Origin of the sequence: Flavobacterium sp., assembly GCF_044377315.1 — a bacterium.
Lineage (GTDB): Bacteria > Bacteroidota > Bacteroidia > Flavobacteriales > Flavobacteriaceae > Flavobacterium.
The window spans coordinates 1-57671 of sequence record NZ_JBILJG010000002.1 but is presented as its reverse complement, the minus strand read 5'-3'; the positions used below and the strand labels follow the sequence as shown (position 1 = coordinate 57671).

The window sequence follows — 57671 nt, the reverse complement described above, 5'->3', positions numbered from 1 at the left end:
AAAATTACACTTAACGCAGCTATCGACCCGAAAGCATTAGAATTTAAAGCAGAATAATTTTAGATTATGAAAACCCTAAAACTAATAGCTCTAATTGGTCTTGTATCTTTTCAAGCGAATGCTCAAGACGACATTGTTTTAAAAGGAAAAGAACTATTTGGTGATATCAAAGCCAGACAAATTGGCCCAGCCATAATGAGTGGAAGAATTGCCGATATTGCTCAACATCCTACCAATAATCAAATAATCTACATCGGTGCAGCCGGAGGTGGTGTTTGGAAAAGTGGTGATGGTGGCGCAAGCTTTTCGCCAATGTTTGATAAACACAATCAATCGATAGGTTGCATAGCTATAGACCCTAATAAACCAGACAATGTAATTTGGGTTGGAACTGGCGAAACTTGGACAAGAAATAGTGTTTCTGCTGGAGACGGTATCTACAAATCTACAGATGGTGGATTGAATTGGATTAACATGGGTTTGCCTAAATCTGACCGAATTTCTTCGATTGTCATTGACCCAAGAAACTCAGACAATGTTTGGGTTGGTGTTTTGGGAGCACTTTGGGGTGATAGTGATGAAAGAGGAATCTATAATTCAAAAGACGGTGGAAAAACTTGGTCAAAAATTTACGGAATTGATTCTAAAACGGGTTGCTCTGATTTGGTTATTGATCCTAAAAATCCAGATATTATGTACGCTAGCTTTTGGGAATTCAGAAGAACAGCTTGGTCATTTAACTCTGGTGGATTAAATTCTTGTTTGCTAAAAACTACCGACGGCGGAAAAACATGGAACAAAATTCATAATGGTTATCCAACTGGAAAATTAGGAAGAATTGCCATAACAGTTGCTCCTTCAAACCCCGATATTTTATATAGCGTTATTGAATGTGAGAAAGATAGCCAAAAAGGAATGTACAAATCTACCGATGCAGGAAAAAGTTGGACACACCTAAACAGTGATTTTGCACTTGTTGTAAGACCATTCTACTTTTCAAGAATAGTGGTTGATCCAAAAAATCCTGATATTGTATACAAAGGGGGTCTTTTTGGTTCGATAAGTCGTGATGGCGGTAAAACTTTCAAAAACCTCGGAAGTATGCATGCAGACATTCATGACATAGCTATTGATATGAATGATACTAATAGAATTTATTGTGCAACTGATGGTGGCTTGTATAGAAGTTGGAATAGTGGTAGCACGTTAGATATTGTTAAAAACTTACCAATTTCTCAGTTTTATCATATTAGTATAGATGATGCTGAACCCTATAATATTTATGGTGGATTACAAGATAATGGTTCATGGTACGGACCAAGTAAAAGTGATGGCGGAATTGAAGCACGCGACTGGGAAAGCGTAGGTTATGGTGACGGCTTTAGAGTTCTAAAACATCCAACAAAACCTATTATTTATAGCGAAATGCAAGGTGCAGAAAATATTTGGCGTTATAATATAGCTACCAAAGAATTAAAAACCATTCAACCTTTGCCAGAAAAGGGTGTTACCAAATTGCGTTTTAATTGGAATACTCCAATAGCAACAGGGATTGCTAATCCAGATAGAATTTATGCTGGAAGCCAATTTGTCCATGTTTCAGATGATATGGGTGCAACTTGGGAAATAATTTCTCCTGATTTGACAACCAATAATCCTGCAAAACTAAATCAAGAAAATTCAGGCGGATTGTCTAAAGATAATTCAGGCGCAGAAAATCATTGTACCCTTTTTACCATTGCAGAATCGCCAAAAGATAAAAATGTTATTTGGGCAGGAACTGATGATGGAAATGTTCAAGTAACCAAAGACGGTGGGAAAACATGGACAAATGTTACAGCTAATATCAAAGGTTTGCCATTAAATACCTGGTGCTATCATATCGAAGCTAGTAGTTTTAATGCAGGAAGTGCTTATGCTGTTTTTGATGGTCATACCAAAAATGATTACCAAGCTTACGCCTATAAAACAACCGATTATGGTAAAACTTGGAATTCGATTATCACAAAAGATATTGACGGTTTTACAAGAAGTTTACAAGAAGATTATGTAAATGAAAATCTATTATTTTTAGGAACAGAAAAAGGTCTTTACATTACTATTAATGGTGGAAAAAACTGGTCAAAATTTGAAAATAATATGCCTGCTACTTCTGTTTTTTATATTGATTTACATAAAAAAACGAATGATTTAGTTATGGCTACTCATGGCCGTGGTATTATTATCTTAGACGATATAAGTGTTTTAAGGCAAATTACACAAGATGTTGTAAAGAAAGATGTTCACTTTTTCCAAACTAAAGTGTATCCTAAATTGGAAGAATCTAGCTTTGGTGGAACTGCTTCTGAGCTTGAATTTGTTGGCGAAAATCCTAATAGTGATGCACAAATTGTTTATTATTTGAAAAAAAGAAACACTTTTGGCAAAATGGAAATGGAAATTCAAGATGCAAATGGCAAAAAAGTGGTAAAACTTCCAGCTTCTAACCAAAAAGGAATCAATATTGTAACATGGGGTTTTAACGAAAAAGGGCCAAAAGGTGCGCAAGGAAAAACGATAGATTTTAGCGGTTTTACAACTCCATTAGCGCCAGCTGGTAAGTACAAAGCGGTTTTAACAAAAGGAAAAGAAACCTATACTCATGAGTTTGAAATAACCAATGACCCAAAAAGTGTGATAACACAAGCAGCAAGAGAAGAACAATACAAGACAGCTCACATGTTGTTTGACAAAGTTCAAGAGCTAGCTTATATGGTTTATCAAGTTGATGAGATGATTAAAGTTTCGGACGAGTTGAGTGCAAAAGTGCCTTCGATGAAAAAAACGAATGCAAAAATTTCATCCGATTTAAATGTTCTAAAAAACACCATGGTTGTAACCACTGGCGATAACTATGTTGGTGCTGCTGAAAAACAATTACGAGAAAAATTAGGTGTAATCTATTCGTCAGTAACCGGACAATATGATGCGCCTTCACCTTCCCAAAAAGCAAATATTGAAAGTGTAATGGAACTTTTCAATACCGCAAAAACCAAATTTGAAAGTTTAAAAGCAAGTAATTACAAAAAACTTACTGATGCTACCAACAAAAATGGAATTCCTTTCAAACTAAAAACAATGGAAGAATTTTTAGCTGAATAATTAATAAACAAAATGCCTCAAAAGTGAGGCATTTTTTTATTCTATTAGAAAGATATTTCTAGTTCATTAATTGCTTTACTTCATCAAAATTCAATCCACCATAATTTCCTGAACTCATTAGTAATAAGGCAGAATTATCAAAATTTTGACCGAATAAGAAATTTTTAAAATCGGCTGAATTTGTATAAATAATCAAATCTTCTCTTTGAAAAGATTGTGCTATTTGTTCATACGTTACTTCTTCCAATTGCTTAATTTTTACAGCATCAGGCGAATAAAAAACTACTGCAACATCAGCTGCATCCAAAGCACCTTGATATTCTTTAAGAAATTCGGCATTTAAACTGCTATAAGTATGCAATTCCAAACACGCAATTAGTTTTCTATCAGGATATTGATTTTTAACTGCCTTGGTTGTTGCCGATACTTTACTTGGCGAATGGGCAAAATCTTTATAAGCTACTTTTCCTTTTCCTTCGGCAATTTTTTCTAAACGTTTGCTTGCTCCCTTGAAACTTGCAATGGCTTCGTAAAAATCGGCTTCGTCAACACCCATATTTTGACAAATCCATTTGGCACCCGCAAGATTGTTTAGGTTGTGCGCACCAAAAACTTCTATTGGCATTGGTCCTTCTGGTGTATCAAGTAAAGTCGTTCCATCGTCAACAGTGTAACTAGGTGTTTGATAAGCAATTTTTCTGATTGGATTGGTTGCTTCTTCAGCTACTTTTTTTACGGTTTCGTCTTCTTCATTGTAAACTAGAATTCCGCCATTTGTAATTTGCTTCACAAAAATTTCGAATTGCTCCACATAATTTTCAAATGTTGGAAACACATTAATATGATCCCAAGCAATACCCGATAGCAAAGCAATATTTGGTTGGTATAAATGAAATTTTGGTCGTCTATCGATTGGTGAAGATAAATATTCGTCACCTTCAAGGACAATAAAATCGTTGTTTTCTGTGAGATGTACCATTGTATCAAAACCTTCCAGTTGTGCGCCAACCATATAATCGACTTCGATGTTATGGTAATGCATTACGTGCAAAATCATAGAAGTGATGGTGGTTTTTCCGTGCGAACCTCCAATTACAACACGTGTTTTATTTTTGGATTGCTCGTACAAAAATTCGGGATAAGAATAAATTTTCAACCCTAATTCTTTTGCTTTTAACAACTCGGGGTTATCAGCTTTAGCATGCATTCCAAGAATTATGGCTTCAATATCTGAAGTAATTTTTTCGGGAAACCAACCCATTTCTTTAGGTAACAAACCTTTTTTTTCTAATCGCGATTTTGATGGTTCAAAAATAGCGTCATCGCTACCTGTAACTTGATATCCTTTGTTGTGTAATGCAAGTGCTAAATTGTGCATGGCTGCTCCGCCAATGGCTATGAAATGTGTTCTCATTCTTAAAGTTTATGAGTTTAAAAGTTTAAAAGTTTAAAAGTTTTAGGCACAATACCTTATAAACTCTTAAACTCATAACCTTTTAAACTATTTTTCAAATTGTTCTTTTAACTTTTTTGCTTTTGTTTTGTCTTTAATTTTATTCAAATATAGGTTATAAAGCTTTTGAAAAGTGGTTTTTGAATTGCCAATTTCGTGGGCTTTCATATAGTTTGCTTCGGCTTTAGTGTATCTACTAAAATATTCGTCGATGTAACCTTTGGCTAAATAGCCGTCAACTTTGGAAAGTTCTTGTAATTCTTCGGCGTATTTTTTGGCTTTGGTTTCGCTTCCGCCCACTATTCCTGGTAATTCAATATACAACATGACTAATGCCCAGCGTGATTCGATATGTTTTGTATCTAGTTTAGCTGCTGTTAGAAAGGATTTTTCTACTTCGTCAATCATTCCAAGTGCTTTGAACTTGTTGACCGATTTGGCTTTCATTCCTAAAGCACCACCATATTTATACCAATAATTCGATGTTTTAGAAAATTGTGTTTTTAATACTTTGTATTGTTTGATTGCTTCATCCCATTTTTTTTGGTGTCCGGCAATATCGCCAAGGTATTCGATGGTTTTATAATTATTGGGATTGGATTTTAAATAGTTTTCAAAAAGCACTTTGGCTTGTTCGTACTTTTCTTGTTTGAAGAGTTTTTCGGCTTTTTCAAAATCGGTTTCTGCCATCATGTTTATGGAGATTAGAAAAAATAAAAAAGATAGAAACTTCATGTGTTGGTTTTATTTTTCAAAAATAGGAAAAACGATTTGTAAACTAGAAAGTCTTTTTAAAAACTTAACAAATAATCAATACAAAACCTATCTAGCCCTGATTGAAAGGAAAAACCTTTGCTTTGGGCAAAGTTTTGGGATGAAAGCAGGAACATGGATTGCTGAAAATGCTCAAGCCATTCGCTTCAAAAAAAAGAAACCTCCGGAATGACAAAAATAGAAGTATAAAAAAACTCCGAACTAATTGCTTAATTCGGAGTTTAGATTCGCTGCGACGAATGACAAATTGGTTTACTTCACCAAAGTCATTTCGTCAACGATATGTTTGGCGCCTGAGAAATTTTCGATTACCCAAAGTACATAACGAATATCTACGTTGATAGTTCTTTGTAATTTGTCGTCAAAGATTACGTCACCAGCCATAGCTTCAATGTTTCCGTCAAATGCTAGACCAATTAATTCACCTTTTCCGTTAAGAACTGGCGAACCTGAGTTTCCTCCTGTAATATCATTGTCGGTCAAGAAATTTACGTGAAGTGAACCGTCTTTATCAGCATAACGACCAAAATCTTTGTTTTTGTTCATTTCTAAAATACGTGATGGTAAATCAAATTCTTGATCTCCTTTTTTGTATTTTTTTACTTGTCCAGCCAAAGTTGTATAATTGTTGATTGTAGCATCATTACGTTTGTCTGCTGGAAGAGAACGAACTTTTCCGTATGTTAAACGCAAAGTTGAGTTAGCGTCTGGATATTTTGTTGTCCCGATTTTAGATTCTCTTAAACCTTCAACTAATAAACGGAAAGAAGCACCATAATCGTTTTGAGCTTTAGCAATTTCGTCAGATTTTGAAGAAAAATGTGTTATCATATCGTTAGACAAAATGTAAAGTGGGTCACTTGTCAGCATTGATTCGTTTGGTAAATCTAAGAATGCTTTAATTCTATCAACAGAAGTTAAGATACTTAAATCGATTGCTGCGCTTGCGTATTTAGTAAAATCGTTATTGTTTTCGTTACCAATTTTCTTAACCATTGGAGCAATTGCATAACCTGTTGATTTAGTTGCATACGTTTTTAATTGTGCAGCTAACAAGTCTTTTTCGGCAGGAACATGAAGTTCTTTGAATATTTCAGTTGCCATTTCTACAATTCCCGGTGCCATTTGAGCACGTTTAGTAGCATCAGCTTTTACGTAGTTTTCTAATTGTTTTCCGATAGTTCTTCCTATTGTTCCGAAAGCTGTTGTGCGGAATAATTGTTGTAAATAGTTATCGTGACGAGATTTTTCATTTGTCATCGAATAAAATTTATTGATGTTTGCAATTACGTTTCCGTATTTAGCTTTGTTAGCTGTTTTATTAGCCCATTTGTTGAATTTAGCTTCTTGAGCTGCTTTAGATTTTGCTGTTCCGAACTTAGTTAAAGCATCAATCATTCCTTGACGGTTTTTCCAGTAGTTAGCAGTTCCAGCATATTTAGAAGCATATACTAGATTCAAAGCATCACTTTGATCCATATATTTTTTCATGTTGTCCATTCCTGTTTTTGCTCCTTCAACCCATGCAGGATATGCAAACTTTACGTTTTGCTCAATTCCGCCAGCAGGCATCCAACGGTTAGTACGACCTGGATAACCCAAAATCATTGCAAAATCATTTTCATTTACACCACCTAAATTTACTGGTAAATGATGTTTAGGTTTTAAAGGAACATTATTTTCTGAATAGTCAGCTGGTGAACCGTCTGCATTTGCATATACTCTAAACATAGAGAAATCTGCTGTGTGGCGAGGCCATTCCCAGTTATCAGTATCACCACCAAATTTTCCTAAGCTTTCTGGTGGAGTTCCAACTAAACGTACATCTTTGTAATCTTGGTAAACAAAATAGTAGTATTCATTTCCTTGAAAAAATGGACGAACTGAAACGGTATATTTTCCGCCTTCGTTGTTTTCTTTTTCTATTTTAGCAATTTCAGCATTGATAGCTTTTTCTCTATCAGCCTCGCTCATACTTGGATTGGTAACTGCTAAAACTCTTTTTGTACAATCATCCATTCTTACGAAAAAACGAACATACAAACTTGATGGTTTAATCTCTGCTTTTCTGTTGGCAGCCCAATAACCATCTTTTAGGTAATTTTTATCAGCAGTTGAAAGTTCAGCTATTGCATCGTAACCACAGTGGTGATTGGTTAAAACCAACCCGTCTTTAGAGATAATTTCGGCAGTACAACCACCATTAAATTGTACAATAGCATCTTTTAAACTGTGATTGTTGATACTGTAAATTTCTTCGGCTGTTAGTTGTAAGCCCATTTTTTGCATGTCTCGATGATTTAAACGCTCAATGAACATTAAAAACCACATTCCTTCGTCGGCCTTCGCGCTTGTAGGAATAAGCATAATCCCAACGATTAAGGATAAAAATAATTTTTTCATAATACTTTTAATATTTTTATTGTTTTATAGAATAGTCTATTTAAAATGCACATTGTTACATCATAAATTGAATATTTCAAATTTTGGTGATGCGAAGTTAACATTTTTTTTGAGGATTTGATTAATACAACATCAAGAAATCTTTTTGGTGTATTTTAAAATTCATGATTTTTAAAAAGAAAATGACCAAATATTTTACAAATAAACAATCCTTTTTTAAAGAAAATTAATAATACATTAAAATCCAAGAATTTTAACTTCAAAATAAAAAATCATGCGGTTATTTTCATTTATTAAAGATGCAGAAAAAAAACTTCATTTAAATAATTGTGTCTGAATTGTTTTACACACAAAAATTCAAATCAATAGAAGAACCAAAACAAAAATAAACAAGTTTATCATCAAAAATAATTGAAGGAAAGGATTAAATCAAGTGTAAACATAATGAGCCCGATAAAATATCGAGCTCATTATTATCAAAAGTAATTATAAATTTGTCTAAACTTTTGGGGGTAGTCTATAATAGAAACCGTTTTTCTATTATATATCATGACTATTACTTGGCTTTTCGTCTTCCAAATTTAGCATTTGCCACAACTTATCTTTTAGTTCTTGTAAACCTTGATTGGCAACTGATGAAATAAACAAATAAGGTATTCCTTTAATTTCTTTATCTAAAACCGCTTTCATTTCGGCTTTCAATTCATCGTCTAGCATATCGCTTTTGGAAATAACTAACAATCTATCTTTATCGAGCATTTCTGGATTGTAACGACGTAATTCGTCTAGTAGAATTTCGTATTCTTTTTTAATATCATTGGCATCTGCTGGAACTAGAAATAATAATGTAGAATTTCTCTCGATATGACGAAGGAAATAATGTCCAAGTCCTTTTCCTTCGGCTGCACCTTCTATAATTCCGGGAATATCAGCAATTACAAATGATTGAAAATCTCTGTAAGCAACAATTCCTAAATTAGGTTTTAATGTTGTAAATGGATAATCGGCAATCTTAGGTTTAGCAGAAGTTAGAACCGAAAGCAACGTAGATTTTCCAGCGTTTGGAAATCCAACTAATCCAACATCGGCAAGCACTTTCAATTCTAAAATCACATCAACTTCTTGAACAGGTAATCCTGGTTGAGAATATCTTGGTGTCTGATTGGTTGAACTTCTAAAATGCCAGTTTCCAAGTCCGCCTTTTCCGCCTTTTGCTACTATTCTTACTTCGTCGTGTTCGGTTATTTCGTATAAAACTTCATTAGATTCTTGATCTCTAACTACTGTTCCTAGTGGTACTTCGATGTATTTATCGTCGCCATCGTGACCTGTACTTCTATCGCCACCACCATCGCCACCGTGACCTGCACGAATGTGTTTGATAAATTTTAGATGAAAAAGTGTCCAAAGATTTTTATTTCCTTTTAGATAAACGTGTCCGCCACGACCACCATCACCACCGTCTGGCCCACCTTTTTCAATGAACTTTTCTCGGTGTAAGTGGGTTGAGCCTTTCCCACCTTTTCCTGATGAAACATATATTTTTACGTAGTCTACGAAGTTACCTTCTGTCATTTTCTTTTGTTTAAAGTTTAAAGTTTAAAAGTTTCGTTGCTTAACAAAAACTTCTACCAAAACTATTATTTTATGTAAATGGTTTACTAGCTAGCCCTGATACTGAAATTGTTTGAGTCTCGTTTTTTTGGAACGAGACGAGTTCCAGTATCAGGAACCTGGCTGCCGGCAGGCAGGTTCGCTCCTAATTTTCTTTATATTGTTTTATCAACACTTTGTCGATCTTAGCACCATCCATTTTTAGGGCTTCCAACTCAAGTTTGTTCCAGATGATTTTTTCGCTTTCTGTTGGAATATTTCCTAGTTCAGTGATGAAAAATCCGCTTACAGTGGTTACTTCATAATCGTTAATGATTTCGTCTAAATCGAAATAGGTAAGGAAATCGTGCAATGAATATTGACCATCTACAAGCCAAGTTCCATCTTCATTTGCAACCAATTTATATTCGTCTTCGTCAAAATCGGATGCGTCGCCCACCAATGCTTCTAGAATATCATTTAATGTTATAACACCTTGAAAAAAAGCATGTTCATCGACTACAAAAGCGTAATGCAATTTGGATTTTTTGAAATTTTCAAGTGCTTTATATGCTGATGTTTGCTCGATTAAATAAACTGGTTCTTTAGTAATTGACCTTAAGTCAAATTTTCCAGTTTCAAAACTTACAAATAAGTCTTTGAGCAAAACAAGTCCAATTACGCTATCCAAATTTTCTTCGCAAACTGGATAAACAGAATGAAGTTCATCGAGAACTTTTTCCTTTATTTCTTCTTTTGTGTCTTCTAATGATAAGTAAACAATGTCTGAACGATGTGTCATTAGTGAATTTACTTTTCTGTCACCAATATGAAAGACGCGTTCCACAATATCGTGTTCAATTTCTTGAATTTCTCCGTCTTCTGTACCTTCTTTGATGATGGCTTTGATTTCTTCTTCGGTAACTTTTCCGTCGGCAGTTGGTTTTATTTTGAAAATTTTCAGAAGAAAATCAGTAGAAGTTGTTAGTAACCAAATAAATGGCATTGTAACTTGTGAAATTATCTTCATTGGTACTGCAACCGCTTTGGCAATTGCTTCTGGATAATTTAAGCCTATTCGCTTAGGCAATAATTCACCTAAAACTAATGAGAAAAATGTCAAAACAACTACTACAATTCCAACTCCGATACTTTTTGAGTAAGGAGCCAATACTTCAAATGTCGCTATAAATTCTTGAACATCGGTTGTGATTTTGTCTCCAGAATAAATACCTGTTAAAATACCAATAAGTGTAATTCCAATTTGTACAGTTGACAAGAATTTGTTTGGAGAATTGGCTAAATCAAGTGCTACTTTAGCGTTTGCATTCCCTTTTTTGGCAGCAGTTTCCAGGCGGTTCTTTCGCGAAGAAATTAAAGCAATTTCAGACATTGAGAAAATGCCGTTAAGTAAAATCAATAAAAAAATTATGAAAATTTCCATTTTAATATTTAAAAAAGAGCTGCACTCTAAATGAAGAATATAGCTCTTTACTATTTTGCAAATATCAGAAAAAAAATTGAATGCTCGAAATTTATCTCCAATCCAATTCTTAAGACTATAATTTATCGAAAATTTGATTCAATCGTTCGTTAACTTCTAAGATGGTTCCAATACCATTTACAGCGTGAAATTTTCTTTGAGATTTGTAATAATTCATCAATGGTGCTGTTTTTTGGTTGTATTCGTCATAACGATTTCTGATTTTTTCTTCGTCTTGATCGTCTGGTCTTCCTGATGTTTTTCCTCTTTCTAACAAACGAGCTACTAGGATATTATCATCTGCTTCAAGAGCAACGGTAGCCGTAATATTTTGACCTTTAGATTCTAAAAATCTATCTAAAGCTTCTGCTTGCGCTAAAGTTCTTGGAAAACCATCAAATAAAAATCCTGCAGAATTCGGGTTTTTATCCACTTCACTTTGCAACATTTGAATGGTTACTTCATCTGGTACCAAATCGCCTTTATCCATGTATGTTTTGGCTAATTTTCCTAAATCAGTATCATTTTTGATGTTAAATCTAAAAATATCACCTGTAGATAAGTGGGTTAAATTGTATTTTTCTTTTAAAAATTCAGCTTGTGTGCCTTTTCCTGCACCTGGTTTTCCGAAAAGAACGATGTTAATCATAATGATTTATTTGATTTTTGATTGGTGATTGCTGATTTTTGATTCAACTTCTAAAATCAAAAATCGTTACTCATCAATCGTTAATTACTATTGTGCTAATTGATAGACGTCTGCTAGGTTTCTTCCTAATCCGTCGTAGTCTAAACCATATCCTACGATAAATTTATTTGGAATTCTAATGCCTACGTAATCGATTTTAATGTCTTTTTTGTACGCTTCTGGTTTGAAAAATAAAGTTGCAATTTTTAAATGCTTTACTCCTTTTCCTTTGAAAATGGATTTCAACTCTTCAATTGTATTTCCAGTATCTACAATATCTTCAACGATTACTACAGTTCTTCCTTCAAGGTTTTCATTGATTCCGATTAGTTGTTTAACGTCATTTGTAGATTGTGTTCCTTCATAAGAAGCCATTTTCATAAAACTCACTTCACACATTCCTCTGTAATGTTTCATCAAATCGGACATTACCATAAAGGAACCATTTAAAATTCCAACAAAAACAGGAACTTCATCAAAAAAATCGTCGTCCATTTGTTTGGCCATATTTGCAATTGCAAAATCAATTTCTTCTGCTGAAATAAACGGCTCGAAAGTTTTATCGTGAAGATGTATCATTGTGTTGTTGTTTTAAAAAATAAAGGAGCAAATTTACGAACTAATAACTATTTAATAACAAGTATTTTGACTTTTTTGCAAAATTGATATATTTACAAAATGAATGCAACTTATTACAATCAAATCGCTAAAAGCACAGCACATAGGAAAAGTAGAGATGATAATAAAGATTTCATCTTTGCTAATCCTGATTATTTAAAGTATTTATTAGAAATTGCATTTAATATTAAGGACAAAAATCATCATAAAGCTTGTTGGATTTTGGAATTGATTTGTTAAGAAAAAATGGATTTGATTTTACCTTTTTAGAGGATTTTTGCAAAACGTTACCTCTTTTTAAAAATGATTCTGCCATACGTTCGATTTCTAAAATTTGTTTATTTCTATCCAATTCTAAAAAATATTCTTTAACAGAAAATCAAGAAGAAAAGATAATTGAAACCTGTTTAGATTGGTTGATTGAATCCAACAAAGCCGCAAATGCTGCATACACAATGCGAACTCTGTACAACCTTGGCAAAAGACACCATTGGGTAAATGAGGAATTAAAATTTTTACTTCAAAGAGATTGTAGTCTCCAAACTCCTGCTTATAAATCGGCAGTGAAAGATATTTTAAAGCGATTAAAATAATTTTCAAATGTTTATCTTTGCGCAAACACAACTAAAATGAATTATTTCTCATCCGATTTTAAATTAGGAATTCTCGGTGGCGGACAATTAGGTAAAATGCTATTGACCGAAACTAGAAAATTCGATATACAAACTTTGGTTTTAGAACCAAGTGAAGAAGCACCAGCAAGATACAGTTGCAACGCTTTTTACAAAGGAAGTTTGATGGATTATGACACCGTTTACCAATTTGGAAAAATGGTAAATTTATTAACTATCGAAATCGAAAACGTAAACCTTGATGCTTTAGACGTTTTGGAATCAGAAGGATTACCTATATTTCCATCACCAAAAACCTTAAGATTAATTCAGAATAAAGGTCGTCAAAAAGATTTTTATGTTGAAAATAACATCCCAACTTCACCTCATCAAAGATTTACAAATCTTGAAAATCTAAAATTAGCAATCGTCAATCAGCAATCAACAATCCAATTACCTTTCGTATGGAAATGTGCTCAATTTGGTTATGATGGAAATGGTGTAAAAATAGTTCGTGCTTTATCCGATTTAGACAATTTACCAGAAGTAGAATGCATTGCAGAGCAAATGGTTCCGTTTAAAAATGAGTTGGCAGTAATTGTAGCTCGTTCGGTTTCGGGAGAAGTGAAAACCTATCCTGTGGTAGAAATGGAATTTCATCCCGAAGCCAATCAAGTAGAATATGTAATTTGTCCTGCAAGAATTGACGAGAAAGTGGCTCAAAAAGCAACTGAAATTGCCTTAAAAGTTTCAGAAGCTTTCAATCACGTTGGACTATTGGCCGTAGAAATGTTTCAAACTGAAGACAATGAAATTTTGGTAAATGAAGTCGCGCCAAGACCACACAATTCGGGACATTACTCAATTGAAGCGAGTTATACTTCGCAATTTGAAAATCATTTGCGTGCCATTTTAAACTTACCTTTAGGAACTACCGATAGCAAAGTTGCAGGAATTATGGTAAATTTGGTCGGTGAAGAAGGTTTTTCGGGTCAAGTTATTTATGAAAACATCGAAAAAATAATGGCCATTGATGGTGTAACGCCACACATTTACGGCAAAAGAGAAACAAGACCTTTCAGAAAAATGGGACATGTTACGATTGTAAATGAGAATATGGTGGAAGCGAGAAAAATTGCTGAGGAAGTTAAGAATGGTATACGAGTTATTAGTGTTCAGTCGCAGTAATCAGTCACAGTTGGCAGTTGTTGACAATAGCAACAACTTTAAACTGACAAACAATTTAAACAACATTAAACTAAAACAATGAGCAAAGTAGCCATAATAATGGGAAGCATTTCAGATATGCCCGTAATGCAAGAAGCCATCGACATCTTAAAAGGATTTGACATCGAAACCGAAGTCGATATCGTTTCGGCACACAGAACTCCTGAAAAATTATTTGATTTTAGCAAAAACGCGCATACTCGTGGTATTTCAGTAATCATTGCTGGTGCTGGTGGCGCGGCTCATTTACCTGGAATGGTCGCTTCTATGTCGCCACTTCCTGTAATTGGAGTTCCTGTAAAATCTAGCAATTCTATCGATGGTTGGGATTCGGTTTTATCGATTCTTCAAATGCCTGGTGGCGTTCCTGTTGCAACTGTTGCTTTAAACGGTGCAAAAAATGCCGGAATTCTAGCCGCACAAATCATCGGAAGTCAAGACAAATGTGTTCTAGATAAAATCATTTTCTATAAAGAAAGTTTAAAAGAAGCGGTGAATAAAGCCGCATCTGAATTGAAAAAATAAAAAAATCACACAAAGTTAAACGAAGTTCAACACAGAGTCACACAAAATTCTCTGTGAAACTTTGTGAAAAAACTTTGTGAAACTCTGTGATACAAAAATGAAAACACTTACCTCAACATTCAACACCAAACATAACACCGCGCCTTTTTCGCAAATAAAACTAGAGGATTACAAACCTGCTTTTATCGAAAACATAGCGCAAGCAAAAGCCGAAATTGATGCCGTAATTACAAATTTTGCAGCTCCAACATTTGAAAACACGATTGATGCTTTAGAATTTTCAGGTGAACAATTGGACAGATTATCATCGATTTTCTTCAATTTGAATTCGGCAGAAACTTGTGACGAAATGCAAAAAATCGCTCAAGAAGTTTCTCCATTATTGACTGAATTTAGCAACGATATTTCATTAAACGAAGATTTATTCAAAAGAGTTAAAGCCATTTATGATCAAAAAGATTCTTTGACTTTAACTACAGAACAAGCTACTTTATTAGATAAAAAATTCAAAGGATTTTCTAGAAATGGCGCGTTACTTAATGAAGAAGATAAATTGAAATTACGTGAAATTGATACGGAATTAGCCAAAATAAAATTGACTTATGGCGAAAATGTTTTGGCTGAAACTAACAATTATCAATTGCACATTATCAACGAAGAAGATTTAAAAGGTTTGCCTGATGGTGCTAAAGAAATGGCAGCAAGTTTGGCAAAATCAAAAGAATTAGAAGGTTGGGTTTTCACTCTAGACTTTCCAAGTTATTTGCCTTTTGTGACCTACGTTGAAAACCGTGAATTACGCAAAGAAATCGCAATTGCTGCAGGAAAAAAATCGTTTCAAGATAACGAATTTGACAACAAAGAAAACGTAAAACGTATTGTTGAATTACGTCATAAACGAGCTAATTTATTAGGATACAAATCGCATTCTGATTTTGTTTTGGAAGAACGAATGGCTCAAAATCCTGAAAAAGTGCAATCGTTTTTGAATGATTTGTTAGAAAAAGCAAAGCCTTCAGCAGAAAAAGAATTTGCTCAGTTAACCGCTTTCGCCAAAGAATTAGACGGAATTGACCAACTAGAAAAATGGGACGGGCCTTATTATTCAGAAAAATTGAAACAAAAATTATTCAACTTTGATGATGAGATTTTAAAACCATATTTCAAGTTAGAAAATGTTTTAAACGGAGCTTTTACTATAGCAGAAAAACTATTCGGAATCACATTCAAAGAAGTTTTTGATATTGACAAATACCACGAAGATGTTCAAACTTTTGAGGTTTTAGATTTCGAAGGACAATTAGTTGCCATTTTTTATTCCGATTTTTTCCCAAGAAAAGGAAAACGAAATGGCGCTTGGATGACTTCTTATAAATCACAAGCAGTGAAAAACGGAATCAATGAAAGACCTCACGTTTCTATCGTTTGTAATTTTACTCCACCAACAGAAACGAAACCTTCACTCCTAACCTTTAATGAAGTAACCACTTTATTCCACGAATTTGGTCACGCATTACACGGAATGTTAGCCAATACAACCTATCCAAGTTTATCTGGAACTTCTGTTTATTGGGATTTTGTGGAATTGCCGAGTCAGGTTATGGAAAACTGGTGCTACGAACCAGAAGCTTTGGCATTGTTTGCAAAACATTACGAAACGGGAGCAATCATTCCGCAAGAATATGTAGAAAAAATCAAAGAAAGCGCGAGTTTCTTAGAAGGAATGGCAACGTTACGTCAATTGAGTTTCGGGATTTTAGACATGACCTATCATGGAAAGTCATCCTCCTACGGTGGACAGGCTATCGCTGATGTCAAAGCCTTTGAAAAACAAGCTATGGAAGGCACAAGTTTGTATCCTGATGTTGCCGAAAATTGCATGAGCACATCATTTTCACATATTTTTCAAGGTGGCTATTCTTCTGGATATTACAGTTATAAATGGGCAGAAGTTTTAGATGCTGATGCGTTTGCCTATTTCCAAGAAAAAGGAATTTTCAATAAAGAAGTCGCAACGAAATTCAAAGACAATGTGCTTTCAAAAGGCGGAACTGAATTACCAATGGAATTGTATAAACGTTTTAGAGGACAAGAACCAAAAGTAGAGGCGTTGTTGAAACGGGCTGGGTTGGTTTAAATTTAAAAATAAACCATTAAGAAATTAAGAAAAATTAAGCTTTAAAACTTGAATAACCTTAATTCCTTAATGGTTTTATGAAAAATTAGTCTTTTAAAAACTCCCTAAAATTATCCTTATTCACCACCAAAAAACTTGGGTTGTAAGCTTCGACAAACGAATTTGGTAATTTTGCTTTTTTAGTATTTGCCCATTTGAATTCAAATGCACTTACCACGTCAGCATTGGTTTCTATATAATCAATTTCTTGTTGGGTGGTGGTTCTCCAAAAATAAGGTTTTGCATTGCTTTGCGAATAAGACAAATGTTTCATCCTTTCGGCAATCATAAAATTTTCCCACAATGCTCCTTTATCTTGTCGAAGTGCTAAATTGTTGAAATTTCCAATAACCATATTTCGAACACCATTGTCGTAGAAATAGATTTTCTTGTTGGCTTTTATTTCGTTTCTAATGTTTTTAGAAAAACTATTTAATCTAAAAATCACAAAACTTTTTTCTAGCAAATCGATATAATTATTCACGGTGTTTTTATCAATACCAACTAATTGTGCTATTTCGTTATAACTCACTTCACTCCCAACCTGAAATGCTAAAGCTTGAAGAATTTTCTCTAAAACATTGGATTTTCTAATTCCTGCCAAAGCCAAAATATCCTTGTATAAATAACTCGAAACTAAGTTTTTCAAAATTTCATATTCGTTTCCAAAATTATTTATTACATCGGGATACATTCCGTAAAGCATTCGTAATTCTAGTTGTTGATGTGCTTTGATGTAACCAACATTATTCTCGAATTCACTCCACGAAACTGGAAACATTTGGTATTCAAATTTTCTTCCTGTTAACGGTTCTTGCGTCATGTTATTAATATCAAAAGCTGATGAACCTGAGACAATTACTTGAACATCTTTAATTTGATCCACCACAATCTTCAACTTCAAACCAATATTTGGAATGCGCTGTACCTCGTCAATAAAAACGTATTTATAATTTCCGATTATACTTCTTAATTGTTCTGTATTCGCATTAGAAAGTAAATCGGACACAGAGTTATCATCACCATCCAAAAACAGATATTCCTTATCATTTAATAAAGCATTTAGTAAAGTTGTTTTACCAACTTGTCTTGGGCCAATTAGCACAATAACTTTACCTCTATGCAATTTTTGAAGCACAACATTGGTTAAATCTCTATTTATCATTGCTTTAAACTTTTTACAAAGATATAAAACTATTTCATATTCACCAAATTTATATTTTTTTTAGTGATTATATTCACCAATTATATATATTTTTCAGTGAAACTATTCACCAATTTTATATATTTTTCAGTGATTATATTCACCAATGTCATTATTTTTGAAATAAAAAAAACAAACTTTCATTTTTTTTTGAAACTTTAAAAACTTTTATATATCTTTGTATTGTCAAAATGAAATAACATTCTATAATGAAATTCAAAGAAGCTAAAAATAAATTCGTTCAAACTTGGGGTGCACTAGGTAGTCAATGGGGAATTAACAAAACCATGGCTCAAATTCATGCGCTTTTGATGGTTTCGCACGAAGCAGTTTCGATGGAAGACATTATGGAAGAATTGCAAATTTCTCGCGGAAATGCTTCAATGAATTTAAGAGCCTTAATGGATTGGGGAATTGTGTACAAAGAATACAAAGCTGGTGAACGAAGAGAATTCTTCACAGCTGAAAAAGATTTAGATGAATTAGCAGTAAAAATCTCAAGAGAACGTAGCAAAAGAGAAATCAAACCAGCTTTGAAAGTTTTAAAAGAAGTTTCTTCCATAACATCAGACAATACCGCAGAAGAAAAACATTTTGTAGCTCAAACCACTAAATTATATGATTTTGTTTTAAAAGCAGATAATGTATTAGACAAAATGACCGAATACAAAGACAATTGGTTGGCAAAATTGGTTGTTAAAATAATGAAATAAAAATTAAAAAATTTAATCAAAACTTTCATTTTTTTCTGAAAGTTTAAAAAAATAGATAATTATCATGAGCTTCTTAACCGCAGAATGGAATGATTTAGCAATGTTCAATTACGAAATCGATCCAAAAATCTTAGAAAATTATGTTCCAAAAGGCACCGAATTCGATTTATGGAATGGCAAATGTTACATAAGCTTAATCGGATTTATGTTTGAAAACGTAAAAGTTTTAGGAATAAAAGTTCTGTTTCATGTAAATTTTGAGGAAGTAAATTTACGATTCTATGTAAAAAGATTCGAAAATGGAATATGGAAACGCGGCGTTGTTTTCGTTAAAGAAATTGTCCCGAAACATGCTATTACGATTGTAGCTAACACCTTATACAATGAACATTATCAAACTCTGAAAATGCGTCATTCAAGAACTGAAAACCAAACTTCAAAATCTTTTCAATACGAATGGTTAAAAGATGCTAAATGGAATTCTATCGCAATGACAACAGAGAAAAATGCTATTCCAATTGAAGTAAATTCAGAAGCCGAATTCATCACTGAACATTATTTTGGTTACACCAATTACAATAAAGATAAGTCAATTGAATATGCTGTTTCGCACCCAAGATGGGAACAATTAAAAGTTGTAGATTATAAAATTGATGTAGATTTTGAAAGTGTTTATGGCCAAGATTTTAAATTTTTACAAGAATTGAAACCAACTTCTGAGTTTCTTTTAATAGGTTCAAAAATCACAATTGAAGGTAAAAAAACTATAAAATAATATCTCATGAACTTAACAATTGCAAACTGGCTGATTATCCTGAGTGGAATTGGTCAAATTTTCACAGCAATGATTTATCCTTACATTCGTCATCAAGTTTTTGATTGGTATAATGATGTAAAACAATTGAAACCATTAAATCAAGAAATTGCAAAAACTTATGGAAGATATATTCAAGGATTAAACTTTTCTTTTGGAACAATAGCACTATTATTTACAAATGAATTAAAAGAACAATCAGCATTAGCAGTTGCATTAACAGGACTAATTGCTGCTTATTGGGTTGGAAAAGTTGCTACTCAAATTGCGTATTATCCAATGTATAGCATTCCGAAAAGAACCTTATTTAAAGTTGGAAGCTATTTTATGAATACACTTTTTGTTCTTTTTGCTGTGGTGAATATGCTTCTTTTTATTCATAATTTAATTGGATACTATAAATTGTAATAATGACCACAATAAACCTTACAACTAAAATTAAAACCTCCAAACAAGTCATTTTCGACTTATCAAGAAATATTGATATTCATAAATTATCTACAGCAAAGTCGAACGAAACTGCTATTGATGGTGTAACTTCGGGCTTAATTAACAAAGGAGAAACAGTTACTTGGCGTGGTAAACATTTCGGTTTTTATTTAACGCACAAAAGCATCATTTCTGCGATGAATCTCTATGATTATTTTGTGGATGAAATGATTGAAGGTAAGTTTAAATCGTTCAAACACCAGCATTCCTTCATCGATGGAAACGGATTTGTAATGATGATTGATAAAATTCAATATCAAACGCCGTATGGTATTTTTGGAAGACTATTTGATGTACTTATTCTGAAAAAACATTTAACCAATTTTATTACTGAACGCAATAAAGTTTTAAAAGAATTAGCCGAAAACCACCAAAAATAACCACCAAAATATCGGAATACTTTCCACCCAAAAAGAAGCAAAATAGCGTGACCGCTTTTCATTCGAAAACAACAAAAACAAAATCGTTGTTATTGCCAAAGCCGATTTTAAGGCAAAAAACTCCATTCTAAAATCAGATGATAAAAATTCTAACAACACGAATAAAACCATCAACGTAACTCCTACTCGTTTGGTTTTTGCGACTCCTATCTGCTGCGGAACGGTTTTCAAATGCGGATCATCTAATCTTAAATCAATGATTTCAAAAATTAATATCAATACAAAAATCAATATAAATCGTTGTGCTGCAACCAAAAACATATAACTTGTTAAAGGCAAACTATTATTAATTATTGGAAGAAAAAGCGTCACTCCTACCCAACACAAAGCCACAATGTAAATTTTAAATCCAGCCCAATTTCGAGCATTTTTTTTATTGGGAAAGAACGGTAAAGTATATAATAATGTTATGGAGAGAAATACAAAACCAATGATTTGTGTAGTTTTTTGCAATTGAAAAAAATAATATCCAGTAGCTATCAAAGATAGAAAACTCATAAAGGCAATTCCTTTTAATTGAAGTGACATTTGTACTTTTTTTGTTCTTGCTAAAGCATCATATTTTACAAAATTATAGCCGACAATTGTTCCAAAAAAAGCAAAGTATGAAGTAGCAAAATCATCAGAAATAGTAAACAAAATTTCCGTCAATTGAACCAAAGCATAAACAGACAAAGCCACATGAATGCTTGAATTGATGTAAAAACCGAAAAGTTTCTTTAGAAATTGCATTGCACAAAACTAATCATTCTGTTAATAAACCTTGTTTTTAGTTAACAAATTCTCAAAATATTACAGCTTGTTTAACTTAAAAATAGAAGTTTAATAATTACTTTTGTTCTCTTAAAACAACACAAAAAATTTATCATATAATTATTTAAATGAAAACAGACTCATTTGCATTACGCCACATAGGTCCACGTGAGAACGACCTACAACATATGTTTAAAACCATAGGAGTAGAAAGTCTTGACCAGTTAATTTATGAAACTGTACCAGACAATATCCGTCTAAAAAAAGACTTAGATCTTGACACTCCAATGACTGAATATGAATACCTAACGCACATTCAAGAATTAGGAAAGAAAAATAAAGTTTTCAAATCCTACATTGGTTTGGGTTATCATCCAGCGATTGTTCCTTCGGTGATTCAGAGAAATATTTTTGAAAATCCAGGATGGTATACTGCGTACACACCTTATCAAGCTGAAATTGCGCAAGGTCGTTTAGAAGCAATTCTAAATTATCAAACAACGATAATCGAACTTACAGGAATGGAAATCGCCAACGCATCACTACTTGATGAAGGAACTGCGGCAGCCGAAGCAATGTCTTTGTTATTTGATGTCCGTTCTCGTGATCAAAAGAAAAATAATATTTGTAAATTCTTTGTTTCAGAAGAAATCCTACCTCAAACTTTATCAGTTTTACAGACACGTTCTACTCCAATTGGTGTAGAATTGGTTGTTGGAAACCATGAAACATTTGATTTTTCAACAGATTTCTTTGGAGCTATTTTACAATATCCAGGAAAATTTGGTCAAGTAAATGATTATGCAAGTTTCATCGCAAAAGCTAACGATAAAGAAATTAAAGTTGCTGTAGCTGCTGACATTTTATCATTGGTAAAACTTAAATCTCCTGGAGAAATTGGTGCTGATGTTGTTGTTGGAACTTCGCAACGTTTCGGAATTCCGATGGGTTATGGCGGGCCACACGCTGCTTTTTTTGCAACAAAAGAGGAGTTCAAACGTTCTATGCCTGGAAGAATAATAGGAGTTTCTATTGATGTAAATGGAAACAGAGCATTGAGAATGGCTTTAGGAACTCGTGAACAACACATAAAACGCGAAAAAGCAACTTCTAATATCTGTACAGCTCAAGTTTTATTGGCTGTTATGGCAGGAATGTATGCCGTTTTTCACGGTCCAAAAGGATTGAAATATATTGCTAATAAAGTACATGCTTCGGCGGTAACTTTATCAGATGCTTTAAATAAATTGGGTGTTTATAACGTAAATACATCTTTCTTCGATACTATTTCTGTAAAAGCTGATGCTTCAAAAGTGAAAGCAATTGCAGAAAAACATGAAGTAAATTTCTTTTATGTTGATAGCGAAACCATTTCAATTTCTGTAAACGAAACAACTTCTATTTCAGATTTGAATCAAATCATTTCTATTTTTGCAGAAGCAATAGGTAAAGAAAGCTTCAAAGTTTCTGAATTATCTTCAACAAATAACATCCCATCATCATTAGAAAGAACTTCAACTTTCTTAACGCATGATGTTTTCAATAGTCATCATTCTGAAAGTCAGTTGATGCGTTATATCAAAAAATTAGAACGTAAAGATTTATCGTTAAATCATTCGATGATTTCATTAGGTTCATGTACGATGAAATTGAACGCTGCTGCCGAAATGCTTCCATTATCTATGGCAAATTGGAACAGTATTCACCCATTTGCTCCAGTGGAACAAGCGGAAGGTTATCAAATTATGCTTAAAAAATTAGAGCATCAATTGAATGTTATTACAGGTTTTACAGGAACAACTTTACAACCAAATTCTGGTGCACAAGGAGAATACGCAGGTTTGATGGCAATTCGTGCTTATCATTTATCTCGTGGGGATCATCACAGAAATGTATGTTTGATTCCATCATCGGCACATGGTACTAATCCAGCCTCGGCAGCGATGGCAGGAATGCAAATTATCGTAACTAAAACAATGGAAAACGGTAATATTGATGTTGAAGATTTAAGAGCAAAAGCTATCGAACACAAAGATAATTTATCAGCATTAATGGTAACTTATCCTTCAACGCATGGTGTTTTTGAAAGTGCTATTTGCGAAATCACTGAACTTATCCATGAAAATGGTGGTTTGGTTTATATGGATGGTGCCAACATGAATGCACAAGTTGGATTAACAAATCCGGCTACAATTGGTGCTGATGTTTGCCACTTGAACTTACACAAAACATTTGCTATTCCTCACGGTGGTGGTGGACCAGGTGTTGGACCAATTTGTGTAAACGAAAAATTAGTTCCGTTTTTACCAACCAATCCAATTATTGCTACAGGCGGAGATCAAGCAATTACGGCTATTTCTGCCGCGCCTTATGGTTCTGCATTAGTTTGCTTAATTTCCTATGGATATATATGTATGTTAGGTGCAGAAGGTGTTACTAATGCTACAAAATATGCAATTTTGAATGCTAATTATATGAAAACGCGTTTAGAATCGCACTATCCAGTTTTATATTCAGGTGAAATGGGAAGAGCGGCACACGAAATGATTTTAGATTGTAGAGCTTTCAAAGAAAAAGGAATTGAAGTTACCGATATTGCAAAACGATTAATGGATTATGGTTTTCACGCTCCAACAGTATCTTTCCCAGTTGCAGGAACTTTGATGATTGAACCAACAGAATCAGAAGATTTAGCAGAATTAGATCGTTTTTGTGACGCCATGATTTCAATTAGAAAAGAAATTGAAGCAGCAACTAAAGAAGAAACTAACAATGTTTTGCACAATGCACCGCATACTTTAAATATGTTGACTGCCGATACTTGGATTTTTCCATACACCAGAGAACAAGCTGCTTATCCGTTAGAATATATTGCTGAAAATAAATTTTGGCCAAGCGTTCGTCGTGTAGATGATGCTTATGGTGATAGAAATTTAGTTTGTAGCTGTGCTCCTATTGAAGCGTATATGTAATATGTAAGTACGAGGTACGAATTCAGAAATACGAAGTTTAAAGGTTTCAAATTAATTTTTGAAACCTTTTTCTTTTATAAATATGACATAAATCAGAGTATTGAAATTGGAATCGTGTAACTTTGTACTTTAATTTTTTTTTGAAATGAATGACGTTCAAAATCAAGATGACTTATATATCATTGTAGAGGATTTTTACAAAAAACTTTTAGCTGATGCTGAAATCAGTTATATTTTTACTGATGTTGTTAAAATAAAGTTGGAGGAACACTTGCCTATTTTAGTAACTTTTTGGTCGCAAGCTATTTTTGGAACCGGTGGTTATTTTAATAATTTGACACAAATTCATTTGGATGTAAATATGAAATCTTATTTATCAAAAGAATTGTTTGAAATTTGGTTGACACATTTTGAAGCAGCCATCAAAGAAAATTTTGAAGGTTTTAATTGTGAAAGAATGAAAAACATGGCACACAATCTTTCAACTATTATGCAAATAAAAATTGCTCAAAACCAATCATAAAATTATGGAATTACTATTTTATTTGAATAATAATAACAAATTCATAATTATATGCGCGCATATTAAATAATAGCATCAAAATTAATTTTTTATTATTAAGTTTACATAAAATCTATTCATTACCAAGAAAATGAACATAAAAATAACAGGTTCTGGAAGTTATATTCCAACAGAAATAGTATCAAACAGTGATTTTTCAAATAACGTTTTTTTGAATGAAGATGGAACGCCATTTGCACAACCTAATGAGATTATTACAGAAAAATTCAAAGGTATTACAGGAATTGAAGAACGTAGGTATGCTTCTGAAGACATACAAACTTCTGACATGGCCACAATTGCAGCAAAAAAAGCAATAGAAAGCGCCAATATTGATCCTGAAACTTTAGATTATATAATATTTGCACACAATTTTGGAAACATGAAAAAAGGTGCTATTCAAGGAGATATGTTACCAAGTTTAGCATCAAAAACAAAACATAATTTACGAATTCAAAATCCGAAATGTGTTGCATACGATATGCTTTTTGGCTGCCCTGGTTGGGTTGAAGGTGTTATTCAAGCAACGGCATTTATCAAAGCCGGAATGGCAAAAAAATGTTTGGTAATTGGTGCTGAAACTTTATCAAGAGTAACCGATCCAAACGATAGAGATTCGATGATTTATTCTGATGGCGCTGGCGCAACAATAATTGAAGCTGTCGAAGGTGAAAATGAAGGAATTATAGCTCATGAATCGGCTACTTATGCTTATGATGAAGCCCATTATTTATTTTTTGGAAATTCTTTTAATAAAGATAAAGATCCAGATGTTCGTTATATCAAAATGCATGGTAGAAAGATTTACGAATTTGCTTTAAGTAATGTTCCAAAAGCTATGAAAGAATGTTTAGACAAAAGCGGAATTGAAATCAATGAAGTAAAAAAAATATTGATTCATCAGGCTAATGAAAAAATGGATGAAGCGATAATTCAGCGGTTTTATAAATTATACGGACAATCACCTCCTGAAGGAATTATGCCAATGAGCATTCATAAATTAGGAAATTCAAGCGTTGCAACTGTTCCAACGTTATACGATTCTTTGATAAAAGGAAAAATCGAAAACCAAGAAATTCATAAAGGCGATGTGATTCTTTTTGCATCTGTTGGTGCTGGGATGAATATCAATGCGATTGTGTATAAGATGTAATTTTTTTGTTTCGGGTTTAAAGTTTCAGGTTTCAGGTTAAATCACTAATTTTACCATCTGTTTTTAAACTTAAAACATTAAACTTGAAACATTTTTATAATGTACGAAAAAACATTTCCCAATAAACGCTTTAAGCACACTTTAGAATTTTTACAAAAACACGTTACTACATCAGAAACTATCTTTGATTTAGGTGTTCACAATCCGTTTTCTAAAATTATGGAAGAGAATGGTTATACTGTAAAAAATACCAAAGGTGAAGATTTAGACAACGACCAAACGGCTTTACAAAACGAAACTTATACGGTTTTTACAGCTTTCGAAATTTTCGAACATTTATTAAATCCGTATACTGTTTTACAAAATGTAAAGTGTGATAAATTGTTGATTTCAATTCCGCTACGTTTATGGTTTTCACCAGCATATAGAAGTAAAACCGATATGTGGGACAGACATTATCACGAATTTGAAGATTGGCAGTTGGATTGGCTTCTTGAAAAAACTGGATGGAAAATCACAGCTAGCGAAAAATTCACACATCCAGTTAAAAAACTTGGTTTAAGACCATTGTTGAGATATTTTACTCCTAGATATTATATTGTGTTTGCTGAGAGAAAATAGTTTTCAGTCACAGTTTTCAGTTTTCAGTCTATGAAATATTACATTGTAATTCCATCGCACAACGAAGAAGCTTTGATTTCTTTGACACTTCAATCTTTGGTAGAGCAAACTGTTTTGCCTACAAAAATTGTGGTCGTGAATGACAATTCTACAGATAAAACAGAAGATGTTGTCAATTCATTTGTTTCAAAATATCCTTTTATTTCTTTAGTGAATAAGACTTCAGATGCCATCCATTTGCCTGGAAGTAAAGTCATTCAAGCTTTTCAAAAAGGATTAGAAACTTTGGATGAAAACTATGATTTTATAGTAAAAGCAGATGCCGATTTGATTTTTCCAAGCATTTATTTTGAAACAATAATTAAACATTTCAAATCAGATAACCGAATTGGAATGGCTGGTGGGTTTTGTTATATAGAAAGAAATGGCGAATGGATTTTAGAAAATCTTACTGATAAAGACCATATTCGCGGAGCATTAAAAGCTTACAGAAAAGAAACTTTCAAGCAAATTGGCGGATTAAAACCCGAAATGGGTTGGGATACTGTTGATGAATTACTTTGCAAGTTCCACAACTGGAAAGTGGTAACCGATGAAAGTTTACATGTAAAGCATCTTAAACCAACTGGCGCCAACTACAACAAAAGGGCTCGTTATAAACAAGGCGAAGCGTTTTATTCTTTAGGATATGGATTTTGGATTACTGCTATAGCTTCTTTAAAATTAGCAATGATGAAGAAAAAACCACTCCTTTTTATAGATTACATAAAAGGTTTTTGGAAAGCAAAATCATCAAAAAAACCACTTTTAGTTACAGACAAACAAGCTACATTTATTAGAAAGTATCGCTTGAAGAAAATGAAAGAAAAAATATTTTAGAATTTTCTTTTATCAAGTCAAAACAAAATCAGAAATTCAAACAAAATATAGTATTTTTGCTACTTGCAGTTCTGAATACTGCAAACTGTAAACTGAATACTAAAAATGATGCTAGTTCGCTATTTATCGCAGATAGGAAAATATTTTTTGATGCTCAAAGAAATTTTCAACAAACAGACTAAATGGTCTGTTATGCGAAATCTTATTTTTAAAGAAATTGACGATTTGATAATCGATTCTTTGGGAATTGTGGCGTTTATTTCGTTTTTTGTGGGTGGTGTTGTTTCTATTCAAACAGCCTTAAATTTGACCAATCCTCTAATTCCTAAATATTTAATTGGTTTTGCCACAAGACAATCTGTAATTTTGGAATTTGCACCAACATTTATTTCGATAATAATGGCTGGAAAAATGGGTTCATTCATCACATCAAGCATCGGAACTATGAGAGTTACTGAGCAGATAGATGCTTTGGAAGTTATGGGAGTTAATTCATTAAATTATTTGGTTTTTCCAAAATTGATTGCGCTACTACTCTACCCTTTTGTAATAGGAATCGCTATGTTTCTTGGTATATTGGGTGGTTGGATGGCTGCTGTTTATGGCGGATTTTCTTCGGCAGATGAGTTTATAAATGGAATTCAAGTTGAATTCATTCCTTTTCATGTAGCTTATGCTTTTATAAAAACATTGTGTTTTGCTGTAATTTTAGCCACAATACCTTCTTTTCATGGTTATTATATGAAAGGCGGCGCACTAGAAGTTGGAAAAGCTAGTACGGTTTCCTTTGTTTGGACATCGGTTGTAATCATTTTGGTCAATTATATTTTAACCCAATTACTTTTAGCCAACTAATTATGATAGAAGTTAAAAACATCAAAAAATCGTTTGGCGACCAAATGGTTTTAAAAGGAATTTCAACTATTTTAGAAGCTGGAAAGACTAACTTAATTATTGGACAAAGTGGTTCTGGAAAAACGGTTTTCTTAAAATCATTATTAGGAATTCACAATATTGATAGCGGCACAATATCTTTTGATGGAAGAATTTATTCCGATTTGGATGCTGATGAAAAAAGAGAATTAAGAACTGAAATTGGAATGGTTTTTCAAGGAAGCGCATTGTTTGACAGTATGACAGTGGAAGAAAACATTGGATTTCCTCTAAAAATGTTTACTACTAAAACCCCTACTGAAATTAAAGAACGTGTTGATTTTGTTATTGATAGAGTAAATTTAATCAATGCACACCATAAAAAACCCTCTGAATTGTCTGGTGGAATGCAAAAACGTGTGGCAATTGCAAGAGCTATCGTAAACAATCCGAAATATCTTTTTTGTGACGAACCAAACTCTGGTTTAGATCCAAAAACAGCTATTTTGATTGATAATTTGATTCAAGAAATCACTGCGGAATATAATATTACAACGGTTATTAATACACATGATATGAATTCCGTTATGGAAATAGGCGATAAAATTGTCTTCCTTAAAAACGGATTAAAAGCATGGGAAGGTTCAAAAGACGAAATATTCAAAACCGATAACGAAGCGGTTACCGATTTTGTCTATTCTTCTGAATTATTTAAGAAAGTTAGAGAAGCAGTTTTACGAGAAGGTTATATTACAATTCGTTTGCCAAAGCCGTAATTCTTTTAATATCTTGTTCTTTACTTTTTGGATAAATTAGTAAAATACCTTCTTTATCTACAATGATATAATCGTTTAATCCATCAATAACAATTAGTTTGTTAGCGTCAGAACGAATGATATTATTTGAAGCGTTTTCTAAAACCACTTTTGCGTTTATAACACCATTGTTGTTTTCGTCTTTATCTAATTTTTCGTGTAATTGTCCCCAAGTTCCAAGGTCATTCCAATCGAAAGTTGCAGGTAAAACATAAACGTTTTTGGCATTTTCCATTACAGCATAATCAATTGAAACATTTTCGGCAGATGCGTAATTTTTTTCAATAAATTCTTTTTCAGAAGTTGTATTATAACTTTCTAAACCTTGCAAGAATAAAGTATTCATTTGCGGTTGAAACTTTTCAAAAGCTGAAGTTATCGATTTTGCACTCCATATAAAGATTCCGCCATTCCAAAGAAAATTTCCTGCTTCTAAAAACGATTTTGCCGTTTCATAATCAGGTTTTTCTCTGAATTGATTTACTTTCTTTATCGAATTTGCATCTGATTTATCAAACTCTATATAACCAAATCCAGTATTTGGAAATGTTGGCTGTATTCCTAAAGTCATTAAAGCATCTTCTTTTTCACAAAAATCAAAACATTGTTTTAAGTTGTTTGCAAACTCATCTTCGTCTTCAATCCAGTGATCGCTTGGTGCTACAACTATAACCGCGTCAGGATTTAATTTTTGAATTTTCAAAGAAGCATATAAGATACATGGTGCTGTATTTCGCATGGCTGGTTCTAGCAAAACTTGTTCTTGTTTCACCATTGGCAATTGTTCTAGAACCAAATCATTATATCGTTCGTTGGTTAAAATCAAAATATTCTCAGCTGGAATTAATTTTGATAAACGACTAAATGTTTTTTGAATTAATGTACTTCCAGCACCCAACATATCGTGAAATTGCTTAGGAAGTTCTGTTGTAGAAACTGGCCAAAATCTTGAACCAACGCCACCAGCCATCAATATTGCGTAATAATTTTTATTCATAGTTATTTGAAGTGCTAGGCGCCTTCATTTATTTAATTTGTGATGCAAATATATTTATTAAAATAAGAAATAAAGTTAAAGTCGTCATAGAATACGCTTTTCTTGCTACGAAATGAAGATTTCTATAGATGAAAATCAGCCAGGAATTATTTCAACCTCAGCATTGGCGTTAAACAAAAATGTTCTTCCTGTTTTTACTTCAATACATTCATATCGTTTAACTCGAAGTCCTTTTTTTTGAAAAATTCTTCCGTTTTTTATTCTGAACAAACTACCACTTGGTACTTCATGAATATAATGAATATCGGGTTTTCTTTCGTCAAATTGTTTTAAGGCAAAAGCTAATTTGGCATCTGTATCGCTGCTTGCAGTTGGATTTCTAAAATGATTAGCCACCAAAGACAAAACCGAATGTGGAAATATCTCGGGACGAATAAAAGGAACCATCAATCTTTGAAATGTCATCTTCCATTCTACTCCGTGAGGCAAAATTTTCCTTCCGTATTTTTCAAAAGCTACTAAATGGGAAATTTCGTGAACTAATGTTATTAAAAATCGGTATTTATTCAAATTGGCATTTACCGTAATTTCATGTTTGCCTGAAAGTCCTTTTCGATAATCGCCATGACGTGTTTGTCGCTCATTAACGATTTTTAAATGCACCGAATTGGCTTTGATTAATTCAAAACACAATTCGACGGCATGCTCTGGAAGGTATTTTGATAGGACTTCGCTCAATTTAAAAACATTTTATGGTGTTGTAGAACTGACCTGCAACACTTTTCCGTTATAAAATTTATTTGCAGTCAAAGCAAAATTGAAAATATAATCGGCAATTTCTTTTGGTGAAATTGGTGCTTCATAACCCGGAAATGCTTCTTGCAACATTTCGGTATTTACGGCTCCAAGTGCTAAAACATTGAATGCAATTCCTTGTTCTTTGTATTCTTCTGCCAATAATTCTGATAAAGTAATTACAGCTCCTTTACTTGAAGAATAAGCCGCTAATCCAGGAAATTTCATACTTCCTTGAATTCCGCCCATTGAACTTACTGAAACAACATGACTTCCTTTTTGCATATAAGGAATGCATGTTCTAATTAAATTAGCAACTCCAAAAACATTTACTTTATAAACTCGTTCAAAGTCAGATTGGGTCAATTGTGAAAATGGTTTGTTGACTAAACATCCTGCATTATTGATTAAAACATCAACTTTTTTCCAAGTGGAAGCTATAAATTTATCAATTTCCTGCATTTGGTCTTCAACAGCAATGTCAATTGATAGACAAGTAATATTTGGATTGTCAATTAATTCTTGAGGCGTTTGTCTTGAAACAGCTAAAACCTGATGTCCTTCTTCGGCAAATTGCAATGCTAATTTGTAGCCAATTCCTCGAGAAGTTCCTGTGATAATTATATTTTTCATAATCCTTATTTTCAAAGGCTAAAATAATAAAAAATACCCTTTCAAAAACGAATTTCTGAAAGGGTATTTTATTATTCTAAATTTGTATTATACCAATCCTCTTGAAATTACAATACGCTGAATTTCAGAAGTTCCCTCATAAATTTGAGTAATTTTAGAATCACGCATCATTCGTTCTACATGGTATTCGGCAACATAACCGTTACCTCCATGAATTTGAACGGCTTCATTGGCTACTTCTAAAGCAATTTCAGATGCATATAATTTTGCCATAGCTCCAGAATGTGCAATGTCTTTGCCTTCATCTTTTTCGCAAGCTGCTTTCATTACTAATAATTTTGCAGCAGTAACTTTCACATACATATCTGCTAATTTGAAAGCAATAGCTTGATGATTAAAAATCTCTTTTCCGAATGCTTTTCTTTCTTTTGAATATTTTAGAGCAATTTCATAAGCTCCAGTTGCAATTCCTAATGCTTGCGATGCAATTCCGATTCTTCCACCATTTAAAACATTCATGGCAAATGCAAATCCGAAACCGTCTGCGCCTATTCTATTTTCTTTTGGAATTTTCACATCATTAAATAATAACGAATGCGTATCACTTCCGCGAATTCCCATTTTTTTCTCTTTTGGACCAATATCAAAACCTTCCCAACCTTTTTCAATTATAAAAGCGTTGATTCCTTTATGACCTTTTTCTAAATCAGTTTGCGCAATTACTAAATAAGTTGAGGCAGTTGAACCATTTGTAATCCAGTTTTTGGTTCCATTTAACAAATAGTAATCTCCTTTATCAATTGCAGTTGTTTTTTGTGAAGTTGCATCACTTCCAGCTTCTGGTTCAGATAAACAAAAAGCACCAATAGCTTCACCTTTTGCTAACGGAACCAAATATTTCATTTTTTGTTCTTCGTTGCAATATTTCTCCATTCCAGCACAAACTAAGGAGTTGTTTACAGACATAATTACAGCAGCAGACGCATCCACTTTAGCAATTTCTGTCATTGCCAAAACATACGAAACGCTATCTAAACCTGCGCCGCCATATTTCGGATCAACCATCATTCCCAGAAAACCAAGTTCACCCATCATTTTGACTTGCTCGGTTGGAAATTTAGAATGCTCGTCTCTTTCAATTACTCCAGGTAATAGTTCAGCTTGAGCAAAATCTCTTGCAGCTTGCTGAATCATCAAATGCTCTTCGGTAAGATTAAAATCCATATCTTTTTATGTATAAATGTATATTGTAAAATGTATATTGTATTTTTGAATGCCAAAAGTACATTTTATAACTTAAAATTTCAAACGATTTCGTAAATTTAGAATATGTTTAAAGAATCTTATAGTATTATCGGAGTTATGTCAGGCACTTCGCTTGACGGAATTGATTTAGCACACATCAATTTTACTATAAAAGAGGACAAATGGAGATACGAAATTCTTGAAAATGAAACCATTTCTTATTCTGAAAATTGGTTAAACAAATTGAAAATTGCCCTAGGTTTTTCAGGAAAAGAATTGATTGAATTAAATGAAGATTATACCCAACTTTTAGGAAGCATCGTAAAATCATTTATTGACAAACATCAAATAAAAAATATCGATGCCGTTTGTTCTCATGGACATACTATTTTACATCAACCTCAAAATGGTTTCACATTACAAATTGGAAATCTTCCAAAGATTGCTCAAATAATTCAAGAAAGAGTGGTTTGCGATTTTCGTGTGCAAGACGTTAAGCTTGGAGGTCAAGGCGCACCTTTAGTCCCAATGGGCGATAGAATTTTGTTTTCAGAATATGATTATTGTTTGAATTTGGGTGGATTTTCTAATGTTTCATTTGAAGATAATTCCAAACGAATTGCTTTTGATATTTCGCCAGTAAACACAGTTTTAAATTTTTACTCTAATAAATTAGGTTTGAATTACGATGATAAAGGAAAAATTGCGCGCTCAGGAAAAGTAAATGCGGATTTACTAATTGAATTAAACGCTTTAGAATATTACAAAAAACAATTTCCAAAATCGCTCGGATTTGAATTTGTAAAAGAAGTTGTGTTACCATTAATTGAAAAACATTCGATTTCGATTGAAGATAAAATGCACACATTTACTGAACATATTGCTTTGCAAACTTCACTAGCATTGCCAAACAAAACTGGAAAAATATTAATCACTGGCGGCGGAGCTTATAATGCTTTTTTAATTGAAAGAATGCAATTTCATCTACCAAAAATAGAAATCATAATTCCTGACAACAAAACTTTAGAATTCAAAGAAGCACTAATATTTGCACTTTTAGGCGTTTTGAAATTGCGAAATGAAGTCAATGTTTTGAGTAGTGTTACTGGAGCGAAAATGGATCATAGTTCAGGTGTAATATTTGTACTTTAAAAAATAAAATCATTTTTTTTACTAACTTACATGAAAGTTTTAATTAAATTAATATAATTATCTTTGTAAAGATTATATTTATTTATGTTTGATATTTTACCTAATCCTAGTCCTCAAATGGTCAAAAAGTTTTACTTTTTGGACTACATTTATATTCTTTTACAAAGTTGTAAAGTCTACAATGATAAAGATGATGTTTTTTTGAACTTTAAAAATCTTAAAGATAAAGAAAGTTTGGGTGAATCTAAGTATAGAAAACTAACTACTGAAAAAGAAGGATTAACTGACAAACAAGTAAAAAGATATATTTACACTTTTAACCAAGTAATTATTGAAGCTGTTAATTATGGCTTAATAAAAGAAAAAAATAAATCCTTAACATTAACTGATTTAGGCAAAGAATACTTAATAAAAGGAGAACAAAATAGAAGAAACTTCTATGAATGCGTTCTGAATTCAATGGAAACAAAATACTTAGCATTTTATCATTTAAATAAATTATGTTATGATCAAAATAGGACTAAGAATGGCTTGTTAATATTTCCTATTTATTCTCCTGGAAAATTAGGTTTTGAAAAATCTAAAATGAAAACTTCTGGTGACTGGATTGACTATTCAATTAAACTTAAAAGAAAATTAGAAATAGATATTAAAAGTTTTTTGAAACAAGATTTAAATTTAAGAGAAGCAAATGATGCATTAATAACTAATCTTGTAAATGATAAATTATTATCTTTAGATAAAAACATTATTTTTGAACAAGGAAAATATAATTCTATCATAAGTCGATTTAGAAAATACTGGCTAAATTATTTTTTAAATAAAATATATAATTATCAGTATTCATTTGAGACTTTCAACATTTGGGTTGAAAGAGGAAAGCAATTAGGAATTATTCATTCGACAGAATTTTACCCTGACTTTGATGGAAGACTAGTATTTCCAACCTCAATTATTGTAAAAAAAAACAGTAACAAAGACCTTATTAAAGTACATGATTATATAAATGGTGAAAAATTATTTATCCATAAGTTACAATGGAATAGAGACAATCAAGACGACTTTGTAGAGGCATTAATTACATGTTATTTTGATTTGAAAAGAAGTAGAGGAACACATTTTATTAGGATATCAGATCTACGAGAAAGAGTTTGTTATAAAAAAAGAATTCCAAGCTTCATATTTAACGAATTCTTAGAAAAAATTTATAACAAAAATCTTGAAGGAGATACAACTGTTCAAATATCTCTCGAAGCTGATAGATTACCATATGAAACAAATGCAATGTACTTAAAAAGAGAGCCAGTACTAGTTAATGGTCAGTACAAAAACATTATAGCAATAGATTACAGAAAAAAATAACTAAAAATTATGTCAAATTTATTTAGAAAACCTAAAGCAGTATTATCAGAAGATAGTAAATCTATTTACGAAATATTCAACTTGACCGAAAATCCTTTCCCAAATACTCCTTTTGTAAATAAAGTATCTGATGACAATAGATATAACGGAAGGATATATGAAAGCGAAATTAGAGAAGCCGAACACAATCAAATTATTGAAAATTTCGTAAAAATATCACAGTCAGACCCAAACCACATAAGATTAGGTTATATAAACGACAATTCATATGTTGGTAGAGGTAATGGAAAATCAGCATTTACACTAAATCTGATTGATAAAATCAATAGAGAATATTGTTTAGACATTTCAAATGACATCAATAAATGTTTTGGTTTGCATATAACTCCTGAACCAAGTGGAAGAACAAAAACTTTCTATGATTTTGTTGATTTAATATTTGAAGAAATTATTAACAAAGATATTATAAAATATAGTCTTGCCTCATTAAGATTTGAAGCTATATCTGAAATAGAAAATGACAAAGTTAATATAAATGAAGAATTTGAAGATGTTCTTGATTCAATAAACAAATTAAATAGTTCTGATTTTTTTGGTGATAAAAAAATTGATATATCAAAAATAACGAATCATATATACAAGAAAAAAGGATTCGAGAAAATATCATCAAACTTTCCTCTAACTAGAGATAGAAACAATTTTTTCGGTTCAAGTGTTACAACACAAAGAGACTTTTCAACGTTTTATTATGAATTAAAAAAAGGTAAAGAAAGAATGAATTTTGTCTTTAATGACCTTGTATTGTTTTTAAAAGCAAGCGGATTCAATGGATCGTATCTTATAATAGATGATTTTGAAAGAATTCCTGACTTTCAAAGTGAAAAACTTAAACAAGAATTCGCTTTAGAAATAAGAACGAATTTTTTTGATGGAATTCTAGAAAATGCTAAAATTGGTTTTTTCAATTTAATTTTAGTTTTACATGCAGGTGTACCAAGATTAATTGAAAAAGCGTGGGCTGTTTCTGGGATGAATAGAAGAAGTCCTTTGCTAAATGAGGATGGTGATTTTTCAAAGCATATAATTTATTTTAATAAACTTAATGTAAATCATGCAAAATCATTACTTGAAATTTATTTGGAACAATATAGAATAAATCCTGAAGCAAATAAATCAATAAAACCTTTCACAGATGGAGCAGTATTGTTAATTAGTGAAAAATCAGAATACAATGCGTCTTCAATTTTAGAAAAAGCACATATTTTGATTGAAGAAGCAATTAAAGACAAGGCTGATGTTATTGATGAGGAATATGTTAATAGTAAATTAGGAAAAAAACAAGAATGGAGTTACGAAGACAATAATGACATTTCAAAAGAAGAATCAGATAGTTTATTTACTAAATCAAAGAAATAAACTGGATGAAGCATACCTTGAGCAAAAAAGAATATAAAGAATTAATTTCTGTCATTTGTCTTGATATAAAAAAGTATGAAGAAGAATTCATTTATTTAGAAGATTTGTATGAAGGTTCCAAATATTGGGAAACAAAAATCTGTGGCATAAACCATATTTTATGTATAATTTTAGAACAATTTGAAAAAATTGATGTCTCATCTTCTGAAATAATTAATTTTATTTATAATTTATCTGATAATTGCAATTTTGAAATTCAAGAATCAGACGAAAGATTTATTGATCTTCTACTTTCAAACAAATTAAATCCAAGTATTAGTTTAGAAGAATATTTAATTTACACACAAAACTCTATAGAATGAGAGATGACATCTATGTAGTTGATACAAATGCAATTATATCTTATTTTTCAAAAATATTTGAAGGGGATGTTTCTATAAGCAAAGAAGCTATTGAGTTGATTGATTTAGCTTTTCATACAAGTGAAATTAAACTTATAATACCATCTACAGTTTTTATTGAAATTTTTATTAAATGGTTTAAAAGTGATGAGATTTCAGCTAAAATAAAATCTGAAGTATATTTTAAAATTAAAAATAGAGAAAATATGCAAATAAGAGTTTTTGATAAAGAAACTATTGAAAACTACATCAAAATTAAAGATATTGAACCTGACTATAATTTTGACAGTCATGACAAACAAGTTTTTGCATCTGCTATGACAATGGATTGCGCATTAATTACCTCAGATTTACATCTTATAAGATACAACGAACGAAAGAATATTTTATCCAAAATAATTTCATAAGATAATTGAGATTTTGACATAATACATCTTAAAACAAATTTCAAATATCTAATAAACCCTATATTTGCAACAAAAACAGACTACATAAACAAGCAATGAAAGATTTACTTAAAAAATTTGAAAACAAACAACCCGAAATAATATTCAACTGGAAAGATAGCGAAACCGAAGCCGAAGGTTGGACAGTAATCAACTCACTTCGTGGTGGCGCAGCTGGTGGTGGAACCCGAATGAGAAAAGGATTAGACATGAACGAAGTTTTATCGTTAGCCAAAACTATGGAAGTGAAATTTTCTGTTTCTGGACCAGCAATTGGTGGCGCAAAATCTGGAATTAATTTCGACCCGAACGATCCTCGCAAAAAAGGCGTTTTACAACGTTGGTATAAAGCAGTTTCACCTTTATTGAAAAGTTATTACGGAACTGGTGGTGATTTGAATGTTGATGAAATTCACGAAGTAATTCCCTATACAGAAGAATGTGGTGTTTGGCATCCGCAGGAAGGTGTTTTTAATGGACATTTTAAACCAACAGAAGCTGATAAAATCAACCGAATTGGACAATTGCGTCAAGGTGTTATCAAAGTAATTGAAAACCCAAAATTCTCTCCAGATGTTTTAAGAAAATATACTGTTGCCGATATGATTACAGGTTATGGCGTTGCTGAGGCGGTTCGTCATTACTACAATACTTATGGTGGCGAATTTAAAGATAAAAAAGCAATCGTTCAAGGATTTGGAAATGTGGGTTCGGCTGCAGCTTTTTATTTGGCTGAAATGGGCGTAAAAGTTATAGGAATAATCGATCGCGATGGCGGAATTATGAACGAAAACGGATTCTCATTTGAAGAAATAAGACGATTATTTTTGAATAAAGATGGAAACAAATTGGTTGCCGAAAACATGATTCCATTTGAAGAAATCAACCAAAAAATATGGACAATTGGCGCTGATATTTTTGCTCCATGCGCAGCATCAAGATTAGTGGCCAAAGATCAATTAGATAATTTAATAGGTTCTGGTTTAGAAGTGATTTCATGTGGAGCGAATGTTCCGTTTGCCGATAAAGAAATTTTCTTTGGACCAATTATGGAAGAAACGGATAGCAAAGTGAGTCTAATTCCTGACTTTATTTCCAACTGTGGAATGGCAAGAGTTTTTGCTTATTTTATGGAGAAAAAAGTTCAAATGACTGATGAAGCAGTTTTTTATGATATTTCTGAAACAATCAAAAAAGCTATCGAAAAAACACACGATTTAAATAATTCAAAAATTAACATAAGTGCAACTGCATTTGAAATTGCATTAAAACAGTTGGTATAAAATGAAACCAAAAGGGTTATTCCAATCTTTTTTTGAAAGTGAAAAAGCGGGCGGATTAGTATTATTAATTTGTACAGTTATTTCTCTTGTCATAGCAAATTCTTCGTTTTCTGAGGGCTATATTGCTATGTGGCATTACCAAATTGGTAGGCACAGTGCCGAGCATTGGATAAATGATGGCTTAATGACCATTTTCTTTTTATTAATCGGACTAGAATTAGAACGTGAAGTATATATTGGCGAGTTATCTAAAATAAAAGAAGCCATTTTACCTATTTCAGGAGCCTTGGGTGGAATGTTGATTCCTGCTTTAATTTATTTTGCATTCAACGCAGGAACTCCTACAGAACACGGAATTGGAATTCCAATGGCGACAGATATTGCTTTTGCAATTGGAATTTTATCATTATTGGGAAACAGAGTTCCAGTTTCATTAAAAGTTTTTCTTACTGCTCTTGCAGTTATTGACGATTTGGGTGCCATAATTTTAATCGCACTTTTTTATACCAAAACGATTTACTTTACCAATCTAATTATTTCTCTTTCCATTTTTGGCGTGCTTTTGATTATGAATCGATTGAAAGTAACTAACTTGATTTTATATCTAGTTGGAGGAATTTTTATGTGGTATTTCATGTTGAATTCGGGTGTTCATGCTACAATTACTGGGGTTTTATTAGCCTTCGCGCTTCCTTTTGGAAATGGAAGTTCTAAAACTATTTCGTCTCAATTACAAGATTGGTTACATAGTCCTGTAGCTTTTATTATCATTCCGATTTTTGCCTTGTGTAATACAGCCATTGTGATTAGTAAAGATTGGATTCATAACTTTTCTGAATCTTATTCATTAGGCATCATTTTTGGACTAGTTCTCGGAAAACCTATTGGAATTTTTCTTTTTACCTATTTATCTGTAAAATTAAAATTTACCCATTTACCAGAAGACTTGAATTGGAATAAAATTATTGGAGTTGGATTCCTTGGCGGAATTGGCTTTACAATGTCAATCTTTGTTACACTTTTAGCATTTGAAGACAATCAAATAATTACCAATTCAAAGTTTATGATATTGATTGGGTCACTAATTTCGGGTTTAATTGGATTTATTTGGCTAAAAAAAAGTCTGTCAAATAAACAACCCTTTATAAAAGAATAACAATTTTTAGTATATTTCAACGTTTTAATTTTAATCAATAAACAAAATTACAATTATGATTCATTTTCTTCAAGTCGATTCTACAGCAGTTGCTGGTCAAGTTGCCGAAAAAGCAGCCGAAGTAAAAGAAAAATTAACCGTTTTCGAATTAGTCTTCAGTGGAGGTTTAATTGGACAAATAATTATGTCTGTCATTTTCGTGCTTTTATTTTTCGCCATTTACTTGTATATAGAAAGATTACTTGCAATTAATGCCGCTTCTAAAATTGATGCAAATTTTATGAACAACATAAAACTGAATTTAACTAATGGTAAAATAGCCGAAGCTAAAATGCTTTGTGCTCAAACAAATTCACCAGTAGCAAGACTTATTGAAAAAGGAATTTCAAGAATAGGAAAGCCACTTGAAGATATCAATACTGCAATTGAAAATACCGGAAAACTAGAAATCTATAAACTAGAAAAGAATGTTAGTATGCTAGCAACTATTTCAGGAGCTGGTCCAATGACTGGATTCCTTGGAACGGTTGTTGGTATGGTTATATCATTTCAGAAAATGGCCGAAAGTGGTAGTAATAAAATTGAAATGAGCACTTTATCAGAAGGGATTTATACAGCAATGATGACAACTGTTGTTGGACTTATCGTTGGTATTATTGCTTATGTTGGATACAATCATCTAGTTACAAAAACTGATAAAGTAGTCAATCAAATGGAAGCTAAAGTAGTTGAATTTTTAGATTTATTAAACGATCCAGCCTAATGAATTTACGAGGAAGAAATAGAGTTACCGCTGAATTTAATATGTCGTCTATGACAGACATTGTATTTCTTTTGCTTGTCTTTTTTATGATTGCATCAACTACAATTGTCTCTACAAATGCTTTGGATTTAGTATTACCAAAATCATCAGGTAGTTCTGAAGAAGTGAAAAATGTATCGATTAGTGTTACTAAAAATCAAGAATATTTTATTGACACAAAAAAAGTGGAAGAATCAGCAATTGAAGAACAATTAAAAACGCTTTTAAAAGGACAAGAATCGCCTGCCGTAATGCTTCATGTTGAGAAAGGTGTTCCAATAGAAAAAGCTGTAACCGTAATGGATATTGCTTATAGAAATAATTTCAAAGTAGTTTTAGCTGTTGACCCAAAATAAGTAAATATGGCCGTTTTTGAAACCGAATACGAAAAAAAATCACTAACAATTACAACTGTTTTATTTATTTTGTTGTTTTTGTTTATGCTTTTTTTTGTTATTTACCCGCTTCCAGGTGACGAACTTGTTGAAGAAGGTGGTGGTGGCGGTGGCGAAATTGCTATAAATTTTGGTAACAGCGCAACAGGTTCCGGAGAGAATTACAAATCAACAAATTTAGATGTTGGTGCAAAAGCAACTCTTGTTAAAGAAACACCGGCTGTAAAAGAAATTTTAACCCAAAACACAAAAGCAGCACCAAGTGTAGCAAGTGTAAAAGCACCAACAAAAATCACAACACCAAAAGTAACCGAACCCATAAAACCAAAACCTTCAAAATCAACTTCGGATGCATTATCAAATCTTTTAAACGGCAATAAAAAAGGTGATGGCGATGATAAAACTGGAGGAAATAAAGGTAGTTCTAATGGATCAACTTCTAGTAATTCATATAATGGTGGTAGCGGAAACGGAACAGGCTCAGATGGCGGAAACGGCTCAGGACAAGGAATTGGAAGCGGAAGTGGCTACGGAAGTGGCAATGGAAGCGGCACTGGTTCTGGAAACGGAAATTATCAACTAGGAAATAGAAAAGCATTGAGTAAACCACAACCAAACTACACTTGTAACGAGCAAGGAGTTGTTGTGGTTCAAATAACTGTTGACCAAAATGGAATAGTAGTTGATGTAAAATCAGGAATAAGAGGAACAACCAACTCAGCGAGATGTTTATTAGACCAGGCAGAGATTGCTGCAAAAAAAACCAAATGGGAATCTGATAATGCTGCACCAGTAAAACAAGTTGGAAAAATTATCTATAACTTCAAATTAACCGAATAATATTCGGTTTTTTTATTTATGAACTATCAAGAAACAGTCAAATGGATGTTTGAGCAATTGCCTATGTACCAACATCAAGGTGCTTCAGCTTATAAAAAGGATTTAACTAACACGCTATTGTTGGCAAATTATCTTGGTAATCCAGAAAAAAAAATAAAGTGTGTACATGTTGCTGGTACAAATGGTAAAGGTTCTAGTTCACACATGCTTGCTTCAATATTTCAAGAAGCTGGTTACAAAACAGCACTTTATACTTCACCGCATCTAAAAGATTATCGTGAAAGAATAAAAATTAATGGAAAAGAAATTCCAGAAGATTTTGTTTGTGAATTTATAGCAAAACACCAATCTTTTTTTGAAGGAAACTCGTTAAGTTTTTTTGAAATGACAGTAGGTTTAGCTTTTGATTATTTTGAAAAAGAAAAAGTTGATATTGCTATTATTGAAGTTGGGATGGGTGGTCGATTAGATTCTACCAATATCATTACACCTTTGCTTTCTATAATTACAAATATTGGACTAGATCATACACAATTTTTGGGAACAACATTTAAAGAAATTGCGGGTGAAAAAGCAGGAATCATAAAAAACCAAGTCCCAGTTGTTATAGGTGAGTATATAAATGAAACTAAACCAGTTTTTATTGCTAAAGCACAAGAAACTAATTCAGAAATATATTTTGCAAGTGAGTTAATCAATAAAGAATACGCATCATCGTTAAAAGGCGATTATCAAAAATATAATAAAAAAACAGTTTTGCAATCAGTAAAAGTGGTTCAAGAAAAATATGATTATAAAATTTCTGAAACTAATATAAAGAATGGTTTCTTGAATGTAATTGAAAATACAGGCTTACAAGGTCGTTGGCAACTATTGAAAGAGAATCCAAAAGTAATTTGCGATACCGCACATAATAGACACGGATTGGAAATTGCATTGAATCAAATAGAAAAAGAGAAATTTAAACAATTACACATTGTTTTAGGAGTTGTAAATGACAAAGATTTGGATGAAATTTTGCCTTTATTTTCCAAAAAAGCAAAATATTATTTTTGTAAACCAAATATTCCGCGAGGTTTGGATGCAGAGGTTTTAAAGAAAAAAGCAACTTTATATGGATTAATTGGCAAAACATTTGATTCAGTTTCAATAGCTTACCGCGAAGCCTTACTAAATGCATCAGATGCTGATTTTATTTATATAGGGGGAAGCACTTTTGTAGTAGCAGAAGTTTTATAAAAAATGTTTGTAGAATAAAAAATAAGCTTTATATTTGCACCCTGATTAAGAGAAATCGAAATCAAGATAAAAGGGCGATTAGCTCAGCTGGTTCAGAGCACCTCGTTTACACCGAGGGGGTCGGGGGTTCGAACCCCTCATCGCCCACCAACTTTTATCAAAATATACTGATAATAATCAAGTATTATCGGGCGATTAGCTCAGCTGGTTCAGAGCACCTCGTTTACACCGAGGGGGTCGGGGGTTCGAACCCCTCATCGCCCACAAGAAAAAAACTCTTCAATTTTTGAGGAGTTTTTTTTTGTTTTACAAGAACTCTAAAGTTCTTTCCAATGCCATTCCTCTTGAACCTTTTATCAAGATAGATTTATTTCTAATTGGAGTGTTTTTTATAAATTCTGCAAGATCATCAAAAGATTTATAAAACTTAAAATGCGAATAATCAACTTTAATTGAGTAAAAATCTTTTCCTATAAAATAACAATCTAAATTTGATTCATTTTCTAACATTTTAACTATCAATTGATGTTCTTTTAGGCTTTCGCTTCCTAACTCAAACATATCTCCAATAATAATTACTTTATAATTTTTATTTAATTGAATAAAATTTTCTAAAGCTACTTTCATGCTACTTGGGTTTGCATTATAGGCATCTAGAATGATTTCATTTGTGTTTTTTACAATCAATTGTGATCTATTGTTTTCGGGAATATAACCTTCAATAGCTTCTTTAATTTCATTATTAGAAATGCCAAAATAGTTTCCAATAGTTACTGCAGCATTAATATTATTTGCGTTATACAATCCAATCAAATGAGATTTTACTTGAGTTTGATTAAACTCAATGCAAACAAATGGGTTAGCAGTACAATTCTTGATAAAAATTGTAGAATTGATATCTTTTTGACCAAAAGTTATTTTTTCAATACCCTCAGATTTTTCAACCTGAATAGTATCATCAAGATTAACAAAAACTTTTTTATTGTTACTTCTCAAACAGTTGTACATTTCACTTTTACCCTTAATAACGCCATCAATTCCGCCAAAACCTTCTAAATGCGCTTTTCCAAAGTTGGTAATATATCCATAATCAGGTTGAGTCAAATCACATAGAAACTCAATTTCTTTTTGATGATTAGCTCCCATTTCAACTATTCCAATTTCAGTTTTTTTATTAAATGAAAGTAGTGTCAATGGTACTCCAATATGATTGTTTAAGTTTCCAACTGTAGCTTTTACATTGAATTTCTTTGCAAGAACCACATTAATTAACTCTTTAGTAGTTGTTTTGCCATTACTACCTGTCAAAGCAATAATAGGAAGATTTAAATAGTGTCGGTGGTATTTGGCTAGCTCTTGAAGGGCTTCTAGGCTATTTGAAACAAGTATTGTGCGCTCATCAATATAGTAGCTGTTATTATCAATAATTACAAACAATGCCCCTTTACTTAATGCTTCTTGCGCGAAAGTATTTGCATCATAATTTTCTCCTTTTATAGCAACAAATAAAGAATTTTTTTCAATCTTTCTTGTATCAATAGAAACAGAAGAACATTTTAAAAATAAATTATGTATTTCTTGAATCGTCATTTTAAAAATAAATTTAAAAATAAAAGCCCTAACTAAAGGGCTTTTATAATATAGTATCAATAAATATTAATTTCTTGGTCTTTTCTTTTTGTCAGCTTTAGGACCAACTCTAGACATTGCACAACGGAAACCTATATAGTCAGTTGCCATATCTTGTGGAAAATATCTTCTTTGTGCTGGGTCTAGCCAATAAGCTCTATCTCTCCAAGAACCTCCTTTATAAACTCTTACGTCATCATTTACTAAAGTTGTTCTTTTGCTAGATCTGTCATATTTTCTAACCATGTTTCCTAAACTGTCAGTTGTAACATTATGTTTAGGAGAATCGTACATTGCATGCTTATCTTTAGTTTTGGCATCATCATCTTCTGATCCAAAATCAAAATATCTAGTAGATTGTTTATCACCATCTCTGTAATTTCTGTTATCAGATTTGTCGAAGTTTTGTCTTAAGTAAGTTTCTTTTTCATCAACAGGAACTCTAGCTATTTCTCCCGGGAAAGTTCTTGCTATAATTTTACCATTAGACAATGTGTCAAAAGTTTGAGTTTCGGCAGTAACAATTTCTACTTTACCGTCATCACCTATTTTATTTTTCATGTAAACATTACCTCTGAAGTAGTTGAAATCATTTGCTTCGTCATCAACCATTGGTCTGTAAACATCCGCAACCCATTCTGCAACGTTACCTGCCATATCATACAATCCAAAATCATTTGGAGCATAAGATTTAACAAACTGAGTAATATCAGCTCCATCATCAGACCAACCTGCTAATCCGCCGTAATCACCTTTACCTTGTTTAAAGTTAGCCAATTGATCACCTTTAACTTGACGTTTTCCTGAACGAGTATAAGAACCTGACCAAGGATATTTCTTTTGACCTTTGTAAATGTTATATTCTCTTTGCCCAACATCTGCCGCAGCTGCATATTCCCATTCGGACTCAGTTGGAAGTCTATATTCTGGCAAAATTAATCCAGAAGATCTTCTTGCATACACATTAACGCTGTCTTTTGCAGACTTAACCATTCCTCTTTTTAGTACAATTTCTTCATTTCCACCAAAAGTTTTTGTTGGAGCGGCAAGATAAGTTTCCGTACTAAAAGTAGATTCAGCTTTTGTATCTGTTACTTTAGCATCTTTTTTAAGATATCTAGCGTCTTCAAGAGTTTTTTCGTTAACACGGTCTGTTCTCCATTTGCTAAACTCAACTGCTTGAATCCAGTTAACGCCTACTACCGGGTATTTAGCATATGCTGGATGTCTCAAATAGTTATTAGTCATAGTTTCATTATAACCTAATCTATTTCTCCAAACTAAAGTATCTGGCAATGCACCGTCATAAATATTTCTGTAATTTTCTTGTTCTGGAGGGAAAACTCTTTTTAACCACTCAAGATATTCAAAGTACATAAGATTGGTAACTTCAGTTTCATCCATATAGAATGACTGAACGTGTTGCTGTGTTGGACTATTATTCCAATCGTGCATTACATCATCTTGAACTTTTCCCATGGTAAAGGTTCCGCCTTCAACCATAACCAATCCTGGAGCAGTAGCCTGCTTTTTAAAATTAGAAGCGTACTGAAAACCTCCTTTTTTGTCATTAATCTTCCATCCTGTTGCACTCGAAGTGTTTTTGGTGTCTTTTCCTTTTCCACAACTAGTCATAAGACCTAGAGTTATTACTAATGATAGTAACGACTTGACAATCATAATTTTGTTTACTTTCATACTTTTAGTAGGTAATAAATTTTGGGTGCAAGTTAACAATTAACATTTAATTTGCAACACCTTTTTTTAAAAAATAGCTTTTAATCGACAAAACAATGCTTACATCGAATATTAATAACGCAAAAGTTACTCAAATAGTATATAATTGAATTAAAAAAATTAATTTTACATTCTTAATACTATTTCAAAAAAAAAATCGTTTTTACTTCGATGAAAAATACCATTTTACTATTTATTCTATTTCTATATACTTTTTCTTTTGGTCAAAAGAAAGAAACTGTCACTATTAATTGGAGTAACAAAACCGAGTACATGGTTGGGGAAACCAAAATGACAATTCCTCAATTTGATGTTAGAAATTTTCTTTTTGATATAAATTCAAAAGAATTATTTTATGCTCTCAAAATTCCCTCAGAAAAATTTATTGACGAAAAATCGCTTATCATATCTAATGTTTCTTTTGAAATAATTTCCCAAGCAAGTTTGGTCGATTTAAATAACGCCTTAATTCCATCTAAAATTGAAGCAAGTATTTTTAATAATTACTCTCGAAATAAAATTATCTCCCGACTACAAATTTCACCTATAATTAAAGAAAATGGCATTTATAAAAAAGTGATTTCTTTTGATTACAGCTTCAATTATACCAATTCATATACTAACAGAAGAATGTCAATGAATCCAACAAATTCTGTATTGGCAACTGGAGAATGGTATCGCTTTTATATACAAAAATCTGGTGTATATTTTGTTTCTAAAAGTTTTTTGAAAAGCTTAGGTGTGAATGTTGATGATATTGACCCAAAAAAAATTCAATTATATGGAAACGGTGGCAGAATGCTCCCATTAAAAAACAGTACAATTTACCCCGACGATTTAACAGAAAATGCTATACAAGTTATTGGTGAAAACGATGGTGTTTTTAATGATTCAGACGGAATTTTATTTTATGGAGAAGGAATAGATAATTGGAATGATGAAAGCCAAACAAATGGAAATTTATATGCCGACAAATCTTATTATTATATAACAATTTCTAATGTTGACGGAAAAAGAATTCCTGAAAACATTCAACCAACTGAAAATAGCACTTTAACTATTACAGATTTTGACGACTCTCAATTTCACGAAGTTGACAATGTAAATGTTGGTAAAGTAGGACGAACTTGGTTTGGAGAAGATTTTGACACTCAAAACATTCAAAACTTTAACTTCTCTATTCCTAACATAGCTCCATCTACAAGTATTGCTATTTCTACTCATCTAGCAGCAAAATCTACTAGTAGCTGTTCATTCAAGATTGAAGCAAACAATCAATTATTATCTACGCCTTCAATTAGTGCGGGCGATGGCAAACTCCCAAAAGACACAACTTTTTCATCTTCTTCAATACCTCCAGCCGAGAGTTTAAATATAAAATTGACTTTTAATAATAATGGTGTTCCTACTGCCAATGGTTATTTAGATTATATAAATATAAAGTATAAACGAATACTAATTGGAAATGGCAAACAATTTAGATTTCAAAATAATGCAACAGGAACTAATTCCGTGAAAGAATATCAAATTTCTAATGCTACAGGAATTGGACAAGTTTGGGATATAACTGATATATATAATGTTTCAAAATATACAAATAATGCACAATCTTCTTTTTCGTTTAAATCAAACGCAACTGATGTCAGAAAATATATAGCTGTTTCAGGAAATGATTTATATTCCCCTCAAAGAGAAAGCCAATCTAAAGTCTCCAATCAAAACTTGAAAGGCACTATTTTCAAAAATGCTCAAGGAACTCTACAAGATATTGATTACTTAATAATCACTCCTTCTATTTTCTATAATCAAGCGGAAAGATTGGCAAATTTTCATAGAAATTATTCTTTGCTAAATGTAAAAGTAGTTACTTTAGAAAGTATTTACCCTGAATTTTCTTCTGGAAAACAAGATGTTGCAGCAATTCGCAATTTTATAAAATATGTATATAACAATGCTTCTTCACCAGAAAAAAAGGTTAAATATGTAAATATGTTTGGTGATGCGTCATATGATTTTAAAAACAGAATAGCAAACAATACTAATTTTGTTCCAATTCTACATTCTATATATAGTTATTCTTTAAATGAGTCAGCATTTGCAAGCGATGATTTCTTTGTTTACATGGACGATAACGATGGGTATGTGAAAAATGGAACTGCGAATGACAATTTAATTGGAGATATGGACATTGCTATTGGCAGAATGATTGCCAATTCTACTCAACAAGCTGATGAGTTGGTTACAAAAGTTATAGAATACCATGACTTCAAATCATACGGAAATTGGAGAAATAACTTTGTCATTATTTCAGATGACGCAGATACAACTGGTGATAGCACTTTGCAAGTTCAGCTTAATCAGCTAGCTGACGAAATAGTAACAGAAAAACCATTTATGAACTCCAAGAAAATTTTACTTGATTCATATGTTCAAGAAACTTCTGCCGGCGGAAAAAGATACCCACAAGTCAGAAAAGATATTTTTAATGCATTTGAAAACGGGGCATTGGTATTCAATTACCTTGGTCATGGAGGTGAAGATGGTTTATCGCAAGAAAGAATTTGGGAAAAATCAGATGGACAAAACCTTAATAACCGTTATAAATACCCTTTATTTATAACTATTACTTGCGATTTTTCAAGGTTTGACAACCCATCCAGACCAACAGGTGGCGAATATACTTTTTGGAATCCAAAAGGAGGTGCTATTGCCATGCTCACTACAGTTAGAGAGATTGGACAATTTACTGGTGAACAATTTAACTTTGACATTACCAAATATGTGTTTTCATACGATACAAATGATTATGTATCTATTGCAGAAGCCCTACGATTAGCAAAAAATGATTATAATGGAGGTGTAAAAATTGTTGCCTGTCTTGGCGACCCAGCATTAATGCTTGCTATGCCAAAACCCCAAGTGAAATTAACTAAAGTAAATGACATTCCTATTTCACAACCTATTGAAGACTTTAAAGCACTCTCTTTCATAAAAATTAATGGAGAAGTTACCGACGAAAATGGCGTTCTTTTAACTAGTTACAACGGAGAAGTTGCTATACAAATTTTTGACAAACAAATTGTTCGAACTACATTAAATAATGATTTTAAGAATTCTGTAATGAATTTTAATACCCTTGGCGAGACCATTTTTAGAGGAAATGCCACTGTAGTAAACGGGAATTTTGAATTCGGATTTGTTGTTCCAAGAGATATTACAATAGCTGTAGGGAATGGCAAAATGAGTTTTTACGCTAAAAGAAATAACATTTTACTAGACAAAACAGGTTATAACACCACTATAAAAATTGGTGGTGTAAACCTAAACGCTCCAACTGACAATACAGCTCCAACGGTAAAATTATACATGAATGACAAAACATTTATATCTGGCGGAATTACAAATGAATCACCAATATTCTTAGCTTTTCTTGAAGATGAAAATGGAATTAACACAGCAAGCGGTATTGGTCACGATATAATTGCAATTTTAGACGGTGACGAAACTAACCCGATCAAGTTGAACGATTATTACGAAACCGAATTAGACAATTACAAATCAGGAAAACTAAAATATCCTTTTCGAAATTTAGCCATTGGACTACATACAATCACTTTTAAAGCTTGGGACGTTTATAACAATCCTATTTCTGCCGAAATTCAATTTATAGTTGTTGGTGATGATTCAGTAACGCTTACTAATGTTTTGAATTATCCAAATCCGTTTGTAAATTATACACAATTTTGGTTTACACATAACAAGCCTTTTGAACCACTCGATGTTCAAGTACAAATTATGACTATAACAGGAAAAGTTATTTGGACAAAAAATCAAGTTGTAATGACTGATGGTTTCTTGTCAAAAGAAATCTCATGGGATGGAAAAGACGACTTTGGAGACAAGATTGGAAAAGGTGTTTATATCTACAAATTAACCGTCAAATCAACAATTTCAAATTCTAAAACAGAAAAATTTGAGAAACTTGTAATACTTTAATAAAATACTATATTTGTAATTATTTAAAAATGTAAAATGAAGAAGATTTTAATACTATTAGTTAGCACATTATTAATACAACAAATTACTGCTCAAGAAACTCCAACAAGAGTTATTACTACTGGAGTTCCGTTTCTAATGATTGCAGCCGATGCACGTTCTGCCGGTATGGGTGATCAAGGTGTTGCTACATCAGCTGATGCATTTTCTCAACAATACAATCCAGCAAAATATGCATTTTCTCTTGAAAAACAAGGATTTTCAATAAGCTATACTCCTTATTTATCTGAATTAGTAAACGATATTTCACTAGGTCAAGTAAATTATTTCAACAGAATTAGTGAGTACAGTGCTTTCTCAAGCAGCTTAAGATATTTTAGCTTAGGTGAAATTAATTTAACAAATAATGAAGGTGTTGATCAAGGAATTGTAAAACCTGCAGAATTTGCAATTGATGGTGCTTATGCACTAAAATTAAGTGACCGTTTTTCAATGTCTGTTGGAGGACGTTTCATTAGTTCAAATTTAAGACTTGCTTCTGAAGGACGAAGTAATGTTGCAGCAAACTCATTCGCAGTTGATGTAGCTGGTTTTTATCAATCTGAAGAAATTGCTTTTAATGATTTTAATGGGCGTTGGAGAGCAGGATTCAATTTTCAAAACTTAGGTCCTAAAATTAGCTATGATGAAGAGCAAAGTGATTTAAATTCAAACTTTTTGCCTTCGTTATTAAGATTGGGCGCAAGTTTCGATTTTATCCTAGATGATTACAACAAAGTTTCGCTAAGTACCGAATTTACAAAACTACTAGTTCCTACTCCTCAAGTTCCAGGTATTCCAGTTGACACAAATGGAGATGGAGATTTTGATGATGCTGAAGACATAACTCAAGATGAACAAAATTCTATAACAAGAGAGAACTACAACGGTATAGGTTGGTCATCCGGAATTTTCAAATCATTCAACGATGCACCAGATGGTTTTTCAGAAGAATTAAAAGAAGTTACTTACTCAATTGGATCAGAATATATGTATCAAGATTCTTTTGCTATGCGACTTGGTTATTTCCACGAAAGTCCAGTAAAGGGAGCAAGACAATACTTTACACTAGGAGCAGGTTTTAAATATAGCGCAATTAAAGTAGATGTTTCCTATTTATTTTCAGCTTCTAAAGTTAAAAATCCATTAGAAAATACGCTTCGATTCTCATTGAGCTTTGCTTTTGGAGACAAATATGATGAATATTAAAAAACAATAAATTAAATAACAATCCAAATTTCTAATCGAAGTTTGGATTTTTTTTCCTCTATAACTAATGAAAGAAATTAACATTAACACCACTATTTCAGTTTTCAACGGAATTAATGAATTGACTGAAGAAATTCAAAATTTAATGAGTCAAGCCATTGAAACACGCAAAAATGCTTATGCTCCTTATTCTAATTTTAGAGTTGGTGCTGCAATATTACTAGATAATGGAAAAATTGTTTTAGGTTCTAATCAAGAAAATGCTGCTTATCCATCAGGCTTATGTGCCGAACGAGTAGCAATTTTTCAAGCTGGAGCTATTTATCCAAATGCTAAAATCGTTAAATTAGCAATTACAGCAGCATCGGATACTAATCCAACGTTATTTCCAATTCCACCATGCGGCGCATGTCGTCAATCAATTGCAGAATACGAGTTCAAACAAGATACTCCTATCGAAATTTATTTCATGGGTGAATCTGGAGAAGTTTATAAATCAAATTCAATAAATAATTTATTGCCGCTTTCATTTGACAAAACATCTTTGTAAGCTATAACGATATAGTTGATATTTAAGAATAAACAGTTATTAAAAAATGCTATTTTAATTCTGAATTATTTTTACTTCTACTATCAATATCTTACTTTTGCAATTCGCAAATTTAATAATTCGCAATTTGTGATACGATTACAATACATTTAATCAACGTAATTCATTAAAAAATGAAACCAATTACAAAAGAAACCTACCTTCAATGGTACGAAGAAATGCAGTTCTGGAGAAAATTTGAAGACAAATTAGCCGCTGTATATATTCAACAAAAAGTTAGAGGATTTTTACATTTATATAATGGTCAAGAAGCAGTTCTTGCAGGAGCAATACACGCAATGGACTTGTCTAAAGACAAAATGATTACGGCTTATCGTAATCACGTTCAGCCAATCGCAATGGGTGTTGATCCTAAAAAAGTAATGGCAGAACTTTACGGTAAAGTAACTGGAACATCAAAAGGAATGGGGGGTTCTATGCACATTTTCTCTAAAGAACACGGTTTTTATGGCGGTCATGGTATTGTGGGTGCACAAATTCCAGTAGGAGCAGGAATGGCTTTTGCCGATAAATATTTTGAAACTGGTGGTGTTACTTTAACCTATTTTGGTGATGGTGCAGCACGTCAAGGTTCACTTCATGAGGCTTTTAATATGGCTATGCTATGGAAACTTCCAGTAGTATTCATTTGTGAAAATAATGGATATGCCATGGGAACTTCTGTAGAAAGAACTGCAAATCACACAGATATTTGGAAACTAGGTTTAGGATACGAAATGCCATGTGGACCAGTTGACGGAATGAATCCTGTAAAAGTTGCTGAAGCTATGCAAGAAGCAATTGATAGAGCACGTCGTGGTGACGGACCAACATTTTTAGAAATGAAAACCTACCGTTATAGAGGTCACTCAATGTCGGATGCTCAATTGTATAGAACAAAAGACGAAGTGGAAGAGTATAAAAAAATCGATCCAATTACTCAAGTTCTAGACATTATAAAGGAGAAAAAATACGCAACAGATGCTGAAATTGAAGCAATGGATCAACGAGTAAAAGACTTGGTTGACGAATGCGAAAAATTTGCTGAAGAATCTCCATTCCCAGAAGTACAACAATTATATGATGTAGTTTACGAACAAGAAAATTATCCTTTCATTCCTCATAGATTATAATTATGGCAACAATAATAACAATGCCTCGTTTGAGCGATACTATGACAGAAGGAACTGTTGCAATCTGGCTTAAAAAAGTAGGCGATACAATAAAAGAAGGCGATATTTTAGCTGAAATCGAAACCGATAAAGCTACAATGGAATTTGAGTCTTTCAATTCAGGTGTTTTACTACACATCGGAATTGAAGCAGGTCAAACTGCTCCAATTGATTCATTATTAGCCATTATAGGAAAAGAAGGCGAAGATATTAGTTCTTTAATTTCAAATACTTCAAACTCCAAATCCAAAGAAGAAAAAGTTGAAGTTAAAGAAGATGTTGCTCAACCTACAACCCAAAACCTACAACCAATAACCTTACCAGCAGGCGTAAAAGTTATCACGATGCCACGTCTAAGTGACACAATGACTACAGGAACGGTAGCAAGTTGGTTAAAAAAAGTTGGCGATGCAGTAAAAGAAGGTGATATTTTAGCAGAAATTGAAACCGATAAAGCAACGATGGAATTCGAATCTTTCAATGAAGGAACTTTATTATACATTGGAATTCAAGAAGGAGAATCTGCTCCAGTAGATAGTGTTTTAGCAATCATCGGACCAGCAGGAACTGACATTACAGGAATAGCTGAAAACTATTCAAAAGGTGGTGAAGCATCAGCAGTTGCAAAAACAGAAACTCCTGCTCCAGTTGCTTCATCTCAACCAGATCAAGAAACAACAACTTCAGATAACGGAAGAATTTTCGCTTCTCCATTAGCAAAACAAATAGCTAAGGATAAAGGAATCAGTCTTTCTCAAGTAAAAGGTTCTGGTGAAAACGGAAGAATCGTTAAAAGTGATGTAGAAAACTTTACAGCTTCTTCATCTCAACAACAAACTGTCATCCCGAGCGCAGTCGAGGGAACACTACCTACAACCCAAAACCTACAACCTAAAACTATAATTGCAGGTGAAGTTGTAACTGAAGAAATCAAGAATTCGCAAATGCGAAAAATTATTGCTAAACGTTTAGCTGAATCATTATTCACAGCGCCTCACTACAATTTAACGATTGAAGTAAGCATGGACGAAGCAATGAAATCAAGAGCTATGATTAATTCTGTGCCAGACACCAAAGTATCCTTCAACGATATGGTAATCAAAGCTTGTGCAATGGCATTAAAAAAACATCCAAAAATCAACTCACAATGGAAAGAAGATGCCATTACCATCAATCACCACGTGAATATTGGTGTTGCAGTAGCTGTAGAGGACGGATTAGTAGTTCCTGTTTTACGTTTTACTGACGCAATGAGTTTGTCTCAAATAGGAGAAAGTGTAAGAGATTTAGCAGGAAGAGCAAAAACCAAAAAATTACTTCCAAACGAAATGGAAGGAAGTACATTTACAGTTTCAAATCTTGGAATGTTTGGTATAGTTGAATTCAATTCAATTATTAACCAACCAAATTCAGCCATCCTTTCAGTTGGAGCAATTATAGAAAAACCAGTTGTTAAAAACGGACAAATAGTAGTTGGAAACACCATGATGCTATCATTAGCATGCGATCACAGAACAATTGACGGAGCAACAGGAGCTCAATTTTTACAAACATTAAAAATGTTTATCGAAAATCCAGTGACTATGTTAGCTTAATCAAAAGTGATATAAATACAAGTCCCGTTCAGAAATGAGCGGGATTTTTTTATTTGGAGCGAATGGTTCGGGCATTTTAAGATTCCCTATTCCTGCTTTCCGTTCTATCTCGTCCTTAAAGACGAGATGCCACTGCAATCAGGGCTAATTAGTTAATGTATTGAATAGAAATAAGAATAATAAAACAGCATAATAGAAAATCAAAACAATACGTTTAATCCGTGGAAAAAATCATTTCTTGTTTTTTCCCTCAATCCATTTACTCATATATTTAGTACTAGAAAGTAAATGATGTTGTAAAATAGAACCAATAAAATTTTTATTTCGATGTTGTTTTAAATTTTCTAAAAGCGAATTAATTTCAGCAATAAAATCCTTTTCAAAAAGTGATTTTTTATAACGTTTATCTAAAATCACAAATCCATTTTCTTGAGACTGTTTCCATAAGTTTTCATCCTCATATAGTTGAACAACTGCATCTACAAACTCATTTGGATTGTCTTTCACAAAACCATTCCAATCAAAAGTTCCAGCCATAGATTCCGCACCAATTGAAGAAGTTACGCTTGGAGTTCCGCATCGCATCGCTTCAAGTAATTTACCTTTAATTCCAGCACCAAAACGAATAGGAGCTAAAACAACTTTGGCATTATTAACAACTTCAAAAGCATCATTAGCTCTTCCTTTGATGTAGAAATTTTGTTTAGGCTTATGCAACTCCAAAACTTTTTGCGATGGATAAGCACCATAAATCAACATTTTGGCATCAGGTAATTTATTGTGTAATAATGGCCAAATCGTTTCTGATAAATATTTTACACAATCCCAATTAGGTTCATGCAAAAAGTTTCCAATAAAAACAAAATCATTTCGTTCTATAAAAGATGGTATTAGATTTAAACGTTCTGCAAAAATTGGTAAATAAAACAATAAATCCTTTGAAATAGTAAACTGCTTTTGAAGCAATTCCATTTCAAATTCCGAAACCATCAAAGATAAATCACAACGAAGAATACTCGCAATTTCTCGTTTAGCAACTTCTGAAAATAAATCTTCGAATGTAAACTCTCTATTTTCTTTAACTGCAAGTTGTCTTGCTTGACGCAAACAATGCAAATCCTCAGTATCAAGCAATTTTAAAGCATTTGGACAGCTTTCTGAAACACGCCAACCAAATTGCTCTTCCGCCATAAACCGATCAAACAAAACGACATTTGGATTCAAATCTTTTACAAAATCATCAAAAGTGGATGAATTTAATTCAATAGTTTTTGCTGAAACACCTAAAACTGAAACATCTACTGAAAAATCTAAATTTTGTGCAGTACTTGCAAAGGTTATTGCATAACCATTTGTTTGGAATAGTTCTATTAATTGCATCATCCTACTTCCAGCAGCAGATGATTTTGGTTCTGGCCAAACAAAGCCAATTATTAATAAAGTTTTATTTTTTAGCATAATTACAAATACAATTACAAAGAAAAGATTTAATTTTACAACAAATTAAAATTATACAAAAATGTTAGGTCTAAAATTAAAAACCGACCCAAGATGGGTTACAATAGTTGAATCAAACATTGAAGAAATTCTAACAGATCATGCTTGGTGCGAGCAAAAGGCTGCAACAAACATTATTACAATCATAACCTATAATTCAGAACATGAAGAATTAGTTACTGATTTGTTGGAAATAGCCAAAGAAGAATTAGAACATTTCCAAATGGTTCACAACATAATTAAGGAGCGCGGATTAAAATTAGGAAGAGAAAGAAAAGACCATTACGTAAATGAACTTTTCAAGTTCATGAAAAAAGATGGTAGTCGAAATGACTCTTTTATCGATAGATTGTTATTTTCTGCAATGATTGAAGCTAGAAGTTGTGAACGTTTTAAAGTGCTATCTCAAAATATAGAAGACAAAGAACTAGCAGAATTTTACAGAGAATTAATGATAAGTGAAGCAGGACATTACACAACATTTCTAAAGTTCGCTAGAAAGTATACTGAAAAAGTAGATGTTGATAAACGTTGGGCAGAATGGTTAGAATATGAAGGAGATCTAATCAGTAACTACGGTAAAAAAGAAACCGTACACGGATAATTTAGCAAACCAATAATAATTCAAAAAGCAATATCTAAATACGATATTGCTTTTTTTTACATCATCCATAAAACAAAAAAACTCAATCTAACAAGACTAAGGTTTTCTAAAAAAAAAGGCGGCCAATAGATGCCAACGGCCGACACATTGCCACCAAAAAAAGAAAGCCTCGACTTTTGTTCGGGGCTTTACTAAAAAAAGGCGGCGACATACTCTCCCACAAATTGCAGTACCATCTGCGCAGGTGGACTTTAGACTAACAAATATTTATGCTTAAATTTTGTTGCTCCACAGGTTTTAGGATTGATCCGGCTTAACTTCTCTGTTCGACAATCTTTAATTAATTTTTTCTAAAAATTTATAGCAACAAAAAAACCCTATCCGATTTGGATAGGGTTTTCTAAAAAAAGGCGGCGACATACTCTCCCACAAATTGCAGTACCATCTGCGCAGGCGGGCTTA

Annotated in this window: 51 protein-coding genes and 2 tRNA genes (1 of these 53 running past the window's edge); 37 read left to right on the top strand and 16 right to left on the bottom strand. The window is 32.4% G+C overall.

Annotated features, from left to right (window positions below; all coding sequences use genetic code 11):
* Positions 1 to 57: the 3' end of an outer membrane lipoprotein-sorting protein gene (locus ACIQ66_RS00985; protein ID WP_396210953.1), read on the top strand. The gene continues 684 nt to the left of window position 1, outside the view; the window shows 57 of its 741 coding nt (coding positions 685-741); its start codon lies beyond the left edge, outside the window; its stop codon occupies positions 55 to 57.
* Positions 58 to 66: 9 nt separating this feature from the next.
* Positions 67 to 3141, top strand: coding sequence for a WD40/YVTN/BNR-like repeat-containing protein (locus ACIQ66_RS00980; RefSeq protein ID WP_396210952.1), 3075 nt, complete (start codon positions 67 to 69; stop codon positions 3139 to 3141).
* Positions 3142 to 3199: 58 nt separating this feature from the next.
* On the opposite strand, the gene murC is transcribed toward ACIQ66_RS00980, so the two are convergent.
* Complete coding sequence (murC, locus tag ACIQ66_RS00975) at positions 3200 to 4555, bottom strand: UDP-N-acetylmuramate--L-alanine ligase (RefSeq protein ID WP_396210951.1); 1356 nt, start codon at positions 4553 to 4555, stop codon at positions 3200 to 3202.
* An 87-nt stretch (positions 4556 to 4642) separates the two neighbouring features.
* Positions 4643 to 5287 (bottom strand): tetratricopeptide repeat protein, encoded by a 645-nt coding sequence (locus ACIQ66_RS00970; RefSeq protein WP_396210950.1) that lies wholly within the window; start codon positions 5285 to 5287, stop codon positions 4643 to 4645.
* Positions 5288 to 5291: 4 nt separating this feature from the next.
* Here ACIQ66_RS00970 and ACIQ66_RS00965 point away from each other — a divergent pair, with 4 nt between their 5' ends.
* The gene (locus tag ACIQ66_RS00965) at positions 5292 to 5540 is read left to right on the top strand and encodes a hypothetical protein (RefSeq protein WP_396210949.1); all 249 of its coding nucleotides are present in this window, start codon (positions 5292 to 5294) and stop codon (positions 5538 to 5540) included.
* An 80-nt stretch (positions 5541 to 5620) separates the two neighbouring features.
* Here ACIQ66_RS00965 and ACIQ66_RS00960 read toward each other — a convergent pair whose 3' ends face one another.
* The 5 genes from ACIQ66_RS00960 to hpt form a co-directional block, all read right to left on the bottom strand.
* Positions 5621 to 7771: a S46 family peptidase gene (locus ACIQ66_RS00960; protein WP_396210948.1), complete on the bottom strand. Its 2151-nt coding sequence runs from the start codon at positions 7769 to 7771 to the stop codon at positions 5621 to 5623.
* A gap of 540 nt (positions 7772 to 8311) precedes the next feature.
* Positions 8312 to 9346 (bottom strand): GTPase ObgE, encoded by a 1035-nt coding sequence (gene obgE / locus ACIQ66_RS00955; protein WP_396210947.1) that lies wholly within the window; start codon positions 9344 to 9346, stop codon positions 8312 to 8314.
* A gap of 184 nt (positions 9347 to 9530) precedes the next feature.
* Positions 9531 to 10808 carry a hemolysin family protein gene (locus tag ACIQ66_RS00950; protein ID WP_396210946.1) on the bottom strand — a complete coding sequence of 426 codons (1278 nt, stop codon included), beginning with the start codon at positions 10806 to 10808 and terminating at the stop codon, positions 9531 to 9533.
* Between the two features lie 115 nt (positions 10809 to 10923).
* Positions 10924 to 11496, bottom strand: coding sequence for an adenylate kinase (locus ACIQ66_RS00945; RefSeq protein ID WP_396210945.1), 573 nt, complete (start codon positions 11494 to 11496; stop codon positions 10924 to 10926).
* 87 nt (positions 11497 to 11583) lie between these two features.
* On the bottom strand, positions 11584 to 12114 hold the full coding sequence (gene hpt / locus ACIQ66_RS00940; RefSeq protein WP_396210944.1) for a hypoxanthine phosphoribosyltransferase: 531 nt from the start codon (positions 12112 to 12114) through the stop codon (positions 11584 to 11586).
* A 254-nt stretch (positions 12115 to 12368) separates the two neighbouring features.
* Between hpt and ACIQ66_RS00935 the strand changes: the two genes are divergently transcribed.
* The 4 genes from ACIQ66_RS00935 (at position 12369) to ACIQ66_RS00920 (ending at position 16653) form a co-directional block, all read left to right on the top strand.
* The gene (locus ACIQ66_RS00935; protein ID WP_396210943.1) at positions 12369 to 12746 is read left to right on the top strand and encodes a hypothetical protein; all 378 of its coding nucleotides are present in this window, start codon (positions 12369 to 12371) and stop codon (positions 12744 to 12746) included.
* Between the two features lie 36 nt (positions 12747 to 12782).
* Positions 12783 to 13952 carry a 5-(carboxyamino)imidazole ribonucleotide synthase gene (locus ACIQ66_RS00930; protein WP_396210942.1) on the top strand — a complete coding sequence of 390 codons (1170 nt, stop codon included), beginning with the start codon at positions 12783 to 12785 and terminating at the stop codon, positions 13950 to 13952.
* A gap of 78 nt (positions 13953 to 14030) precedes the next feature.
* Complete coding sequence (purE, locus tag ACIQ66_RS00925; protein WP_396210941.1) at positions 14031 to 14516, top strand: 5-(carboxyamino)imidazole ribonucleotide mutase; 486 nt, start codon at positions 14031 to 14033, stop codon at positions 14514 to 14516.
* A 97-nt stretch (positions 14517 to 14613) separates the two neighbouring features.
* Positions 14614 to 16653, top strand: coding sequence for a M3 family metallopeptidase (locus ACIQ66_RS00920; RefSeq protein WP_396210940.1), 2040 nt, complete (start codon positions 14614 to 14616; stop codon positions 16651 to 16653).
* 85 nt (positions 16654 to 16738) lie between these two features.
* Here ACIQ66_RS00920 and ACIQ66_RS00915 read toward each other — a convergent pair whose 3' ends face one another.
* Positions 16739 to 17857: an ATP-binding protein gene (locus ACIQ66_RS00915; protein ID WP_396210939.1), complete on the bottom strand. Its 1119-nt coding sequence runs from the start codon at positions 17855 to 17857 to the stop codon at positions 16739 to 16741.
* Positions 17858 to 18105: 248 nt separating this feature from the next.
* On the opposite strand from ACIQ66_RS00915, the gene ACIQ66_RS00910 reads away from it, so the two are divergent.
* From ACIQ66_RS00910 to ACIQ66_RS00895, 4 genes are all read left to right on the top strand, one after another.
* Positions 18106 to 18609: a GbsR/MarR family transcriptional regulator gene (locus ACIQ66_RS00910; protein ID WP_396210938.1), complete on the top strand. Its 504-nt coding sequence runs from the start codon at positions 18106 to 18108 to the stop codon at positions 18607 to 18609.
* Positions 18610 to 18673: 64 nt separating this feature from the next.
* A complete protein-coding gene (locus ACIQ66_RS00905) occupies positions 18674 to 19384 on the top strand; it encodes a YqjF family protein (protein WP_396210937.1) in 711 nt (236 codons plus the stop codon).
* A gap of 6 nt (positions 19385 to 19390) precedes the next feature.
* A complete protein-coding gene (locus tag ACIQ66_RS00900; RefSeq protein ID WP_396210936.1) occupies positions 19391 to 19831 on the top strand; it encodes a hypothetical protein in 441 nt (146 codons plus the stop codon).
* A 2-nt stretch (positions 19832 to 19833) separates the two neighbouring features.
* Positions 19834 to 20292 carry a cell division protein gene (locus tag ACIQ66_RS00895; RefSeq protein ID WP_396210935.1) on the top strand — a complete coding sequence of 153 codons (459 nt, stop codon included), beginning with the start codon at positions 19834 to 19836 and terminating at the stop codon, positions 20290 to 20292.
* Here the strand turns inward: ACIQ66_RS00895 and ACIQ66_RS00890 are convergent.
* A complete protein-coding gene (locus tag ACIQ66_RS00890) occupies positions 20269 to 21084 on the bottom strand; it encodes a hypothetical protein (RefSeq protein WP_396210934.1) in 816 nt (271 codons plus the stop codon). The two genes, ACIQ66_RS00895 and ACIQ66_RS00890, sit on opposite strands and share 24 nt — an antisense overlap.
* A gap of 149 nt (positions 21085 to 21233) precedes the next feature.
* On the opposite strand from ACIQ66_RS00890, the gene gcvP reads away from it, so the two are divergent.
* The 7 genes from gcvP to ACIQ66_RS00855 all read left to right on the top strand — a co-directional run bounded on the left by gcvP (position 21234) and on the right by ACIQ66_RS00855 (position 28941).
* Positions 21234 to 24077 (top strand): aminomethyl-transferring glycine dehydrogenase, encoded by a 2844-nt coding sequence (gene gcvP, locus ACIQ66_RS00885; RefSeq protein ID WP_396210933.1) that lies wholly within the window; start codon positions 21234 to 21236, stop codon positions 24075 to 24077.
* 145 nt (positions 24078 to 24222) lie between these two features.
* Entirely contained in the window at positions 24223 to 24600 is a 378-nt protein-coding gene (locus ACIQ66_RS00880) for a group III truncated hemoglobin (RefSeq protein ID WP_396210932.1), read from the top strand.
* A gap of 130 nt (positions 24601 to 24730) precedes the next feature.
* Positions 24731 to 25792, top strand: a complete 1062-nt coding sequence (locus ACIQ66_RS00875) for a 3-oxoacyl-ACP synthase III family protein (protein ID WP_396210931.1) — start codon at positions 24731 to 24733, stop codon at positions 25790 to 25792.
* A gap of 99 nt (positions 25793 to 25891) precedes the next feature.
* Complete coding sequence (locus ACIQ66_RS00870; protein ID WP_396210930.1) at positions 25892 to 26413, top strand: methyltransferase; 522 nt, start codon at positions 25892 to 25894, stop codon at positions 26411 to 26413.
* 30 nt (positions 26414 to 26443) lie between these two features.
* On the top strand, positions 26444 to 27292 hold the full coding sequence (locus ACIQ66_RS00865; RefSeq protein WP_396210929.1) for a glycosyltransferase: 849 nt from the start codon (positions 26444 to 26446) through the stop codon (positions 27290 to 27292).
* 105 nt (positions 27293 to 27397) lie between these two features.
* Complete coding sequence (locus ACIQ66_RS00860; protein ID WP_396210928.1) at positions 27398 to 28147, top strand: MlaE family ABC transporter permease; 750 nt, start codon at positions 27398 to 27400, stop codon at positions 28145 to 28147.
* 2 nt (positions 28148 to 28149) lie between these two features.
* On the top strand, positions 28150 to 28941 hold the full coding sequence (locus tag ACIQ66_RS00855) for an ABC transporter ATP-binding protein (protein WP_396210927.1): 792 nt from the start codon (positions 28150 to 28152) through the stop codon (positions 28939 to 28941).
* Here ACIQ66_RS00855 and ACIQ66_RS00850 read toward each other — a convergent pair.
* The 4 genes from ACIQ66_RS00850 to ACIQ66_RS00835 all read right to left on the bottom strand — a co-directional run bounded on the left by ACIQ66_RS00850 (position 28916) and on the right by ACIQ66_RS00835 (position 32629).
* A complete protein-coding gene (locus ACIQ66_RS00850) occupies positions 28916 to 29977 on the bottom strand; it encodes a mannose-1-phosphate guanylyltransferase (RefSeq protein WP_396210926.1) in 1062 nt (353 codons plus the stop codon). The genes ACIQ66_RS00855 and ACIQ66_RS00850 overlap by 26 nt on opposite strands.
* Positions 29978 to 30112: 135 nt before the next feature.
* The gene (locus ACIQ66_RS00845; RefSeq protein WP_396210925.1) at positions 30113 to 30715 is read right to left on the bottom strand and encodes a SprT-like domain-containing protein; all 603 of its coding nucleotides are present in this window, start codon (positions 30713 to 30715) and stop codon (positions 30113 to 30115) included.
* Between the two features lie 12 nt (positions 30716 to 30727).
* The gene (locus ACIQ66_RS00840; protein WP_396210924.1) at positions 30728 to 31405 is read right to left on the bottom strand and encodes an SDR family NAD(P)-dependent oxidoreductase; all 678 of its coding nucleotides are present in this window, start codon (positions 31403 to 31405) and stop codon (positions 30728 to 30730) included.
* Positions 31406 to 31492: 87 nt separating this feature from the next.
* Positions 31493 to 32629 (bottom strand): acyl-CoA dehydrogenase family protein, encoded by a 1137-nt coding sequence (locus ACIQ66_RS00835; RefSeq protein ID WP_396210923.1) that lies wholly within the window; start codon positions 32627 to 32629, stop codon positions 31493 to 31495.
* Between the two features lie 105 nt (positions 32630 to 32734).
* Between ACIQ66_RS00835 and ACIQ66_RS00830 the strand changes: the two genes are divergently transcribed.
* The 13 genes from ACIQ66_RS00830 (at position 32735) to ACIQ66_RS00770 (ending at position 43406) form a co-directional block, all read left to right on the top strand.
* The gene (locus tag ACIQ66_RS00830; protein WP_396210922.1) at positions 32735 to 33802 is read left to right on the top strand and encodes an anhydro-N-acetylmuramic acid kinase; all 1068 of its coding nucleotides are present in this window, start codon (positions 32735 to 32737) and stop codon (positions 33800 to 33802) included.
* An 84-nt stretch (positions 33803 to 33886) separates the two neighbouring features.
* Positions 33887 to 35164 carry a hypothetical protein gene (locus ACIQ66_RS00825; RefSeq protein ID WP_396210921.1) on the top strand — a complete coding sequence of 426 codons (1278 nt, stop codon included), beginning with the start codon at positions 33887 to 33889 and terminating at the stop codon, positions 35162 to 35164.
* Between the two features lie 9 nt (positions 35165 to 35173).
* Positions 35174 to 36580 (top strand): hypothetical protein, encoded by a 1407-nt coding sequence (locus ACIQ66_RS00820; protein WP_396210920.1) that lies wholly within the window; start codon positions 35174 to 35176, stop codon positions 36578 to 36580.
* A gap of 5 nt (positions 36581 to 36585) precedes the next feature.
* The gene (locus ACIQ66_RS00815) at positions 36586 to 36942 is read left to right on the top strand and encodes a hypothetical protein (protein ID WP_396210919.1); all 357 of its coding nucleotides are present in this window, start codon (positions 36586 to 36588) and stop codon (positions 36940 to 36942) included.
* Entirely contained in the window at positions 36939 to 37388 is a 450-nt protein-coding gene (locus ACIQ66_RS00810) for a PIN domain-containing protein (RefSeq protein ID WP_396210918.1), read from the top strand. The genes ACIQ66_RS00815 and ACIQ66_RS00810 overlap by 4 nt, the downstream gene beginning before the upstream one ends.
* A 95-nt stretch (positions 37389 to 37483) precedes the next feature.
* Positions 37484 to 38710: a Glu/Leu/Phe/Val dehydrogenase dimerization domain-containing protein gene (locus tag ACIQ66_RS00805; protein WP_396210917.1), complete on the top strand. Its 1227-nt coding sequence runs from the start codon at positions 37484 to 37486 to the stop codon at positions 38708 to 38710.
* A 1-nt stretch (position 38711) separates the two neighbouring features.
* On the top strand, positions 38712 to 39866 hold the full coding sequence (gene nhaA, locus ACIQ66_RS00800) for a Na+/H+ antiporter NhaA (protein WP_396210916.1): 1155 nt from the start codon (positions 38712 to 38714) through the stop codon (positions 39864 to 39866).
* 55 nt (positions 39867 to 39921) lie between these two features.
* Positions 39922 to 40629, top strand: a complete 708-nt coding sequence (locus ACIQ66_RS00795) for a MotA/TolQ/ExbB proton channel family protein (RefSeq protein ID WP_396210915.1) — start codon at positions 39922 to 39924, stop codon at positions 40627 to 40629.
* Positions 40629 to 41024, top strand: a complete 396-nt coding sequence (locus ACIQ66_RS00790) for an ExbD/TolR family protein (RefSeq protein WP_396210914.1) — start codon at positions 40629 to 40631, stop codon at positions 41022 to 41024. The genes ACIQ66_RS00795 and ACIQ66_RS00790 overlap by 1 nt, the downstream gene beginning before the upstream one ends.
* 6 nt (positions 41025 to 41030) lie before the next feature.
* Entirely contained in the window at positions 41031 to 41903 is an 873-nt protein-coding gene (locus ACIQ66_RS00785) for an energy transducer TonB (protein ID WP_396210913.1), read from the top strand.
* Positions 41904 to 41921: 18 nt separating this feature from the next.
* Complete coding sequence (locus ACIQ66_RS00780; RefSeq protein WP_396210912.1) at positions 41922 to 43142, top strand: bifunctional folylpolyglutamate synthase/dihydrofolate synthase; 1221 nt, start codon at positions 41922 to 41924, stop codon at positions 43140 to 43142.
* A 72-nt stretch (positions 43143 to 43214) separates the two neighbouring features.
* Positions 43215 to 43292 (top strand) — tRNA-Val (locus ACIQ66_RS00775).
* Between the two features lie 39 nt (positions 43293 to 43331).
* Positions 43332 to 43406: transfer RNA gene (locus ACIQ66_RS00770), tRNA-Val, on the top strand.
* A 42-nt stretch (positions 43407 to 43448) separates the two neighbouring features.
* On the opposite strand, the gene murF is transcribed toward ACIQ66_RS00770, so the two are convergent.
* The gene (gene murF / locus ACIQ66_RS00765; RefSeq protein ID WP_396210911.1) at positions 43449 to 44732 is read right to left on the bottom strand and encodes a UDP-N-acetylmuramoyl-tripeptide--D-alanyl-D-alanine ligase; all 1284 of its coding nucleotides are present in this window, start codon (positions 44730 to 44732) and stop codon (positions 43449 to 43451) included.
* Positions 44733 to 44798: 66 nt separating this feature from the next.
* Positions 44799 to 46469 carry a gliding motility lipoprotein GldJ gene (gene gldJ / locus ACIQ66_RS00760; RefSeq protein ID WP_396210910.1) on the bottom strand — a complete coding sequence of 557 codons (1671 nt, stop codon included), beginning with the start codon at positions 46467 to 46469 and terminating at the stop codon, positions 44799 to 44801.
* A gap of 210 nt (positions 46470 to 46679) precedes the next feature.
* Here gldJ and porU point away from each other — a divergent pair, with 210 nt between their 5' ends.
* The 5 genes from porU (at position 46680) to ACIQ66_RS00735 (ending at position 55108) form a co-directional block, all read left to right on the top strand.
* Entirely contained in the window at positions 46680 to 50504 is a 3825-nt protein-coding gene (gene porU, locus ACIQ66_RS00755) for a type IX secretion system sortase PorU (protein WP_396210909.1), read from the top strand.
* A gap of 36 nt (positions 50505 to 50540) precedes the next feature.
* Complete coding sequence (porV, locus tag ACIQ66_RS00750) at positions 50541 to 51752, top strand: type IX secretion system outer membrane channel protein PorV (RefSeq protein WP_396210908.1); 1212 nt, start codon at positions 50541 to 50543, stop codon at positions 51750 to 51752.
* Positions 51753 to 51819: 67 nt separating this feature from the next.
* A complete protein-coding gene (gene cdd, locus ACIQ66_RS00745; protein WP_396210907.1) occupies positions 51820 to 52302 on the top strand; it encodes a cytidine deaminase in 483 nt (160 codons plus the stop codon).
* A gap of 173 nt (positions 52303 to 52475) precedes the next feature.
* Entirely contained in the window at positions 52476 to 53474 is a 999-nt protein-coding gene (pdhA, locus tag ACIQ66_RS00740; protein WP_396210906.1) for a pyruvate dehydrogenase (acetyl-transferring) E1 component subunit alpha, read from the top strand.
* A gap of 2 nt (positions 53475 to 53476) precedes the next feature.
* Positions 53477 to 55108 carry a 2-oxo acid dehydrogenase subunit E2 gene (locus ACIQ66_RS00735; RefSeq protein WP_396210905.1) on the top strand — a complete coding sequence of 544 codons (1632 nt, stop codon included), beginning with the start codon at positions 53477 to 53479 and terminating at the stop codon, positions 55106 to 55108.
* Positions 55109 to 55339: 231 nt separating this feature from the next.
* On the opposite strand, the gene ACIQ66_RS00730 is transcribed toward ACIQ66_RS00735, so the two are convergent.
* Complete coding sequence (locus ACIQ66_RS00730) at positions 55340 to 56566, bottom strand: glycosyltransferase (RefSeq protein ID WP_396210904.1); 1227 nt, start codon at positions 56564 to 56566, stop codon at positions 55340 to 55342.
* A gap of 61 nt (positions 56567 to 56627) precedes the next feature.
* On the opposite strand from ACIQ66_RS00730, the gene ACIQ66_RS00725 reads away from it, so the two are divergent.
* The gene (locus ACIQ66_RS00725) at positions 56628 to 57209 is read left to right on the top strand and encodes a tRNA-(ms[2]io[6]A)-hydroxylase (RefSeq protein WP_396210903.1); all 582 of its coding nucleotides are present in this window, start codon (positions 56628 to 56630) and stop codon (positions 57207 to 57209) included.
* Positions 57210 to 57671 lie beyond the last annotated feature (462 nt).

Bases quoted from the DNA above. Each gene is read 5' to 3' on its own strand.
- cdd (WP_396210907.1), top strand. From the start codon at position 51,820: ATGAAAGAAATTAACATTAACACCACTATTTCAGTTTTCAACGGAATT.
- ACIQ66_RS00890 (WP_396210934.1), bottom strand. From the start codon at position 21,084: ATGCAATTTCTAAAGAAACTTTTCGGTTTTTACATCAATTCAAGCATT.
- pdhA (WP_396210906.1), top strand. From the start codon at position 52,476: ATGAAACCAATTACAAAAGAAACCTACCTTCAATGGTACGAAGAAATG.
- ACIQ66_RS00915 (WP_396210939.1), bottom strand. From the start codon at position 17,857: ATGATAAATAGAGATTTAACCAATGTTGTGCTTCAAAAATTGCATAGA.
- ACIQ66_RS00960 (WP_396210948.1), bottom strand. From the start codon at position 7,771: ATGAAAAAATTATTTTTATCCTTAATCGTTGGGATTATGCTTATTCCT.
- porV (WP_396210908.1), top strand. From the start codon at position 50,541: ATGAAGAAGATTTTAATACTATTAGTTAGCACATTATTAATACAACAA.
- ACIQ66_RS00900 (WP_396210936.1), top strand. From the start codon at position 19,391: ATGAACTTAACAATTGCAAACTGGCTGATTATCCTGAGTGGAATTGGT.
- ACIQ66_RS00730 (WP_396210904.1), bottom strand. From the start codon at position 56,566: ATGCTAAAAAATAAAACTTTATTAATAATTGGCTTTGTTTGGCCAGAA.
- ACIQ66_RS00950 (WP_396210946.1), bottom strand. From the start codon at position 10,808: ATGGAAATTTTCATAATTTTTTTATTGATTTTACTTAACGGCATTTTC.
- purE (WP_396210941.1), top strand. From the start codon at position 14,031: ATGAGCAAAGTAGCCATAATAATGGGAAGCATTTCAGATATGCCCGTA.
- ACIQ66_RS00785 (WP_396210913.1), top strand. From the start codon at position 41,031: ATGGCCGTTTTTGAAACCGAATACGAAAAAAAATCACTAACAATTACA.
- ACIQ66_RS00795 (WP_396210915.1), top strand. From the start codon at position 39,922: ATGATTCATTTTCTTCAAGTCGATTCTACAGCAGTTGCTGGTCAAGTT.
- gldJ (WP_396210910.1), bottom strand. From the start codon at position 46,469: ATGAAAGTAAACAAAATTATGATTGTCAAGTCGTTACTATCATTAGTA.
- porU (WP_396210909.1), top strand. From the start codon at position 46,680: ATGAAAAATACCATTTTACTATTTATTCTATTTCTATATACTTTTTCT.
- ACIQ66_RS00980 (WP_396210952.1), top strand. From the start codon at position 67: ATGAAAACCCTAAAACTAATAGCTCTAATTGGTCTTGTATCTTTTCAA.
- ACIQ66_RS00945 (WP_396210945.1), bottom strand. From the start codon at position 11,496: ATGATTAACATCGTTCTTTTCGGAAAACCAGGTGCAGGAAAAGGCACA.
- ACIQ66_RS00830 (WP_396210922.1), top strand. From the start codon at position 32,735: ATGTTTAAAGAATCTTATAGTATTATCGGAGTTATGTCAGGCACTTCG.
- ACIQ66_RS00860 (WP_396210928.1), top strand. From the start codon at position 27,398: ATGATGCTAGTTCGCTATTTATCGCAGATAGGAAAATATTTTTTGATG.
- ACIQ66_RS00865 (WP_396210929.1), top strand. From the start codon at position 26,444: ATGAAATATTACATTGTAATTCCATCGCACAACGAAGAAGCTTTGATT.
- gcvP (WP_396210933.1), top strand. From the start codon at position 21,234: ATGAAAACAGACTCATTTGCATTACGCCACATAGGTCCACGTGAGAAC.
- ACIQ66_RS00920 (WP_396210940.1), top strand. From the start codon at position 14,614: ATGAAAACACTTACCTCAACATTCAACACCAAACATAACACCGCGCCT.
- ACIQ66_RS00880 (WP_396210932.1), top strand. From the start codon at position 24,223: ATGAATGACGTTCAAAATCAAGATGACTTATATATCATTGTAGAGGAT.
- ACIQ66_RS00910 (WP_396210938.1), top strand. From the start codon at position 18,106: ATGAAATTCAAAGAAGCTAAAAATAAATTCGTTCAAACTTGGGGTGCA.
- ACIQ66_RS00780 (WP_396210912.1), top strand. From the start codon at position 41,922: ATGAACTATCAAGAAACAGTCAAATGGATGTTTGAGCAATTGCCTATG.
- ACIQ66_RS00895 (WP_396210935.1), top strand. From the start codon at position 19,834: ATGACCACAATAAACCTTACAACTAAAATTAAAACCTCCAAACAAGTC.
- ACIQ66_RS00825 (WP_396210921.1), top strand. From the start codon at position 33,887: ATGTTTGATATTTTACCTAATCCTAGTCCTCAAATGGTCAAAAAGTTT.
- ACIQ66_RS00725 (WP_396210903.1), top strand. From the start codon at position 56,628: ATGTTAGGTCTAAAATTAAAAACCGACCCAAGATGGGTTACAATAGTT.
- ACIQ66_RS00790 (WP_396210914.1), top strand. From the start codon at position 40,629: ATGAATTTACGAGGAAGAAATAGAGTTACCGCTGAATTTAATATGTCG.
- ACIQ66_RS00815 (WP_396210919.1), top strand. From the start codon at position 36,586: ATGAAGCATACCTTGAGCAAAAAAGAATATAAAGAATTAATTTCTGTC.
- ACIQ66_RS00970 (WP_396210950.1), bottom strand. From the start codon at position 5,287: ATGATGGCAGAAACCGATTTTGAAAAAGCCGAAAAACTCTTCAAACAA.
- obgE (WP_396210947.1), bottom strand. From the start codon at position 9,346: ATGACAGAAGGTAACTTCGTAGACTACGTAAAAATATATGTTTCATCA.
- ACIQ66_RS00840 (WP_396210924.1), bottom strand. From the start codon at position 31,405: ATGAAAAATATAATTATCACAGGAACTTCTCGAGGAATTGGCTACAAA.
- ACIQ66_RS00820 (WP_396210920.1), top strand. From the start codon at position 35,174: ATGTCAAATTTATTTAGAAAACCTAAAGCAGTATTATCAGAAGATAGT.
- ACIQ66_RS00930 (WP_396210942.1), top strand. From the start codon at position 12,783: ATGAATTATTTCTCATCCGATTTTAAATTAGGAATTCTCGGTGGCGGA.
- hpt (WP_396210944.1), bottom strand. From the start codon at position 12,114: ATGATACATCTTCACGATAAAACTTTCGAGCCGTTTATTTCAGCAGAA.
- ACIQ66_RS00905 (WP_396210937.1), top strand. From the start codon at position 18,674: ATGAGCTTCTTAACCGCAGAATGGAATGATTTAGCAATGTTCAATTAC.
- murF (WP_396210911.1), bottom strand. From the start codon at position 44,732: ATGACGATTCAAGAAATACATAATTTATTTTTAAAATGTTCTTCTGTT.
- ACIQ66_RS00875 (WP_396210931.1), top strand. From the start codon at position 24,731: ATGAACATAAAAATAACAGGTTCTGGAAGTTATATTCCAACAGAAATA.
- nhaA (WP_396210916.1), top strand. From the start codon at position 38,712: ATGAAACCAAAAGGGTTATTCCAATCTTTTTTTGAAAGTGAAAAAGCG.
- ACIQ66_RS00855 (WP_396210927.1), top strand. From the start codon at position 28,150: ATGATAGAAGTTAAAAACATCAAAAAATCGTTTGGCGACCAAATGGTT.
- ACIQ66_RS00805 (WP_396210917.1), top strand. From the start codon at position 37,484: ATGAAAGATTTACTTAAAAAATTTGAAAACAAACAACCCGAAATAATA.
- ACIQ66_RS00965 (WP_396210949.1), top strand. From the start codon at position 5,292: ATGGAGATTAGAAAAAATAAAAAAGATAGAAACTTCATGTGTTGGTTT.
- ACIQ66_RS00735 (WP_396210905.1), top strand. From the start codon at position 53,477: ATGGCAACAATAATAACAATGCCTCGTTTGAGCGATACTATGACAGAA.
- ACIQ66_RS00870 (WP_396210930.1), top strand. From the start codon at position 25,892: ATGTACGAAAAAACATTTCCCAATAAACGCTTTAAGCACACTTTAGAA.
- murC (WP_396210951.1), bottom strand. From the start codon at position 4,555: ATGAGAACACATTTCATAGCCATTGGCGGAGCAGCCATGCACAATTTA.
- ACIQ66_RS00850 (WP_396210926.1), bottom strand. From the start codon at position 29,977: ATGAATAAAAATTATTACGCAATATTGATGGCTGGTGGCGTTGGTTCA.
- ACIQ66_RS00810 (WP_396210918.1), top strand. From the start codon at position 36,939: ATGAGAGATGACATCTATGTAGTTGATACAAATGCAATTATATCTTAT.
- ACIQ66_RS00835 (WP_396210923.1), bottom strand. From the start codon at position 32,629: ATGGATTTTAATCTTACCGAAGAGCATTTGATGATTCAGCAAGCTGCA.